This is a genomic window from Escherichia sp. MOD1-EC5495, from assembly GCF_002965965.1.
Classification (GTDB): domain Bacteria; phylum Pseudomonadota; class Gammaproteobacteria; order Enterobacterales; family Enterobacteriaceae; genus Escherichia; species Escherichia ruysiae.
Map to the genome: position 1 here is coordinate 1 of NZ_PTRI01000010.1, position 57,028 is coordinate 57,028.

Here is a 57,028-nt window from a genome sequence, read left to right on the forward strand (position 1 = left end):
AGGCCAGTAATGGGTTAAGTGATAACAGGTGTCTGGAAATATAGGGGCAAATCCAAAAGCCGTAAATAAATGAGCCAATTAGCACCCCAATTAACAGATAGGGCAACACTTCTTTAAATTGCAGCCATGCATCCTTTATTGCCTGATTCAGCAGGCTGGGGGGAGCCGTTTTGGCTGCACTACAGCAATTAACAGCAGGTTTTGCGGTACAGCAAGATGTGGTTTGCGGCGTAAACGTCGAGGAGCGCAAGTTAATAACGGGTTTATCGGACACCGGTTTGCAGCAGCTCGCGTTGCTCGCCTTCGCCGGTATGACGTATCGTTCGAAGCCAACAAAATCCAGTAACAAACTGGCGCTCAGCGAAACACCGCACGCAATAACGGCGTACAGCAACGTTACCTTCCAGCCAAATGTTGCCCACATTAGCCCGACGATAATCGGGTTGAGTAATGGTGAAACAAACAAAAAGGTGAGCGTTGGGCCAAATCCCGCTTTTGCAGAAAGAAGACCGCGAAGCATGGGAATGGTTGAGCAACTGCAAAACGGAGTCACTGCACCTAACATTGCTGCCAGCAAATAACCGCGCCCTTTACGCGCCCCCATCATTTTCTGGATCTTATGATCCGGGATTTTCTGACGGATTACGCTGACACCAGCACTGATAAGAAGAAAAAGTAACGATAGCTCTACGGCTAAGAACAGGAACATCCCGGCGGCGTCGCGCAGCCCTGGTAACCATTCAAACATTTTATACCCTCTATAAAACTATATTTCTAAAATTATCGAAATGATGAGCGATGAGCAAGATATTTCTGGTATCATCGAAATATCAATTAACCGGAGAAACTACTTATGGAACTGGAAGATGTCGCTAAGGCACTGAAAGAATTAGGTCATCCGACCCGTTTGTTTATTTTTCGTCATTTGGTCAAAGCGGGAGAGCGCGGGATGCCGGTAGGCGAGTTACAGAAGGAACTTGCGATCCCCGCATCGACCTTAAGCCACCATATCTCGGCGCTGGTATCCGTTGGTCTGGTTAAGCAAAACCGCGAAAGTCGCACGTTGATGTGTGTCTCGCAATATGATGTTCTGGAAGGAATTATTAGTTTTCTGCGTGAAGAGTGCTGCGTGAATAACGGGAAGTATTAATATTCGCCGGGCTGTAGCATAACCACAACCCGGCGAGAGCCATTATTTTTTCGCAGAACCCGCTTCTAATATAGAAACGATTGAAAACAGCGTAAAACATACTGCACCCAAGCCCACCAGAACCCGCGAGGGAATAAAGTAAGCCATATCGATTTGCGCAATTTCAGCAAGGAACGCCGCGAGGAACAGGCAAAACAGACAGGTAAATACCGGTATCATTGGTATTCTGTTGGTTAATGAACAGGATCGTCTCCAGACCAACGCCAGCAACCACACTTTGGAGAAAATACTGTAGCAGATCATTCCCAGACAAATGAGAATAATGCCGGGTGCCAGACGGTCGCTTGCATCTGAACTGATTAATACGTAGATACCCTGAATAACGGTAAGTGAGCCGAGCAAAATAACCCAATAGCACCAGAGCCAATGTTCTTTCTCTGAGAATGTGTTCCGCGTTTGATGAACAATGGTGGCGACCAGACCAATAAGACAAGCGCAAATTGCCGTTAGCCCCAGGAGTACATGGCCTGCAACATAATGCGCTGTAATATCTGCACTACGCAAAAGAGTAACTGACCAGAGGAAACCAAAGAGAGTCAGAAGTAGTGGCACGGCAATTAAGCAATTACCAATAAACGAAGAATAAGCCTGAAGCGGAGTTCCATCGCTTTTACTACCTGCTGAGTTTTTCGGGATGAGCAGAAAATGCCCGGAAGATGCCGCGACGGTTGATACGCAGGCGGCAATCATCCCAACAACAAAAATAACGTGCCCGGCAACAAATTCATCCGCCATCACATTATCGCTTGCCAGCAGAGACCATCCCCAAATCATCGTTGCAACGGAACCTGCATAACCAATAATAGGAAATAGCGTGTTGTAGAATTTATTCACACCATGAGTTAACTGAGAGATGATAATAAATGCTGTAGTGAACAACGCCAGGCATATTGCAGAAAGAGAAATTAAAACATGTCCTGCAACGAAATATTCACTTTGCCCTGAACCTGCTAATACAAAATCACCTAACGCGATGCATATTATACCCATTATCAAAGGGATTAATTTAAACAACCATCCGATATATATGTTCATCTCAATCTCCATATACGTTTCCGCTAATGTCAGAAAGCGTGTAAGTAGTATTTTTAGTCACTTAAATATAACAATGAGATACCACTAATTGTAAAAAGTAACTTTACTATAACCGGATTTATTGTTCTGAGTATTGAATTTTATAGGCGAGTTAATGCTGGTAAATAAATATTTATCCTACAGCTAATTCTGAATTAATATCTTTTCCTTATTTTTCATCGTCGCTTAAAATGCTGCTTTTTCTCATTCACCCTCTTTTCGCAAAAATACCCTATTACCTTTCGTTAAGATATTTGTACACAAGAGAATAATAACGCTGTGTGATAGTCACCGTTCCTGTTAAGGATATTTTGGGTTAAAAACGTAATCGAAATGTAGAACATCGTGATGTATCACAAGCTGATTGTAATCAAATAGACAGCATGAATATAACTGTTAGTATTTAATTGATTTCAATTATGAGTATGCGTGTTTCATTTACGGCCAGGAATGCTGATGATGACAACATTACTACCCGTTTTCACTAAGCCTTCCCCGTTGGCGCTCATCTTGCGGCGCCCTGGTCGTATATGCCGTTTCCTTCTCATCCCGGATGGAAGAATTCGCTGAACATCGTTCGGCGGCTGCTGTAACACGCGTCGTTTAATTACAGGGATTATGGCGGGTCGATTATGGATAAGATTAAGCGCCATCTGGCGTGGTGGGTTGTCGGGTTACTGGCGGTTGCGGCCGCCCTGGCGTGGTGGTTATTGCGTCCGGCAGGTGTACCGGAGGGTTTTGCCGTCAGTAATGGTCGCATTGAAGCGACGGAAGTGGATATCGCCAGTAAAATTGCCGGGCGTATCGACACCATTCTGGTGAAAGAGGGGCAGTTTGTCCGCGAAGGCGAAGTGCTGGCGAAGATGGACACTCGTGTGTTGCAGGAGCAGCGACTGGAAGCCATCGCGCAAATCAAAGAGGCGCAAAGTGCCGTTGCCGCCGCGCAGGCTTTGCTGGAACAGCGGCAAAGTGAAACTCGTGCCGCACAGTCGCTGGTTAATCAACGCCAGGCTGAACTGGACTCCGTAGCCAAACGTCATACGCGTTCCCGCTCGCTCGCCCATAGTGGGGCTATTTCTGCGCAACAACTGGATGACGACCGCGCCGCTGCCGAAAGCGCCCGTGCTGCGCTGGAGTCGGCAAAGGCCCAGGTTTCGGCTTCTAAAGCCGCTATTGAAGCGGCACGTACCAATATCATTCAGGCACAAACTCGTGTAGAAGCTGCGCAAGCCACTGAACGGCGTATTGCGGCAGATATCGACGATAGTGAACTAAAAGCCCCGCGTGACGGACGCGTGCAGTATCGGGTTGCTGAGCCAGGCGAAGTGCTGGCGGCAGGCGGTCGGGTGCTGAATATGGTCGATCTGAGCGACGTTTATATGACCTTCTTCCTGCCAACCGAACAGGCGGGCACGCTGAAACTTGGCGGCGAAGCACGGCTGATCCTCGATGCCGCGCCAGATTTGCGTATTCCTGCGACCATCAGTTTTGTCGCCAGCGTCGCCCAGTTCACGCCAAAAACCGTCGAAACCAGCGATGAACGGCTGAAACTGATGTTCCGCGTCAAAGCGCGTATCCCACCGGAATTACTCCAGCAACATCTGGAATATGTCAAAACCGGTTTACCGGGCGTGGCGTGGGTGCGGGTGAACGAAGAACGTCCGTGGCCTGAAGACCTGGTGGTGAGGTTGCCGCAATGACGCATCTGGAACTGGTTCCCGTTCCGCCTGTCGCGCAACTGGCGGGCGTGAGCCAGCATTATGGAAAAACCGTTGCGCTGAACAATATCACTCTCGATATACCGGCTCGCTGCATGGTCGGGCTGATTGGCCCGGACGGCGTCGGGAAGTCGAGTTTGTTATCGCTGATTTCCGGTGCCCGCGTCATTGAGCGGGGCAACGTGATGGTATTGGGCGGCGATATGCGCGACCCAAAGCATCGCCGCGACGTCTGCCCGCGCATCGCCTGGATGCCGCAAGGGCTGGGCAAAAACCTCTACCACACCTTGTCGGTGTATGAAAACGTCGATTTTTTCGCCCGCCTGTTCGGTCACGACAAAGCGGAGCGGGAAGTACGAATTAATGAGCTGCTGACCAGCACCGGGTTAGCTCCGTTTCGCGATCGTCCGGCAGGGAAACTCTCCGGCGGGATGAAGCAAAAACTTGGGCTGTGCTGTGCTTTAATCCACGACCCGGAATTGTTGATTCTTGATGAGCCAACAACGGGGGTTGACCCGCTCTCTCGCGCTCAGTTCTGGGATCTCATCGACAGTATTCGCCAGCGGCAGAGCAATATGAGCGTGCTGGTCGCCACCGCCTATATGGAAGAGGCCGAACGCTTCGACTGGCTGGTGGCGATGAATGCCGGAGAAGTGCTGGCGACCGGTAGCGCCGAAGAACTGCGTCAGCAAACACAAAGCGCCACGCTGGAAGAAGCATTTATTAATCTGTTACCGCAAGCGCAACGCCAGGCGCATCAGGCGGTAGTGATCCCACCGTATCAACCTGAAAACGCAGAGATTGCCATCGAAGCGCGCGATCTGACCATGCGTTTTGGTTCTTTCGTTGCCGTTGATCACGTCAATTTCCGCATTCCACGCGGGGAGATTTTTGGCTTCCTCGGTTCGAACGGCTGCGGTAAATCCACCACCATGAAAATGCTTACCGGACTGCTGCCCGCCAGCGAAGGTGAGGCGTGGCTGTTTGGGCAACCGGTTGATCCAAAAGATATTGATACCCGTCGTCGGGTTGGCTATATGTCGCAGGCGTTTTCGCTCTATAACGAACTCACCGTGCGGCAAAACCTTGAGTTACATGCTCGTTTGTTTCACATCCCGGAAGCGGAAATTCCCGCGCGAGTTGCTGAAATGAGCGAGCGTTTTAAGCTCAACGACGTCGAAGATGTGCTGCCTGAGTCATTGCCGCTCGGCATTCGTCAGCGGCTTTCATTGGCGGTAGCGGTGATTCATCGCCCGGAGATGTTAATCCTCGATGAGCCTACTTCTGGCGTCGATCCGGTGGCGAGGGATATGTTCTGGCAGTTGATGGTCGATCTCTCGCGCCAGGACAAAGTGACTATTTTCATCTCCACCCACTTTATGAACGAAGCGGAACGCTGCGACCGTATCTCACTGATGCACGCCGGAAAAGTGCTCGCCAGCGGCACGCCACAGGAGCTGGTTGAGGAACGTGGAGCCGCCAGTCTGGAAGAGGCATTTATCGCCTGTTTGCAGGAGGCGGCAGGGCAGAGCAACGAAACCGAAGCGCCGCCCGTGGTGCACGACGCTACTCACGCGCCGCGTCAGGGATTTAGCCTGCGCCGTCTGTTTAGCTACAGCCGCCGTGAAGCACTGGAACTGCGTCGCGATCCGGTGCGTTCGACGCTGGCGCTGATGGGAACGGTGATCCTGATGCTGATAATGGGCTATGGCATCAGTATGGATGTGGAAAACCTGCGCTTTGCGGTGCTTGACCGCGACCAGACCGTCAGCAGCCAGGCGTGGACGCTCAATCTCTCCGGTTCCCGTTACTTTATCGAACAGCCGCCGCTCACCAGTTATGACGAGCTTGACCGCCGAATGCGTGCGGGCGATATCACGGTGGCGATTGAGATCCCGCCCAATTTCGGGCGTGATATCGCGCGCGGTACACCCGTGGAACTCGGTGTCTGGATCGACGGTGCGATGCCCAGCCGTGCCGAAACGGTAAAAGGTTACGTGCAGGCGATGCACCAGAGCTGGCTACAGGATGTGGCGAGTCGGCAATCGACGCCCGCCAGCCAAAGCGGGCTGATGAATATTGAGACGCGCTACCGCTATAACCCGGATGTAAAAAGCCTGCCAGCGATTGTTCCGGCGGTGATCCCGCTGTTGCTGATGATGATCCCGTCAATGCTAAGCGCCCTTAGCGTGGTGCGGGAAAAAGAGTTGGGGTCGATTATCAACCTTTACGTTACCCCCACCACCCGTAGCGAATTTTTGCTTGGCAAACAACTGCCGTACATCGCGCTGGGGATGCTGAACTTTTTCCTGCTCTGCGCCCTGTCAGTGTTTGTGTTTGGCGTGCCGCATAAAGGCAGCTTCATGACGCTCACCCTGGCGGCGCTGCTGTATATCATCATCGCCACCGGAATGGGGCTGCTGATCTCCACCTTTATGAAAAGCCAGATTGCCGCCATTTTCGGTACGGCGATTATCACGTTGATTCCGGCGACGCAGTTTTCCGGGATGATCGATCCGGTGGCATCGCTGGAAGGGCCGGGGCGTTGGATCGGCGAGGTTTACCCCACCAGTCATTTTCTGACTATCGCGCGCGGGACGTTTTCGAAGGCGCTGGATCTGACGGACTTATGGCAACTTTTTATCCCGTTGCTAATAGCCATACCGCTGGTGATGGGCTTAAGCATCCTGCTGCTGAAAAAACAGGAGGGATGATGCGCCATTTACGCAATATTTTTAATCTGGGTATCAAAGAGTTGCGCAGTCTGCTCGGTGATAAAGCGATGCTGACGCTGATTGTTTTCTCGTTTACGGTGTCGGTGTACTCGTCGGCAACCGTTACGCCAGGATCGTTGAATCTCGCACCGATCGCCATTGCCGATATGGATCAATCGCAGTTGTCGAACCGGATCGTTAACAGCTTCTACCGCCCGTGGTTTTTGCCGCCGGAGATGATCACCTCCGATGAGATGGATGCCGGGCTGGACGCCGGGCGCTATACCTTCGCGATAAATATTCCGCCTAATTTTCAGCGTGATGTCCTCGCCGGACGCCAGCCGGATATTCAGGTGAACGTCGATGCCACGCGCATGAGCCAGGCATTTACCGGCAACGGGTATATCCAGAATATTATCAACAGTGAAGTGAACAGCTTTGTCGCGCGCTACCGTGATAACAGCGAACCGTTGGTATCGTTGGAAACCCGGATGCGCTTTAACCCGAATCTCGATCCCGCGTGGTTTGGCGGGGTGATGGCGATCATCAACAACATTACCATGCTGGCGATTGTGCTGACCGGATCGGCGCTGATCCGCGAGCGTGAACACGGCACGGTGGAACACTTACTGGTGATGCCGATAACGCCGTTTGAGATCATGATGGCAAAGGTCTGGTCGATGGGGCTGGTGGTGCTGGTGGTGTCGGGATTATCGCTGGTGCTGATGGTGAAAGGCGTACTGGGTGTACCGATTGAAGGCTCGATCCCGCTGTTTATGCTGGGCGTGGCGCTCAGTCTGTTTGCCACCACGTCAATCGGCATTTTTATGGGGACGATCGCGCGTTCAATGCCGCAACTGGGGCTGCTGGTGATTCTGGTGCTGCTGCCGCTACAAATGCTTTCCGGTGGTTCCACGCCACGCGAAAGTATGCCGCAGATGGTGCAGGACATTATGTTGACCATGCCGACGACACACTTTGTTAGCCTCGCGCAAGCCATTCTCTACCGTGGTGCCGGATTCGAAATCGTCTGGCCGCAGTTCCTTACGCTGATGGCAATTGGCGGCGCGTTTTTCACCATCGCGCTGCTGCGATTCAGGAAGACGATTGGGACAATGGCGTGATTACGGGGTTAATCTTCCTTCGGCAGGCACTGTAAATGCCCGTGCCGCACGCCGCGCTGGGCGATAACGTCATCGGCAAAATGTTGTACGTCGCCCATGTCTCCTTTCAGAACGGCGATTTCCAGACAGTCGTCGTGATTAATGTGCACATGCAGCGTGGCGACCGAGAGATCGTGGTGATGATGCTGGGTGGAGACAATACGGCTGGCTAAGTCGCGTTTTTCGTGTTCATACACATACGACAGCACCGCGAAACCTTGTGTGCCGTGCTGCTGGGTAGCTTCCTGCGCCAGGGCGCTACGCAGAATATCGCGGATAGCTTCGGAACGGTTGTTATAACCACGACGCTGGCTCAGGCTGTCCAGCGTCTCCAGTAAATCGTCATCAAGCGTGATGGTGACTCGTTGCATTTGCGTTAAACCTTTTCTGTGGTGCGACGGCGCACGGGGAATGCGGGTAATACCGCGTTTTGTAGCACACGTCCGGCGTCAGAGGAAAAGGTTAATTTATCTCCCACCACCTGGGTTTCGACGATTTGTCCGTTGTCCATCACCATCACTCGCTGACAGAAGCGTTCCACCAGGCGTAAGTCGTGGGTGATGAACAGGCAGGCGGTGCCAAACTGTTGTTGTAGCTTTTTCAGCAGGCGAATGACGCCCGCCTGTAATACGAGATCAAGGTTAGAAACCGCTTCATCCAGAATCAGCAGTTTCGGTTCGACCGCCAGCGCGCGAGCCAGGCAGACGCGCTGGAGCTGGCCGCCGCTTAACTGCGGTGGGCGTTTGTCGAGCACGCTGTCATCGAGATCGACCGCCTTCAGCATTTCGCTGGCGCGCGCCAGTTGTTCGGATTTTTTCAGTGATAGCAGGTGGCGCATCGGTTCACGCAGGATCTCGCGCACGGTTTTGCGCGGATTCACGGCGCTGATGGAGTCCTGAAATACCATCTGAATATCGCGGCGGAACGCTTTACGCTGGGCGCGATTGAGTTTCGCCAGCGGTTCGCCGCGCCAGCTAATATTCCCTTGTGAGGGCAATTCTAAGCCTACCAGTAGCCGCGCGAGGGTGCTTTTTCCGCAGCCGCTGCGTCCCAGCAGGGCGACGGTTTCACCGCTTTTCAGGGTCAGGGAAACGTTATTCAGCACCGTCTGATGTTGATGTTTTCCGCTAAATCCACCGTGGGCATAGTGATGGGAAAGGTCGGAGACGTTAAGTAAAGTCATGATGCCAGCTCCATACCGTAGAGGGCGAGATGAGCGGAAACCAGGCTGCGCGTCACCGTATGTTTGGGGGCGTTAAACAGCGTTTCTACATCGCCCTGTTCGACAATCTTACCGTGTGACATCACCGCCACGTCATCTGCCAGACGCGCCACCACGCCCATATCATGGGTGACCAGCAGCATTCCCGGCGCTTGTTTTTGCATAATGCTTTCCAGCAGATCGAGGATGCGTGCCTGTGCTACCACGTCGAGGTCGGTGGTCGGTTCATCGGCGATGATAAACGGTGATTCACACAGCACCGCCATCGCAATCATCATGCGCTGCAACATGCCGCCGCTCATCTCGAACGGGTACAGCTTCAATACACGCGCGGCGTTTTCCAGCCCCACCGCTTCTATGGCAGCGGTAAGCGTGGCGTCATCGGCGGGTTTCCCCAGCGCCAGACAGGTTTCCCGCGCGTGGGTCTGCATGGTGTGTAGCGGATTAAAGGCGCTGCGCGGGTTCTGCATGATGGTGGCAATTTTGATGCCGCGCAGGGCGCAAGGCGAAACCGGTTTGCCATCGGCTAAAATTTCCCCCGCCGTCTGGCGAACGCCAGCGGGCAGAATGCCCAGCGTCGCGGCGCAGGTCAGTGATTTCCCGCTGCCGCTACCGCCGACTAACGCCAGCACACGCCCGCGTTTAAGGGTTAACGATACGCCGTGCACCAGCGGCTGCGCGGCCTGTAGCGCGATATTACGTAGTTCAATCTGTTGCGGCATTAGTGTGCGTGCTCCGTCACCAGATGAGGATCCAGATGATCGCGCAGTGCGTCACCCACCAGGTTAAAGGCCATCACGCTGATAAACAGCGCCAGCCCCGGCCAGAACATTTGCAGCGGCTGAGTCCAGATATACTGACGCGCGTCGTTAATCATCACGCCCCATTCGGCGGTCGGAGCGGTCACGCCGAGGCCGAGGAAGGACATCCCCGCGACGTGCAGCATCATATGGCCGATATCCAGCGTCGCCAGCACCAGCAGCGAGGGGATCACCGCGCCTGCCAGATGATCAACAAACACCCGCACATGGCCCGCGCCAGAAAGCCGTGATGCCAGCACAAACTCGCGCTGGCGCAGCGAAATCACAAGGCTGCGCACCATACGCGCGTACCACGCCCAGTGTGACAGGGCGATGGCGATAATGACGTTGGTCAACCCGGTGCCAAGCACGCCAACCATAAAGAACGACAGAATCGAGGTCGGGAAGGTCATAAACATATCGGCGACGCGCATGGTGGCCTGATCAACACGCCCGCCAATCAGCCCGGCGCTGCCGCCAATGACCAGCCCTAATGTCAGCACCAGCAGCAGGCAGGCCATTACCGAGCCGAGCGACACGCGGGTCGCCGCCATCAGCCGCGAGAAAATATCACGCCCTAAGTGATCGGTGCCCAGCCAGTGCTGCGCATCCGGCGAGAGCAGGCGCGACGGCAGATCAATCGCCTGTGGGTCATACGGCAGCCACCACTGGCTGGTGAGCGCAATCAGCGCCAGCAGGGCGATAATGATCAGCGCCAGGCGTACCGACCAGCGGGAAGAGAGGAAAAAGTTCACGCGTGCGCTCCTTCATGACGACGAATGCGCGGGTCCAGCGCGGCGTTGAGCAAATCGACAATCAAATTACAGACCACAAAAACCACCACCATCATCAGCGTAAAGCACTGGATCACCGGATAGTCACGGTTAAAAATCGCCGACACCGCATAGCGCCCGACGCCCGGCCAGGCAAAGATGTTTTCGATAATCATCGTCCCGCCAATCAGTTCGCCGATGTGCATCCCCACGGCGGTGATCATCGGCAGCGAGGCATTACGCAGAATATGGCGGCGTTCGGTCTGTTTGTCGTTCAGGCCGCGTAGCCGCGCCCAGGTGACGTGACGCTGACCTGCGACGTCCAGCATACTGGCGCGCAGCAGTCGCGCGTTAATCGCCAGCGACATAAAGGCAATGGAAACCGCAGGCAGAATGATGTGCTGCCAGCCGCCGTAACCCATCGCGGGTAGCCATTGCAGATACACCGAAAACGCCATCACCAGTAAAAACGCCAGCCAGAAGTTAGGCATCGACACGCCAAGAAACGCGATGAAACGTACGGCGAAATCCGGCAGACGGTCGCGATGGCGCGCCGCCCAGATACCGAGCGGTACGGAAGTGAGCAGAATTAATACCAGCGCCGCACCTGCAAGCTCCAGCGTGGCGGGCAGGAAGTTCAGCATATCGTCGAGTACCGGGCGTTGGCTGGCGAATGAGATACCAAAGTCAAGATGCAGCGCCTTCCACAACCAGGTGCCGTACTGGACGTACAGCGGCTGATCCAGTCCCAGCATGGTGCGGGTAGAGGCCAGCATCTCCGGCGTCGGCGGCAGGTTAGACAGACGCAAATAATCGAGCGCCGGGTCGCCGGTACCGAGGCGCAGCATCAGAAAAATGATCACCGAGGCGGCGAGCACCATCGGGATCAGCAGCAGAAAGCGGCGTAATACGTAACGCAACATTAAGGTTTCACCGGTTTAATCTGTTCGAACGGAATTTCGGTGGCGATCGGCGCGTAGGGGATGTTACCCAGCTCCGGTTTTGATACCACCATCATTGAGATGTAACTGATAGGCAGATACACCGCCTCGTCATGCAGGCGCGTCAAAATATCGCGGTAAAGCGCCTGGCGTTTCGTCTCGTCCGGGGTTTCCAGAACTTCGCCGATCTCTTTATCAATCAGCGGCTTGTCGGCTAATCCTTGCTGTGCCTGGAAGTCAGCGTGTGACGGTACGCGCATTGAACTCAGGAAGGCGTGTGGATCGTATGGCGCGCCCCAGGTGCGGTGGAAAATCATGCCAAAACGACCATCGCGCTGACGAGCATAGATACTGCTCTCTTCTTCTCCAATCAGCGAGACATCAGCGCCAATCTGGCGCATATCAGCCTGAATGATTTCCGCCATCGATTTACTTAACGCATCGGTGCCGATGAACGACAGTTCAATGCGCAGCGGCTGACCATTTTTCTCGCGGATATCTTTGCCCGCAGGCAGCGTCCAACCGGCTTTTTCCAGCAATTCTTTCGCTTTCTGTGGATCGTACTGGCGCGGCTTCAGGCCGAGATTAGCGTAGGGCACGGAAGGGGCAAACAGGGTGTCGGCGACCTGCTGGGTGCCATACAACGCGTTATCAATCAGCGATTTTTTGTTCACCGCGTAATTAAGAGCTTCACGTACTGCCAGCTCGTTGGTGGGGGCTTTGGCAGTATTAAGCGCCAGCATCACGGTTTCGATCGGCTGTGACAGTTGGGTATGGTAAGCCGGGTTCTGGCTAAAGCGGGCGAAGGTATCGAGCGGTAATAACCCTTCGTTTCCGTACAGCAGGTCGATATCGCCAGTTTCAAACGCCACCGCGCGGGTAGTCGGGTCCGGGATCACGTTAAAGGTGATCTTTTTAATCGCCGGCTTTTCGCCCCAGTAGTTTTCGTTACGGACGAAGACATCGTACTGATTCAGTTTCGATTCCTGCAAAACCCACGGTCCGGTGCCAATCGGTGCTTTAATTCCGTTCATGGTTTCATGGTTTTTAAACTGCGAGGGGGCGATAAAGCGGAAAGGACGGGGCAGGGCCAGTTCTTGCAGGAAAGGATAGTAGGCGCTTTTCAGGGTGATTTGCAGCTCCGTTTTACTAAGTGCTTTAACATCAACAATCTGGTTTGCCAGCTCCAGCCAGGCGTGACGTTGACGGTTATCGAGCACTACGCGGAAGTTTTCTGCCGCCGCCTCGGCATCGAACGGTTCACCGTTGGAGAATTTCACGTCATCACGCAGGGTGAAGGTCCAGGTTTTACCATCTTCTGAATGAGTCCAGCTTTTTGCCAGCCACGGGATCACCGAACCGTCTGCCTGATATTTCACCAGCGGTTCATAAACCATGCTCTGGGCGAACATCTGGTTAGGCGTGTAAAGGTGCGGGTTTAGTGGCCCGACATTCACCGGCCAGGCGGTGGTGATTTCATCTGGCGCAGCGGCATGGACGATAAAAGACGCACAAGCCAGCAGCGCAAATAGAGTGCGGCGGAGTGTGGAAAGCATGGTAACCCCAATGGATTAAAATAGATGGCGGAAATAAGTATGACGATTTTAAGTATTCGTCATACTGATTACCTGTTCTGGATCAATAGATGGGCAGTCGGGTGGGCGGATCAGTTAACTGAATCGATCCATTGCACACTGTCGGCGGAGAGCGTAAAGGGGGTAGGGGTGCAGATCGCCAGACTTAAATTTTCTAGCTGACAATGGCTGACTGACAGCGAGGAGTGATAGGTGCTGTCTACGCTGACGATTTGCCAGGCGCTGCCGCCACGTTGTTTAACGATGGCTTCTTTGCGCGTCCAGATGCGCCAGAACATTTCTAGTTGCTGATCGGGATGCACGGCGTCCATCTCAGCGTGTTCCCCGAGGCTGAACACGGCGTTCGCCAGCCAGCGCCAGTTGGCGCGCGGGCGAATCACTTCGATATCGCAGCCGACTTCGCCTTCATCGCTCAACAGCAGGGCGATATCGTCACCGCTATGGCTTAAGTTGAACCATAGCGGCGTTTCCGGCGCGAATGCCGGTTTGCCTTGTTCGCCATAGATGATCTCCGGTAGCGGGGAAAGCGTGTGCGAAAGCAATGCACGCCCCGCCAGCCAGCGTTCGCGTCGTGGACCTTGCGGTGCTTGCTCGCGTAAAGCCGGTGGCAGTGGAGCTGTGCTTAAGGTCGAAACTTTCCCCAGAACTATCCGATACATATCAGGGCCAACGTTTAATGGAAAAGGAAAGTGCGTATCGTATCACTTGTCGCCTCATCCCGGTAACCGACTTTTCGGTCGTCCCGGTCCCAGTAAAATCGCTAGTTTGCTGCCGCCTTTGGTGGTTTCCATCCAGATTTTACAGACGCTGGTTAATGGCACCGAAAGCAGCATACCAACCGGACCGAGTAACCATCCCCAAACCAACAACGACAGAAACACCACCATGGTGGACATCCCCAGTCGATGCCCCATCATCCGTGGCTCTAAAATATTGCCGATGACCATATGGACAACTAAAAACAGTGCGCCAACCAGAATACATTCGTAAACGCCATTAAACAGCAACACTTGAATCATTGGCGGCACGGCGGAGATCACCGCGCCAATATTGGGAACGTAGTTGAGCAAAAATGCCAGTACCGCCCACATCAGCGCAAACTGTACGCCCATTAGCGCCAGCCCCAGCCAGACGATGACGCCTGTCCATAAACTGAGCAGTGTCTTCAATGCAAGATAGTGCGAAACACCTTTTAAGGCGCGGTGTAGTCCGGCGATGTGAATCTGTGGATTATTCAACGCAAAACGCATTTTGTAAGGCACGTGGCGCACTTCAAAAAGCATAAAAACTACGGTCATCACCAGCAAAAGCACGCTCGCCATTGCGCCGGAAAGCCCGGTCATCAGCGCAGTGGTGAAGGCGACAACTTTTTCCGAATCCATCCGCTGGAGCATTCGTTCCGGCGACATATGCAGATTAAGAAACGGTAACATCTCTTGTAATTTAAAGAGCTTACGGGTCAGTTCCTTATTAAATTTCGGCAGCATAGAGATAAATTCGTTAAACGATGCCGCCAGTACGCCGACCAGCGCAGTAAGTGCTATCAGCATCACCACCACCACAATGGTAATGGCTATGGGGCGTTGTACTCCCCGACGAATAAACCATGTGACCAGCGGGTTGAGGACGATGGCGAAAAAGAGCGCCAGTAACAGTTGCACAATGATATCTGCCGCTGCGTGAATGCCGGCGAGGATCACCACCAGCGAGGCCAACTTGAGCAGAATATGCATTCCTGTTTTATCCGGTTTAAGGGTTTCCATTGGGGCTTCCTTGTGACTTTTTGTATTAAGTGTAGCGGGAGTCACGCCAGCAATATTCTGATTCTTACTGCTGATTTCCACGCCAGCCCGTGGTAAAAATGAAACACTGTTGTAAAAATGTGGTGATCCCCATGCCCGAACCCGCGCTAAATGGATTGCGCCTTAATCTGCGCATTGTCTCCATTGTCATGTTTAACTTCGCCAGCTACCTCACCATCGGGTTGCCGCTCGCCGTATTGCCGGGCTATGTCCATGATGTGATGGGATATAGTGCCTTCTGGGCGGGGCTGGTTATCAGCCTGCAATATTTCGCCACCTTGCTGAGTCGCCCACATGCCGGGCGTTATGCTGATTTGCTGGGGCCAAAAAAGATAGTCGTCTTCGGTTTGTGCGGCTGTTTTTTGAGCGGGCTGGGTTATCTGACCGCAGGATTAACCGCCAGTCTGCCCGTCATCAGCCTGTTATTACTGTGCCTGGGGCGCGTGATCCTCGGCATTGGGCAAAGTTTTGCCGGAACCGGATCGACACTGTGGGGCGTTGGTGTGGTTGGCTCACTGCATATCGGGCGGGTGATTTCGTGGAACGGCATTGTCACTTACGGGGCGATGGCGATGGGCGCGCCGTTGGGCGTGCTGTTTTATCACTGGGGCGGGTTGCAGACGCTGGCATTAATCATTATGGGGGTGGCGCTGGTGGCGATTCTGCTGGCGCTCCCGCGTCCGTCGGTGAAAGCCAGCAAAGGCAAGCCACTGCCGTTTCGCGCGGTGCTTGGGCGCGTCTGGCTGTACGGTATGGTGCTGGCACTGGCTTCCGCCGGGTTTGGCGTCATCGCCACCTTTATCACACTGTTTTATGATGCTAAGGGCTGGGACGGTGCGGCTTTCGCGCTGACGCTGTTTAGCTGTGCGTTTGTCGGTACGCGACTGTTATTCCCTAACGGCATTAATCGTATCGGCGGCTTAAACGTGGCGATGATCTGCTTTAGCGTTGAGATAATCGGCCTGCTATTGGTTGGCGTAGCCACCGTACCGTGGATGGCGAAAATCGGCGTCTTGCTGGCTGGCGCTGGGTTTTCGCTGGTGTTTCCGGCACTGGGCGTGGTGGCCGTAAAAGCAGTTCCGCAGCAGAATCAGGGGGCGGCGCTGGCAACATACACTGTGTTTATGGATTTATCGCTGGGCGTGACCGGACCACTGGCTGGGCTGGTGATGAGCTGGGCTGGAGTGCCGGTGATTTATCTGGCAGCGGCGGGGCTGGTAGCAATCGCGTTATTGCTGACGTGGCGATTAAAAAAACGGCCTCCGGTGGAAGTACCGGAGACCGTCTCATCATCTTAAAACTTACTGAATAACCAGCGTATTAATGATGTTTTCTGCGGTGGTTTGCGCTTTTTGCTGATCGTCAGCAGGCAGCGTGATTTGCATGGTCAGCAGTTGATTACCCACGTTACCCAGAATGACGGAAGAGTACGCCGTCTGGCCTTTCGCGGAGATAATGCTGTCTAACTGCTGCATTTTGTGACCTTTCAGCTCAATAGATTTGTTGGTCACCACTTGCAGTTGCGGATCGCGGCTACGTTGCTGATCTTCCAGACGTTTCGCCAGCACAGCCAGATCTTCTTTCGGGTCGTCGCCCATGATGACGATGACTGCTTTCTGCCCGGTGGCGTCGGACCAGACGTGCATGTTATTGGCCTGCGTTCCCAGCTTACCGCTCTGGTCGGTCATATCCGCTGGCAGCGAGAAACTTAACTTGCCATCAAGCAGGTTGACGGGATTCACGGTAGCGTTACTTTCTGCGACCGAACCCTGCGCCGTAGCGTTAGTGTCTTTATCATCACAGGCCGCAAGCCCCATAACCAGCAGGCCAATTCCGACATATTTAACCAGATTGCGCATTGACTTCTTCCTTTCGATAAACGGCCATAACGGCTCATTCGTCCATCTTATCACAACTCTGATAACGAACCTTTAACTCGCCTGCAAAGCGTTGATTTCGGATTTATCTGCCAGTCTTTTCAATAGCATATTGAGTAATACGCCATACATTGGCAGGAAGAAAACGATGCTGATTAACACTTTGAAACAGTAATCAACCAGCGCGATTTCCATCCAGTGCTCGGCCATAAAGGCATCCGGGCTGCGCCAGAATGCAATGAAGAAGAAGGCCAGCGTATCGCTGACGTTACCAAACAGTGTGGAAGCCGTCGGAGCCAGCCACCAGCGACGACTCTGACGCAAGCGGTTAAAGACGTGCACGTCGAGGATCTGCCCCAGCGCGTAGGCCATAAAGCTGGCGGTAGCGATACGGGCGACAAACAGGTTGAAGTGGGCGAGAGCGCCGAATCCCTGCCATGAACCCATATAAAACAGTGATGAGATGACGTAGGAGATCAGCAACGCGGGGATCATTACCGCAAAGATGATGCGACGAGCCAGCGGCGCGCCAAAAATACGCACGGTCAGGTCGGTAGCAAGAAAAATAAACGGAAAGCTAAACGCGCCCCAGGTGGTATGAAGACCAAAAATGGAGACTGGAAGCTGTACCAGATAGTTACTGGAGGTGATCACCAGCAGGTGAAATAACGATAACCAGAACAACGCTTTATAGCGTTGCGTTTGTGAGAAAGTGTTCATATTGTACCTTTTTGATTAGCCATTGGGGTGAGGGAACCCAATACGTACGACACGCTATTTTATAGTGAGATAGTAACGTGCTTACCCTTTTTTCGAGCCGCCGCATGATACTGCTTTATGTTGACAATGCAATGGTTAATTTTCACGCAATCGTTAACCTTGTTTGCTAACGGACGTACAGAGCGTAAACTAGCGCCGTTTTTTTATATGGTGAGAAGAAAATGACCGATCTCTTTTCCAGCCCTGACCACACTCTTGACGCTCTTGGCCTGCGCTGCCCGGAACCGGTGATGATGGTGCGCAAAACCGTGCGCAATATGCAGCCTGGCGAAACGTTGCTGATTATTGCTGATGATCCGGCAACGACCCGCGATATTCCTGGGTTTTGTACCTTTATGGAACACGAACTGGTCGCCAAAGAGACGGATGGGCTGCCTTATCGCTATTTGATTCGTAAAGGTGGTTGATGGGGCTTTTCAGCCTGATGCGACGCTGGCGCGTCTTATCAGGCCTACGTTGATACGGTCTGTAACCTTTTTTGCATCGAACGCGCTCAATGTAGTGATCGGCTTGTAGGCGGATAAGGCGTTCACGCCGCATCCGGCATGTGGGCACGTTAAGGGCAATGATTGCCAGCGTTATGGAATGCAAAAATGGATTATTTAATTCCAGTTTGTCTGGCATTGCTGGGATTACTCGCGATATTCACTCCCAATTGGCTGCTCCCTGTTTTTATCGTTGCGGTGGGATGGCTGGGGGTATTTGGCTGGGGTTGGCTCTGGCTAATGATTTTTTTACCTTTACTTAACGGTGTCGGGTTTGCTTATGCACTGTGGATGATGTTCAAAAGACCATCATTAGCATCCCGCCTGGTTGTTACATTCAGTGTTATCTCCATCATTCTGATGTTGGCGCTATATTACGCTTTCCTGACCATGCCACCGTTCCCGGCTCAGCACTAAGCCTGATAGCCAGAGGCTATTAGGCAACACCGTTACTTCCTGCGCAACAGCCTTAACGCATTTGCCGTCACCAGCACCGTCGCACCTGTATCTGCCAGCACCGCCAGCCACAGGCCGGTCATACCTAACAGCGTGGTGACGAGGAAGATCCCTTTCAACCCCAGCGCAATGGTGATGTTCTGGCGGATATTAGCGTGAGTCGCGCGTGCCAGCTCAATCATTTGTACCAGACCGCGCAGGTGGTTATGCGTTAACGCCGCGTCGGCGGTTTCCAGCGCCACGTCTGTGCCGCTGCCCATAGCAATCCCGATGGCGGCAGCTTTCATCGCTGGCGCGTCGTTAATGCCGTCGCCGACCATCGCCAGCGGCGCATGTTGATTCAACTCCGTCACCGCTTTGACTTTATCTTCCGGCAGTAATCCTGCTTTAAATTCCAGCCCCAGTTCACCGGCAATGGCTGCCGCTGCACGCGGATTATCGCCGGTGAGGATCACCCCTTTGACGCCCAGGGTGTTCAGTTCACTGATGGCAGTAGCGGCATCGGCGCGCAGGGTATCCTGCAACGCAATGACACCAAGCACTTCATCGTTACGCACTACCAGCACTACCGTTTGTCCGGCGCTTTCCAGTTCATTAATCAAACCAGTAAATGCATCGGCAGGGTGTTTCCCGGCAGCGCATATCAGCACCCGCTCTCCGTTGACCTGCGCTTCAATGCCAGAGCCGACCAGCGCCCGCTGTGACTCTGCGGCAGGTATGGCGAGTGCAGCAACCTGCGCTTCACGAACGATGGCTTGCGCCAGTGGATGCGTCGCGCCTTGCTCGACCGCCGCCGCCAGCGCCAGCAGTTCAGATTCGCTAATACCTGTTGCCGGATGAATCGCGGTAACGCGCGGTTTACCGACGGTCAGCGTTCCGGTTTTATCAAACGCCACCTGGGTAACGCGACCTAGCTGTTCCAGCGCCGCGCCGCCTTTAATTAACGCTCCACGACGCGCCGCCGCCGCCAGTCCGGAGGTAATCGCCGCAGGCGTGGAGATAACTAAAGCACACGGGCAACCAATCAGCAGCAGCGTCAGCCCTTTATAAATCCACTCCTGCCAGCTTGCGGCAAATAGCAGCGGTGGCACCAGCGTCACCAGCAGGGCGACGGCCATAATTGCCGGCGTGTAGATACGGCTGAAACGGTCAATAAAACGCTCAATCGGTGCGCGGCGCTCTTCGGCCTCTTCAATCAGTTTCAGAATACGATCAATGGCGCTGGCACCCGGTTCTGACAACACTTCCAGCGTAACCAGACGGTCAACGCTGGTGGCGCCTGCCGGGACTTTATCGCCCGTCGCGCGTTCCACAGGGATGGATTCGCCGGTCAGGGCGCTTTCATCAAAACTGGCAAACGGCGAGAGCAGTTTACCGTCAGCAGGCAAACGTCCACCCGCCGCAACTTCAATCACATCGCCAGGCCGCAGGCTGTTAATCGCCACCTCTTCCCGCTCACCGTTACGCAGGCGCGTGGCGGTTTCCGGTTTCAGCGCCATTAACGCGCTGACGCCCTGACGTGCGCGGCTGGCGGCCCATCCTTCCAGTCGTTCACCGATCAGAAACAGCAATAACACCATCGCAGCTTCCGCCGTTGCGCCAATAAACAGCGCGCCAATGGCGGCTACGCTCATTAACGTTTCAATGGCAAAATAACTGCCGGACTTGATCAGCCGTAATGCCTGGCGAGCAATCGGGTACAGACCAATCAGCGTGGTCGCGATAAACGCCAGTTGCCCGAACGGATGATTAAATTGCTCCAGCCCCCAACTGATTGCCATCATCACAATAAGCGTAATCATCGGCAGATTCTCTTTCAGGCGTGATGCTTGCGGTTCGTCGGCGGCCTGTTCATCGCGCAGGGAATAGCCTGCTTTTTGCACCGCCGATTCAATTTGCGCACGGATGTCATTGTCGGCATCCACCACCAGTTTTTCGGTAGCGAACAACACCTGTACCTGATTCACGCCTGCAAGCTGACGCACGGCATTTTCTACCTTGCGCGCACAGGCGGCGCAGTCCATGCCGCTGACTTTCCAGCTATACCGGGTGCCGGAGACGTTTTCAGAGAGTGTTGGCGTGCTGGAACATGCACCGTCGCAGCAACAGTCGTTGGCGTTCTGTGCCGTGGTTAGCGGTTTGAACGCGGCAAATTGAGGGGCTTTTTTGCCGTGATTGTCGGGAGTCGACATGGCATCCTCCGGTTAAGTTTTTTCTCATTAACCGAAGGATACACTCTGGAGTCGACTCCAGAGTCAAGTTTTATCAGAGATACAGCGAGCGGACGATGAGGAAGTGTCCTGCAAAGTAGCAAGCCGCAGCAATGGCGTTATCCGCACGGAAGCGTCGGCGATAGTGGCTACCCAGCCAGACAAAGTTACTGATAAACAGCAGTGCAGCGCCCATAAAGGCAGAGAGTGCCGGAGCAGTCGGGCGGAAGAACCACAGTTCACCTGCCAGCCACACCATCACCAGCGTCATACCGATAAAAGTACAGACAGGCCAACGGAACTCTTCGAGACGCGTCCAGATAATGGCCAGCAATAGCGCGCCCAGAACCAGCAGTACCAGCGGCAACGGCCAGAAAAAGGAGAGCGTCATCTGGCTGGCGAAATAGATGGTATACAGCAAGTGTGAGAGGAAAAACGCACCGATGGCGTACATCAGACGCTGGCGTGGTAACAGGGTTAACGCATCGCCCAGCAGTGAGGCACACAGCCCCGCCAGCACCAGATAGCTAATGGCATCGAACATTGGCGCTTGCCAGGCCAGCAACAGCAGTAGCAGAAGGGTTAACGGTTTAAATACCCAGCGTTGCCAGGTTGGCCCACGGTACGATGCATCCACAGATAGCCATGCGGAAAGACAGACAGCGATAAACGACCAAAGCATCTTAGTTCCTTGAATTCGTTATTTTTTCGTAAGCGGAATGCCTACGGTCTTGCTAATCAGTTTAGTGGCGACGGTGGACGGATGACAACACCATAACTGGCAGGGTATGCTTATTTCCGCATTTTCCGATGAGGGATAAAGATGAGCAAACCACCTCTTTTCTTTATTGTTATCATTGGCTTAATTATCGTCGCCGCATCGTTTCGTTTTATGCAACAACGGCGGGAAAAAGCTGATAATGATATGGCGCCGCTCCAGCAAAAGCTGGTAGTGGTGAGTAGCAAGCGGGAAAAACCGATTAACGATCGTCGTTCGCGCCAGCTGGAAGTGACTCCGGCGGGCACCAGTATGCGTTATGAGGCGAGTTTCAAACCGCAAAGCGGTGGACTGGAGCAGACATTCCGCCTCGACGCTCAACAGTACCATGCCCTGACGGTGGGTGATAAAGGTACGTTGAGCTATAAAGGAACGCGCTTTGTCAGCTTTGTTGGCGACAAATAAGCTTATTTTTTAACTTTAAATTTCTTCTGCCAGATCAGCAGTTCAAACACGCCGAAAAGGAAAATCCGCACCTTTTCGGCAGTGGTCATCTGCGGGCCATCTTTCGGCAAGGTCGATTTCAACAGCGCCAGCTGCATACCATGCATCAGCACGGTAAAAATCAGCGCCACGTTAACGAAAATATTCAGCGGGCGTGGGAAGGGTTGAAAAAGATTGAGGATCAAAAATCCCCAAACGCAGAGCATTAACAAACGTCCGATATTAATCAGCATCACTTTCTCCTTGTGTTTCACGCTGATACAGCCGATAAGCGACCTGACCAGCCACTTTTTCGCGATATAACGACCAGTTGGCAGGAACGGCGGGCAGGCCATTTTCTACTTCACTTTCAACATATACCCAGGCTTCATCAGCCAGCCAGCCGTTGTTTTCCAGTAAATTAATGGTTTCTTCTAACAAGCCACGGCGGAACGGTGGATCGACGAACACGATATTATGCGGTGTGCCTTTTTGCGCCAGGAATGACATCGCGTTGCTGTTCACGACTCGCGCATTGCCCGCTTTCAGCGTCGCCAGATTCTTGATTAACTGCTGAGATACCGCGCGATCCATCTCAACCAGCGTAGCTTCCGCAGCGTAGCGTGACAAGGCTTCCAGCCCCAGCGCACCGCTACCTGCGAAGCAATCCAGGCATTGCGCATCAACAATGACCGGCGCCAGCCAGTTAAACAGCGTTTCGCGCACGCGATCGGTGGTAGGGCGTAGACCTGGGCTATCAGGAACCGGGAGTTTACGGCCTCGCCACTGCCCGCCAATAATGCGGATTTGACCGCTGCCGGAATGATTCGGTTTTTTCATGGTAAATTGCTCAATCCGCCAGATAACACATACTTGCAGGCGGTGATGTGGATTAAGTTAAGTGGTAGACTATTTCATCATTTTTTTAGCTGCTATGTACATAGCGTTAACGCTGTGCCATGAAGCAACAGCGAGGAGTGTAGTCGCAGATGGCGAAAGAAAAAAAACGTGGCTTTTTTTCCTGGCTGGGCTTTGGTCAAAAAGAGCAGACCCCGGAAAAAGAGACAGAAACCCAAAACGAACAACCGGTTGTAGAAGAAACCGTCCAGGCGCAAGAGCCTGAGAAAGTTGCTGAACAACCCGTTGAAGAGCAGCCGCAGGCGCATACTGAAGCTGAGGCGGAAACTTTTGCTGCCGACGTTGTGGAAGTCACTGAACAGGTTGTTGAAAGTGAAAAAACGCAACCTGAAGCGGTTGTCGAGCCGGAAGTTATTGCAGAACCGGAACCGATAGTTGAAGAAACGCCAGCGTCGGTAGTTGAACCTGAAGTCACGCCAGAGCCAGTGGCTATCGAGCGTGAAGAGCTGCCGCTGCCGGAAGACGTTAAAGTCGAAGAAATTTCGCCAGAAGAGTGGCAGGCCGAAGCGGAAACCGTGGAGATTGTCGAAGCGGCGGAAGAACAAGCAGCGAAAGAAGAAATCACCGACGAAGAGCTGGAAGCACAGGCGCTGGCCGCTGAAGCGGCAGAAGAGGCGGTGATGGTCGTTCCTCCGGCAGAAGAAGATCAGCCGGTGGAAGAGGTAGCCCAGGAGCAGGAAAAACCAACCAAAGAAGGTTTCTTCGCGCGCCTGAAACGCAGCCTGCTGAAAACCAAAGAAAACCTCGGTTCCGGATTTATCAGCCTGTTCCGTGGTAAAAAAATCGACGATGATCTGTTTGAAGAGCTGGAAGAGCAATTGCTCATCGCCGATGTGGGCGTGGAAACCACGCGCAAAATCATCACCAATCTGACTGAAGGCGCGACCCGCAAACAGCTTCGCGATGCTGAGGCGCTCTACGGTCTGCTGAAAGAAGAGATGGGTGATATTCTGGCGAAGGTCGATGAACCGCTGAACGTCGAAGGCAAAACACCGTTCGTAATCCTGATGGTAGGCGTCAATGGCGTGGGTAAAACCACGACTATCGGTAAGCTGGCGCGTCAGTTTGAACAGCAAGGTAAATCGGTGATGCTGGCGGCAGGTGATACTTTCCGTGCGGCAGCAGTTGAGCAGCTTCAGGTCTGGGGGCAGCGCAACAATATTCCGGTGATTGCCCAGCATACCGGCGCGGACTCCGCCTCAGTTATTTTCGACGCCATTCAGGCCGCTAAGGCGCGTAATGTTGATGTCCTGATTGCCGATACCGCCGGACGCTTGCAGAACAAATCGCACCTGATGGAAGAGCTGAAGAAAATCGTCCGTGTGATGAAGAAACTCGACGTTGAAGCTCCGCATGAAGTTATGCTGACTATCGATGCCAGCACCGGGCAGAATGCGGTAAGCCAGGCCAAACTGTTCCATGAAGCAGTCGGCTTAACCGGCATCACATTAACGAAACTGGACGGCACGGCGAAAGGCGGAGTAATTTTCTCGGTGGCTGACCAGTTTGGTATTCCTATTCGCTATATTGGTGTCGGCGAGCGTATTGAGGATTTGCGTCCGTTTAAGGCGGACGACTTTATAGAGGCACTTTTTGCCCGAGAGGATTAACAATGATTCGCTTTGAACATGTCAGCAAGGCTTATCTCGGTGGGAGACAGGCGCTGCAGGGCGTTACGTTCCATATGCAGCCGGGTGAGATGGCGTTTCTGACCGGTCATTCCGGTGCAGGGAAAAGTACCCTCCTGAAGCTGATCTGTGGGATTGAGCGGCCCAGCGCCGGGAAAATCTGGTTTAGCGGCCATGACATCACGCGTCTGAAAAACCGTGAAGTTCCGTTTCTGCGCCGCCAGATTGGCATGATTTTCCAGGATCACCATCTACTGATGGATCGTACTGTCTACGATAATGTGGCGATCCCGTTGATTATCGCCGGTGCCAGCGGTGACGATATTCGTCGTCGTGTATCGGCGGCGCTGGATAAAGTCGGGCTACTGGACAAAGCGAAGAACTTTCCGATTCAGCTTTCTGGCGGTGAACAACAACGTGTTGGCATTGCCCGCGCGGTGGTTAACAAACCTGCGGTACTGCTGGCGGACGAACCGACCGGTAACCTTGACGACGCGCTGTCGGAAGGAATTTTACGTCTGTTTGAAGAGTTTAACCGCGTTGGGGTAACGGTATTGATGGCAACGCACGACATCAACCTGATTTCGCGGCGTTCCTATCGTATGCTCACCCTGAGCGATGGTCACTTGCATGGAGGCGTGGGCCATGAATAAGCGCGATGCAATCAATCATATCCGGCAGTTTGGCGGACGTCTGGATCGCTTCCGTAAATCGGTCGGCGGTTCTGGCGACGGTGGTCGTAATGCGCCGAAACGCGCGAAATCCTCGCCAAAACCGGTAAATCGCAAAACCAACGTTTTCAACGAACAGGTGCGTTATGCGTTCCACGGCGCTTTGCAGGATCTCAAAAGTAAACCGTTCGCCACGTTTTTAACGGTGATGGTCATCGCCATCTCCCTGACGCTGCCAAGCGTCTGCTATATGGTGTACAAAAACGTTAACCAGGCGGCGACGCAGTATTATCCCTCACCGCAAATCACCGTTTATCTGCAAAAAACGCTGGACGATGACGCCGCTGCGGGCGTGGTGGCACAGCTACAGGCCGAACAGGGCGTGGAGAAAGTGAACTATCTTTCTCGCGAAGACGCGTTGGGCGAGTTCCGTAACTGGTCTGGTTTTGGTGGTGCGCTGGATATGCTGGAAGAAAACCCGCTTCCGGCAGTGGCGGTGGTGATCCCGAAACTCGATTTCCAGGGTACGGAGTCTCTGAATACGCTGCGTGATCGTATCACGCAGATTAACGGCATTGACGAAGTGCGGATGGATGACAGCTGGTTTGCCCGTCTGGCGGCGTTGACCGGGCTGGTCGGGCGTGTTTCGGCGATGATCGGCGTGTTGATGGTGGCGGCAGTGTTCCTCGTCATCGGTAACAGTGTACGCCTGAGTATCTTTGCTCGCCGTGACTCCATTAACGTGCAGAAACTGATTGGTGCGACGGATGGTTTCATCCTGCGCCCGTTCCTGTACGGTGGCGCACTGCTGGGATTTTCTGGCGCATTGTTGTCATTAATTTTGTCAGAAATTCTGGTGCTGCGATTGTCATCGGCGGTTGCGGAAGTGGCACAGGTTTTCGGAACGAAGTTTGATATCAATGGTTTATCGTTCGATGAATGCCTGCTATTGCTGCTGGTATGCTCGATGATTGGCTGGGTGGCAGCGTGGCTTGCCACGGTACAACATTTACGCCACTTTACGCCTGAATAATAAAAGCGTGTTATACTCTTTCCCTGCAATGGGTTCCGTAGCAGGGAAAGAGACCCCGTTGTCTCTTCCCGGTATTTCATCTCTATGTCACATTTTGTGCGTAATTTATTCACAAGCCAGCATTGAACTTGTGGATAAAATCACGGTCTGATAAAACTGTGAATGATAATCTCGTTGCTCTTAAGCTCTGGCACAGTTGTTGCTACCACTGAAGCGCCAGAAGATATCGATTGAGAGGATTTGAATGACTGACAAAATGCAAAGTTTAGCTTTAGCCCCTGTTGGCAACCTGGATTCTTACATCCGGGCAGCTAACGCGTGGCCGATGTTGTCGGCTGACGAGGAGCGGGCGCTGGCTGAAAAGCTGCATTACCATGGCGATCTGGAAGCAGCTAAAACGCTGATCCTGTCTCACCTGCGGTTTGTTGTTCATATTGCTCGTAATTATGCGGGCTATGGCCTGCCACAGGCGGATTTGATTCAGGAAGGTAACATCGGCCTGATGAAAGCAGTGCGCCGTTTCAACCCGGAAGTGGGTGTGCGCCTGGTCTCCTTCGCCGTTCACTGGATCAAAGCAGAGATCCACGAATACGTTTTGCGTAACTGGCGTATCGTCAAAGTTGCGACCACCAAAGCGCAGCGCAAGCTGTTCTTTAACCTGCGTAAAACCAAGCAGCGTCTGGGCTGGTTTAACCAGGATGAAGTCGAAATGGTGGCTCGCGAACTGGGCGTAACCAGCAAAGACGTCCGTGAGATGGAATCGCGTATGGCGGCACAGGACATGACTTTTGACATGTCTTCCGACGACGATTCCGACAGCCAGCCGATGGCTCCGGTGCTCTATTTGCAGGATAAATCATCTAACTTTGCCGACGGCATTGAAGACGATAACTGGGAAGAGCAGGCGGCAAACCGACTGACCGATGCGATGCAGGGTCTGGACGAACGTAGCCAGGACATCATCCGCGCGCGCTGGCTGGACGAAGACAACAAATCTACGTTGCAGGAACTGGCCGACCGTTACGGTGTTTCCGCTGAACGTGTGCGTCAGCTTGAAAAGAATGCGATGAAAAAACTTCGCGCTGCTATTGAAGCGTAATTTCCGCTGTTAAACAGAGAACCCTGGATGAGAGTCCGGGGTTTTTGTTTTTTGAGCCTCTGCAATAATCAATTTTCCCTTCTGGCAAAAGCCAATCCACGCGCAGTTTGTTAATAAACTGTCAAAATATCTATTCCAATATCATAAAAATGGGGTATGTTTTAGCAGAGTATGCTGCTAAAGCACGGGTAGTCATGCATAAAACGAAATAAAGTGCTGAACAACAACATCACAACACACGTAATAACCAGAAGAATGGGGATTCTCAGGATGAATATAAAGGGTAAAGCGTTACTGGCAGGATGTATCGCGCTGGCATTCAGCAATATGGCTCTGGCAGAAGATATTAAAGTCGCGGTCGTGGGCGCAATGTCTGGCCCGGTGGCTCAGTACGGTGACCAGGAGTTTACTGGCGCAGAGCAGGCGGTTGCGGATATCAACGCCAAAGGCGGCGTTAAAGGCAACAAACTGCAAATCGTAAAATATGACGATGCCTGTGACCCGAAACAGGCCGTAGCCGTGGCGAACAAAGTGGTTAACGACGGCATTAAATATGTCATTGGTCACCTCTGTTCTTCATCAACGCAGCCAGCGTCTGACATTTATGAAGACGAAGGCATTTTAATGATCACCCCAGCGGCAACCGCGCCAGAGCTGACTGCCCGTGGCTATAACTTGATTATGCGCACCACCGGTCTGGACTCCGACCAGGGGCCGACGGCGGCAAAATATATTCTTGAGAAAGTGAAACCGCAGCGTATTGCTATCGTCCACGACAAACAACAGTACGGCGAAGGTCTGGCGCGTGCGGTGCAGGACGGCCTGAAGAAAGGCAATGCTAACGTGGTGTTCTTTGATGGCATCACCGCCGGGGAAAAAGATTTCTCTACCCTGGTGGCACGCCTGAAGAAAGAGAATATTGACTTCGTTTACTACGGCGGTTATCACCCGGAAATGGGGCAGATCCTGCGTCAGGCGCGCGCGGCGGGGCTGAAAACTCAGTTTATGGGGCCGGAAGGTGTGGCTAACGTTTCGCTGTCTAATATCGCGGGCGAGTCAGCGGAAGGACTGCTGGTGACCAAGCCGAAGAACTATGATCAGGTTCCGGCGAACAAACCGATTGTTGATGCGATCAAAGCGAAAAAACAGGATCCAAGCGGCGCATTCGTCTGGACCACCTACGCGGCGCTGCAATCTTTGCAGGCCGGGCTGAATCAGTCTGACGATCCGGCGGAGATCGCCAAATACCTGAAAGCGAACTCGGTTGATACGGTGATGGGACCGCTGACCTGGGATGAGAAAGGTGACCTGAAAGGCTTTGAGTTCGGCGTATTTGACTGGCACGCCAACGGCACGGCGACCGATGCGAAGTAACAGATAGATAAATGAAAATGCCCGATGAGCTGAACCGCCATCGGGTTTTTTTGTGTTTGTCGAAATGGTTGTAGAAAGATTAAACAATCCAGGATATGCTTAATGTACGGTAGAATTCCGTACATATTTATAAGTAGCAGGAGAGTTTACATGTCTGCTGTTAAAAAGCAGCGTATCGATCTGCGTTTAACTGACGATGACAAAAGTCTAATTGAGGAAGCGGCGGCGATATCTAATCAGTCCGTCAGCCAATTTATGTTGAATAGTGCCTCGCAGCGGGCTGCAGAAGTGATTGAACAGCATCGGCGAGTGATCCTTAATGAGGAGTCCTGGACGCGGGTGATGGATGCGCTGAGTAATCCGCCGTCACCAGGTGAAAAGCTAAAACGTGCGGCAAAACGTCTTCAGGGAATGTAATAATTTATGGATGAGCTGACGATAGAGATTCTGACTGATGATGCAGATTATGATCTACTGCGATTCGACTGCGGCGAGGAAGCCTTAAATCTCTTTCTGACAACACATCTGGTTCGTCAACATCGCAATAAAATTCTACGAGCGTACATCCTTCGCGGCAACACCCCAGAACGTCAAATACTGGGATATTACACATTATCCGGCAGTTGTTTTGAACGAGCTGCATTGCCCTCAAAATCGAAACAGAAAAAAATTCCCTACAAAAATATTCCCAGCGTCACTCTTGGGCGTCTGGCAATTGATCGTTCAATACAGGGGCAGGGATGGGGAGCAACACTGGTTGCTCATGCCATGAAAGTCGTTTGGTCAGCCTCTTTAGCGGTAGGTATTCACGGTCTTTTTGTCGAGGCGCTGAATGAAAAAGCCCATACGTTTTATCAGTCGCTGGGCTTTATCCCGTTGGTCGGAGAAAACGAAAATGCGTTATTTTTCCCAACCAAATCCATAGAACTGCTTTTTACACAGAGCGATTAACGCTTCTCCCAGCCGCCCTGTTGTGCCGTAAACCCCTGTGCCTGCATAAACGCTGTCATCACGCCGCGATCTTCCACGCCTGCATCCGCCATCCACCAGCATGAAACGCCAGGATTGTTACGCAGCACCTCTTCCAGCAGATATTGCCCTACGCCGCGCCGCCGGGTGACTTCCCGCACTCGCAGGGAATCCATCGCTCCCTCGGTGCCGCTTAAGGTTACTCGCACGGCAGCGAGCAGGCGCTCGTTAAAACGCGCGGCGTAAATACGGTGGGAATCGTCAACCTGTAAAGAGGAAGGAGAATACTCCGGCCAGATCTTTTGCAGGTCAATCCGATCCTGGTCGCTAAAGTTTTCTAATCGAATGATGGTCAGCTTCATGGGGAACCCGTACAAATCACAAAAGTGGAACCAGTGTAGCGAAATAATTTAATCGGAGGCTTTCTCTTTTTTATTTCTTTTGGCAGGTGATTAATTTTTTTTCAGCAATAATTACAAATTAAAAACATTATAGAATGAAAATTGTCCAGCATAATCCCCTGAATGGTAGTGAATTATTCCGCCCTTTGTACCGTTATTTTATGCTGACAACTGCGCTTTTTTCTGTTTATCTATCAATTAATTCAGAATATTATCTGTTCTTAATCGACTGAAAAATAGGGATTTTAATCGATATCATCACAAAAAACTGCGCTAAACCCTTAATCGGACAGGCAAAAACAGCGCAGTATAAAAAAGAACAGTCTGATTTGTTAACACATAAAAAACAAAGCAACACAACATTACGAGTGGGGATTTTTGACTATGAAACGGAATGCGAAAACTATCATCGCAGGGATGATTGCACTGGCAATTTCACACACTGCTTTAGCCGACGATATTAAAGTTGCCGTTGTCGGCGCGATGTCCGGCCCGATTGCCCAGTGGGGCGATATGGAATTTAACGGCGCGCGTCAGGCGATTAAAGACATTAATGCTAAAGGGGGAATTAAAGGCGATAAGCTGGTTGGCGTGGAATATGACGACGCCTGCGACCCAAAACAAGCCGTTGCGGTCGCCAACAAAATCGTTAACGACGGCATTAAATACGTTATTGGGCATCTGTGTTCCTCTTCTACCCAACCTGCGTCGGATATCTACGAAGACGAAGGTATCCTGATGATCTCGCCGGGAGCGACCAACCCGGAGCTGACTCAGCGCGGTTATCAACACATCATGCGTACTGCCGGGCTGGACTCTTCCCAGGGGCCTACGGCAGCAAAATACATTCTTGAGACGGTGAAGCCCCAGCGCATCGCCATCATTCATGACAAACAACAATATGGCGAAGGGCTGGCGCGTTCGGTGCAGGATGGGCTGAAAGCGGCTAACGCTAACGTCGTCTTTTTCGACGGCATTACCGCTGGTGAGAAAGATTTCTCCGCGCTGATCGCCCGCCTGAAAAAAGAAAACATCGACTTCGTTTACTACGGCGGTTACTACCCGGAAATGGGGCAGATGCTGCGCCAGGCGCGTTCCGTTGGCCTGAAAACTCAGTTTATGGGGCCGGAAGGTGTCGGTAATGCGTCGCTGTCGAATATTGCTGGCGATGCTGCCGAAGGTATGTTGGTCACTATGCCAAAACGCTATGACCAGGATCCGGCAAACAAAGGCATCGTTGATGCGCTGAAAGCAGACAAGAAAGATCCGTCCGGGCCTTATGTCTGGATCACTTACGCAGCGGTGCAATCTCTGGCGACTGCCCTTGAGCGTACCGGCAGCGATGAGCCGCTGGCGCTGGTGAAAGATTTAAAAGCTAACGGTGCAAACACCGTGATTGGGCCGCTGAACTGGGATGAAAAAGGCGATCTGAAGGGATTTGATTTTGGTGTCTTCCAGTGGCATGCCGACGGTTCATCCACGGCAGCCAAGTGAAAATCCCTCTGCCCGTGAAAAGCGGGCAGGTTTAGAAAGGTTACCTTATGTCTGAGCAGTTTTTGTATTTCTTGCAGCAGATGTTTAACGGCGTCACGCTGGGCAGTACTTACGCGCTGATTGCCATCGGCTACACCATGGTTTACGGCATTATCGGCATGATCAACTTCGCCCACGGCGAGGTTTACATGATTGGCAGCTACGTCTCATTTATGATCATCGCCGCGCTGATGATGATGGGCATTGATACCGGCTGGCTGCTGGTGGCGGCGGGATTCGTCGGCGCGATAGTCATTGCCAGCGCCTACGGCTGGAGTATCGAACGGGTGGCCTATCGCCCGGTGCGTAACTCTAAACGCCTGATTGCCCTCATCTCGGCAATCGGTATGTCTATCTTCCTACAAAACTACGTCAGCCTGACTGAAGGTTCGCGCGATGTGGCGCTGCCCAGCCTGTTTAACGGTCAGTGGGTGGTGGGTCATAGCGAAAACTTCTCTGCGTCTATTACCACCATGCAGGCGGTGATCTGGATTGTTACCTTCCTCGCCATGCTGGCGCTGACGATTTTCATTCGCTATTCCCGTATGGGGCGCGCCTGTCGTGCCTGTGCCGAAGACCTGAAAATGGCGAGCCTGCTTGGCATCAACACCGACCGGGTGATTGCGCTGACCTTTGTGATTGGCGCGGCGATGGCGGCGGTGGCGGGCGTTCTGCTCGGTCAGTTCTACGGTGTGATTAACCCCTACATCGGCTTTATGGCCGGGATGAAAGCCTTTACCGCAGCGGTGCTCGGTGGGATTGGCAGTATTCCGGGGGCGATGATTGGCGGGTTGATTCTGGGGATTGCGGAGGCACTCTCTTCGGCTTATCTGAGTACGGAATATAAAGATGTGGTCTCATTCGCCCTGCTGATTCTGGTTCTGCTGGTGATGCCGACCGGTATTCTGGGTCGTCCGGAGGTAGAGAAAGTATGAAACCGATGCATATTGCAATGGCGCTGCTCTCTGCTGCGATGTTCTTTGTTCTGGCGGGCGTCTTTATGGGCGTGCAACTGGAGCTGGATGGCACCAAACTGGTGGTCGACAGTGCTTCAGATATCCGTTGGCAGTGGGTATTTATTGGTACGGCGGTGGTCTTTTTCTTCCAGCTTGTGCGACCTGCTTTCCAAAAGGGGTTGAAAAGCGTTTCCGGGCCGAAGTTTATTTTGCCTGCGATTGATGGCTCCACGGTGAAGCAAAAGCTGTTCCTCGTGGCGCTGCTGGTACTGGCGGTGGCGTGGCCTTTTATGGTCTCACGCGGGACGGTGGATATCGCCACCCTGACCATGATCTACATAATCCTCGGTCTCGGGCTGAACGTGGTGGTGGGGCTTTCCGGTCTGCTGGTGCTGGGTTACGGCGGCTTTTACGCCATCGGTGCTTACACCTTTGCGCTGCTCAATCACTATTACGGTCTGGGCTTCTGGACCTGCCTGCCAATTGCCGGGTTAATGGCAGCGGCGGCGGGCTTCCTTCTCGGCTTCCCGGTGCTGCGTCTGCGTGGTGATTATCTGGCGATCGTTACCCTCGGTTTCGGCGAAATTGTGCGCATATTGCTGCTCAATAACACCGAAATTACCGGCGGTCCGAACGGTATCAGTCAGATCCCGAAACCCACTTTCTTCGGTCTTGAGTTCAGTCGTACCGCTCGTGAAGGCGGCTGGGATACCTTCAGCAATTTCTTTGGCCTGAAATACGATCCGTCCGATCGCGTCATCTTCCTCTACCTGGTGGCGTTGCTGCTGGTAGTGTTAAGCCTGTTTGTCATTAACCGCTTACTGCGGATGCCGCTGGGGCGTGCGTGGGAAGCGTTGCGTGAAGACGAGATCGCCTGCCGTTCGCTGGGCTTAAGCCCGCGCCGTATCAAGTTGACCGCCTTTACCATCAGCGCCGCGTTTGCGGGTTTTGCCGGAACGCTGTTTGCTGCGCGTCAGGGCTTTGTCAGCCCGGAATCCTTCACCTTTGCCGAATCAGCCTTTGTACTGGCGATAGTGGTGCTCGGTGGCATGGGGTCGCAGTTCGCGGTGATTCTGGCGGCAATTTTGCTGGTGGTGTCGCGCGAGTTGATGCGTGATTTCAACGAATACAGCATGTTAATGCTCGGTGGCTTGATGGTGCTGATGATGATCTGGCGTCCGCAGGGCTTGCTGCCCATGACGCGCCCGCAACTCAAGCTGAAAAACGGCGCAGCGAAAGGAGAGCAGGCATGAATCAGCCCTTATTATCTGTTAACGGCCTGATGATGCGCTTCGGCGGCCTGCTGGCGGTGAACAACGTCAATCTCGAGCTGTACCCGCAGGAGATCGTCTCGTTAATCGGCCCTAACGGAGCCGGAAAAACCACGGTCTTTAACTGCCTGACCGGATTCTACAAACCCACCGGCGGCACCATTTTACTGCGCGATCAGCATCTGGAAGGTTTGCCGGGTCAGCAAATTGCCCGCATGGGCGTGGTGCGCACCTTCCAGCATGTGCGTCTGTTCCGTGAAATGACGGTGATTGAAAACCTGCTGGTGGCGCAGCATCAGCAACTGAAAACCGGGCTGTTCTCCGGCCTGTTGAAAACGCCTTCTTTCCGTCGCGCCCAGAGTGAGGCGCTCGACCGAGCCGCAACCTGGCTGGAACGCATTGGTTTGCTGGAACACGCTAACCGTCAGGCGAGCAACCTGGCCTATGGCGACCAGCGTCGTCTGGAGATCGCCCGCTGCATGGTGACGCAGCCGGAGATTTTAATGCTCGATGAACCTGCGGCAGGTCTTAACCCGAAAGAGACCAAAGAGCTGGATGAGCTGATTGCCGAGCTTCGTAACCATCACAACACCACTATCTTGTTGATTGAACACGATATGAAGCTGGTGATGGGTATTTCAGACAGAATTTACGTGGTCAATCAGGGGACGCCACTGGCAAACGGCACGCCGGAACAGATCCGTAATAACCCGGACGTGATCCGTGCCTATTTAGGTGAGGCATAAGATGGAAAAAGTCATGTTGTCTTTTGACAAAGTCAGCGCCCACTACGGCAAAATCCGGGCGCTGCATGAGGTGAGCCTGCATATCAATCAGGGCGAGATTGTCACCCTGATAGGTGCGAACGGTGCGGGGAAAACCACCTTACTCGGCACGTTATGCGGCGACCCGCGCGCCACCAGCGGGCGAATTGTGTTTGATGATAAAGACATTACCGACTGGCAGACGGCGAAAATCATGCGTGAAGCGGTAGCGATTGTCCCGGAAGGACGTCGTGTCTTCTCGCGGATGACGGTGGAAGAGAACCTGGCAATGGGTGGCTTTTTTGCCGAACGCGACCAGTTTCAGGAGCGCATAAAGTGGGTGTATGAGCTGTTCCCGCGTTTGCATGAGCGCCGTGTTCAGCGGGCAGGCACCATGTCCGGCGGTGAGCAGCAGATGCTGGCGATTGGTCGTGCGCTAATGAGCAACCCGCGTTTGCTACTGCTTGATGAACCCTCGCTCGGACTGGCACCGATTATCATCCAGCAAATCTTCGACACCATCGAGCAACTGCGCGAGCAGGGGATGACTATTTTCCTCGTCGAGCAGAACGCTAACCAGGCGCTAAAGCTGGCGGATCGCGGCTACGTGCTGGAAAACGGCCATGTGGTGCTCTCCGATACTGGTGATGCACTACTGGCGAACGAAGCGGTGAGAAGTGCGTATTTAGGCGGGTAATAACACGTTGATTGATAGGGAGTCAAAAGACTCCTTTGAGACAGCAGACAAATGTAAAAATGCCTGATGCGCTGCGCTTATCAGGCCTACTGGGTGAGTTGCAATATATTGAATTTGCACGATCTTGTAGGCCAGATAAGGCGTTTACGCCGCATCCAGCATGAAACGATGAGCATGTTATCTACAATCTGTAGAGTTTGACACAGGACTTCTATTTTTCCGCTTATCCGTGTCCCATCTCCCATTTTCCCTCACCCGCGCCGTCACTGCCTTGTCATCTTTCTGACACCTTACTATCTTACAAATGTAACAAAAAAGTTATTTTTCTGTAATTCGAGCATGTCATGTTACCCCGCGAGCATAAAACGCGTGAATTCGCGCATTCGGTACAACAAGAGAGATAAACGATGAAACCGTTACATTATACAGCTTCAGCACTGGCGCTCGGACTGGCGTTAATGGGGAATGCACAAGCAGTGACGACCATTCCGTTCTGGCATTCTATGGAAGGGGAACTGGGTAAAGAGGTGGACTCTCTGGCCCAACGTTTTAACGCCGAAAACCCGGATTACAAAATTGTACCGACCTATAAAGGCAACTACGAACAGAATTTAAGTGCGGGGATTGCCGCATTCCGTACCGGTAACGCGCCGGCTATTTTGCAGGTTTATGAAGTTGGCACCGCTACCATGATGGCGTCGAAAGCCATTAAACCGGTATATGACGTGTTTAAAGAGGCGGGGATTAACTTCGATGAATCGCAGTTTGTGCCGACGGTTTCAGGTTACTACTCCGACAGCAAAACCGGCCACTTACTCTCCCAGCCGTTCAACAGCTCGACTCCCGTTCTCTATTACAACAAAGACGCCTTCAAGAAAGCGGGTTTAGACCCGGAACAGCCGCCGAAAACCTGGCAGGATCTGGCGGACTATGCCGCGAAACTGAAAGCCTCCGGCATGAAGTGCGGCTACGCCAGCGGCTGGCAGGGCTGGATCCAACTGGAAAACTTTAGCGCATGGAACGGTCTGCCGTTTGCCAGCAAAAACAATGGCTTTGACGGCACAGACGCGGTGCTGGAGTTCAACAAGCCGGAGCAGGTGAAACACATCGCCATGCTCGAAGAGATGAACAAGAAGGGCGATTTCAGCTATGTCGGGCGTAAGGATGAATCCACCGAGAAGTTCTATAACGGTGATTGTGCGATGACGACCGCTTCTTCCGGTTCTCTTGCCAACATTCGCGAGTACGCCAAATTTAACTACGGCGTAGGCATGATGCCTTACGACGCCGATGCGAAAGATGCGCCACAAAACGCCATTATCGGCGGGGCCAGCCTGTGGGTGATGCAGGGCAAAGATAAAGAAACTTATACAGGTGTGGCGAAGTTCCTCGACTTCCTCGCGAAGCCAGAAAACGCTGCTGAGTGGCATCAGAAAACCGGTTATCTGCCGATCACCAAAGCGGCGTATGACCTGACCCGTGAGCAGGGCTTTTACGAGAAAAACCCTGGGGCGGATACCGCGACGCGTCAGATGCTGAACAAGCCGCCGTTGCCGTTCACCAAAGGGCTGCGTCTGGGCAACATGCCGCAGATCCGCGTGATTGTGGATGAAGAGCTGGAGAGCGTGTGGACCGGCAAGAAGACGCCACAGCAGGCGCTGGATACCGCCGTTGAGCGTGGGAATCAGTTACTGCGCCGCTTTGAGCAGTCTACGAAGTCTTAATTCTCTTACCCTCACCCTAACCCTCTCCCAAAGGGAGAGGGGACCGATCGGCGTGGTGGAAAAGTACCGTGTCGGTTTGCAACTTTGCTCGGTGGAAAAGTATGCACCGCCTTTCTCCCTCGCCCCTCTGGGGAGAGGGCCGGGGTGAGGGGAACACAACACGAAGAGTTTATTTATGTCATCATCCCGTCCGGTGTTCCGCTCGCGCTGGCTGCCCTATTTGCTGGTCGCGCCGCAGCTCATCATCACCGTTATCTTTTTTATCTGGCCTGCGGGCGAAGCGTTGTGGTACTCGCTGCAAAGCGTCGATCCGTTTGGTTTCTCCAGCCAGTTTGTCGGCCTGGATAACTTCGTCACGCTGTTTCATGACAGCTACTATCTCGACTCCTTCTGGACGACGATAAAATTCAGCACCTTTGTCACCGTCAGCGGTTTGCTGGTGTCGCTGTTCTTCGCGGCGCTGGTGGAGTACATCGTGCGCGGCAGCCGTTTCTATCAAACCTTAATGCTGCTGCCTTACGCTGTGGCACCCGCCGTTGCCGCCGTATTGTGGATCTTCCTGTTTAACCCTGGTCGTGGGCTGATCACTCATTTTCTCGCTGAGTTCGGCTACGACTGGAACCACGCGCAAAACAGCGGTCAGGCGATGTTCCTGGTGGTGTTTGCCTCGGTGTGGAAGCAAATCAGCTACAACTTTCTGTTCTTCTATGCCGCGCTGCAATCCATTCCCCGTTCGTTGATTGAAGCCGCAGCCATCGACGGTGCAGGGCCGATTCGCCGCTTCTTTAAGATCGCGCTGCCGCTTATCGCCCCGGTGAGTTTCTTCCTGCTGGTGGTGAACCTGGTCTACGCCTTCTTCGATACCTTCCCGGTAATCGACGCCGCCACGTCCGGTGGGCCAGTACAGGCCACCACGACGCTGATTTATAAGATTTACCGCGAAGGCTTTACCGGACTGGATCTGGCTTCGTCTGCCGCGCAGTCGGTGGTGTTGATGTTCCTCGTCATCGTGCTGACGGTGGTGCAGTTCCGCTATGTTGAAAGCAAGGTGCGTTACCAATGATTGAGAACCGTCCGTGGCTGACGATATTCAGCCATACCATGCTGATCCTCGGGATCGCGGTGATCCTCTTCCCGCTGTACGTGGCGTTTGTCGCGGCGACGCTGGATAAACAAGCCGTCTACGCCGCGCCGATGACGCTCATCCCCGGCACGCATCTGCTGGAAAACATCCACAACATCTGGGTAAACGGGGTAGGCACGAATAGCGCGCCGTTCTGGCGGATGTTGCTTAACAGCTTTGTGATGGCGTTCAGCATTACGCTCGGCAAAATTACCGTCTCGATGCTCTCGGCATTTGCCATTGTCTGGTTTCGTTTTCCGCTACGTAACCTATTCTTCTGGATGATTTTTATCACCCTGATGCTGCCGGTTGAAGTGCGTATCTTCCCGACGGTTGAAGTGATCGCCAATCTGAAGATGCTCGACAGCTACGCAGGTTTAACGCTGCCGCTGATGGCCTCGGCGACCGCCACCTTCCTGTTCCGTCAGTTCTTTATGACCCTACCGGATGAACTGGTGGAAGCGGCGCGGATCGACGGCGCGTCGCCAATGCGTTTCTTTTGCGACATTGTTTTTCCGTTGTCGAAAACCAATCTGGCGGCGCTGTTTGTGATCACCTTTATTTACGGCTGGAACCAGTATCTATGGCCGTTGTTGATTATTACCGACGTTGATCTCGGCACCACCGTGGCAGGGATTAAAGGGATGATCGCTACTGGCGAAGGCACAACGGAATGGAACTCGGTGATGGCGGCGATGTTGTTAACCCTGATCCCACCAGTAGTGATTGTTTTAGTGATGCAGCGTGCCTTCGTGCGCGGCCTGGTCGATAGTGAGAAATAAGATGGCAGGACTGAAATTACAGGCAGTAACCAAAAGCTGGGATGGCAAAACCCAGGTCATTAAACCGCTGACCCTTGATGTGGCGGATGGTGAATTTATCGTGATGGTCGGGCCTTCTGGCTGCGGGAAATCGACGCTGCTGCGCATGGTTGCCGGGCTGGAGCGGGTGACGGAAGGCGATATCTGGATCAACAATGAGCGTGTGACCGAAATGGAGCCGAAAGATCGCGGGATTGCGATGGTGTTCCAGAACTACGCGCTTTATCCGCATATGAGCGTCGAAGAAAACATGGCGTGGGGGCTGAAAATTCGCGGCATGGGCAAGCAGCAAATTGCCGAGCGCGTTCAAGAAGCGGCGCGTATTCTGGAGCTGGACGGCCTGCTCAAGCGCCGCCCGCGTGAGCTTTCCGGCGGTCAGCGCCAGCGTGTGGCGATGGGGCGCGCGATTGTGCGCGATCCGGCGGTATTTTTGTTTGATGAGCCGCTCTCTAACCTTGATGCCAAGCTGCGCGTGCAGATGCGCCTTGAGTTGCAGCAATTGCACCGTCGCCTGAAAACAACTTCACTCTACGTTACTCACGATCAGGTTGAGGCGATGACGCTCGCCCAGCGGGTGATGGTGATGAACGGTGGCGTTGCGGAACAGATTGGCACACCGGTTGAAGTCTACGAAAAGCCCGCCAGCTTGTTTGTGGCGAGTTTTATCGGCAGCCCGGCGATGAACCTGCTGACAGGCCGCGTGAATAACGAAGGCACGCATTTCGAACTGGACGGCGGTATCGCGCTGCCGCTAAATGGTGGCTACCGTCAGTATGCCGGGCGTAAAATGACCCTCGGTATTCGCCCGGAACATATTGCGTTAAGCTCACAAACAGAAGGCGGCGTACCGCTGGTGATGGACACGCTGGAGATCCTCGGCGCTGATAACCTGGCGCACGGACGCTGGGGCGAACAGAAGCTGGTGGTAAGACTGGCGCATCAGGAGCGCCCGACGGCAGGCAGCACGCTGTGGCTGCATCTGCCGGAAAATCAGCTACATCTTTTTGATGGTGAAACAGGACAACGAGTATGAGTAACTGGCCTTATCCCCGCATCGTCGCCCATCGTGGCGGCGGTAAGCTGGCCCCGGAAAACACCCTGGCGGCAATCGATGTGGGGGCAAAATACGGTCATAAGATGATCGAATTTGACGCGAAGTTATCGAAAGATGGCGAGATCTTCTTGCTCCATGACGATAATCTCGAACGTACCAGCAACGGTTGGGGCGTCGCGGGTGAGCTGAACTGGCAGGATTTACTGCGCGTGGATGCAGGCAGTTGGTACAGCAAAGCGTTTAAAGGCGAGCCGTTGCCTTTGCTTTCGCAAGTAGCAGAACGCTGCCGCGAACACGGGATGATGGCGAATATCGAAATCAAACCCACCACTGGCACTGGACCATTAACGGGCAAAATGGTGGCGCTGGCGGCACGCGAACTGTGGGCCGGTATGACGCCGCCGCTGCTGTCATCGTTTGAGATTGATGCTTTAGAAGCCGCACAATTGGCGGCACCGGAACTGCCGCGTGGTTTATTGCTTGATGAGTGGCGCGACGACTGGCGAGAACTGACCGCGCGGCTGGGCTGCGTCTCTATTCATCTCAATCATAAGTTACTCGATAAAGCGCGAGTGATGCAGTTGAAAGACGCCGGATTACGGATTCTGGTTTATACCGTCAATAAACCCCAGCGCGCGACAGAGTTGCTGCGCTGGGGCGTGGATTGCATCTGTACCGATGCGATTGACGTGATTGGTCCGAACTTTACGGCCCAATAGTTTTCAACGGAATATCAGGCTGCGGCGTGCTGGGCTGATTCAGCATGTCGCCGTTTCTCCTCTCCGGCAGCATATGCTGCTGATTCAACGAACTATCCATATTATGGTTGCCGTTTAACATCCCGCCGTTGGTGTTGGGCAGCATTTGCTGCCGGGCGGGATTTAGCTCCCCCGGCTGCGACTGCAATACCCGCTGCGAGTTACTGTTAATCTGATTTTCTAAATGTTGCTGCTGTAATTGCGTCTGCGTTTTCAGTTGCTGATTCAGCATCCCTTTTTGCTGGATTTGCTGCGTTTGCATTTGGGTTTGCATCCGCTGCTGACTGGGGATCTGATACCCCGGCTGGTTAGGGTTGTTCAGAGTATTAATGGGCTGTGCAAAGCCGACAAACGGCAGGAGTGCCGTCAAAAGCAGAAGTCGTTTCATCGCGTATCCTCCTCTGAAGATATCCTTTAAGTTTACTCGCTTCCCGGCAAAACGATGATTAATTCAGAGTTATATACCAGGCTTAGCTGGGGTTGCCCCACACATAACTGGAGAATAACGATGATAAAACCGACGTTTTTACGCCGGGCGGCGATTACAGCTTTGCTTTCAGGATGTTGTTTTAGTGTTGTTGCCGCGCCACCTGCGCCGCCGCCTGTCTCGTATGGCGTGGAGGAAGATGTCTTTCATCCGGTACGCGCGAAGCAGGGGATGGTGGCGTCTGTGGATGCTACTGCCACTCAGGTGGGGGTGGATATCCTTAAAGAAGGTGGTAATGCCGTTGATGCCGCCGTGGCGGTGGGATATGCGCTGGCGGTAACGCATCCGCAGGCAGGGAATCTGGGCGGTGGTGGTTTTATGCTGATCCGCTCGAAAAATGGCAATACCACCGCTATCGATTTCCGCGAAATGGCACCCGCCAAAGCGACCCGCGATATGTTCCTTGATGACCAGGGCAACCCGGACAGCAAAAAATCACTCACTTCGCATCTGGCCTCAGGAACGCCTGGCACGGTCGCAGGCTTCTCGCTGGCGCTGGAGAAGTACGGCACCATGCCGCTGAACAAAGTGGTGCAACCGGCGTTTAAACTGGCGCGCGATGGTTTTATCGTTAACGACGCGCTGGCCGACGATCTCAAAACTTACGGCAGTGAAGTGCTGCCGAATCACGAAAACAGCAAGGCTATCTTCTGGAAAGAGGGCGAACCGCTGAAAAAGGGCGACAAACTGGTGCAGGCGAACCTGGCAAAGAGCCTGGAGATGATTGCCGAAAACGGCCCGGACGAATTCTACAAAGGCACGATAGCTGAGCAGATCGCCCAGGAGATGCAGAAAAACGGCGGCCTGGTAAGCAAAGAAGATTTAGCGGCGTATAAAGCGGTGGAACGCACACCGATTAGCGGCGATTATCGCGGGTATCAGGTTTACTCCATGCCACCACCATCCTCCGGCGGGATTCATATCGTGCAGATTCTGAATATCCTGGAAAACTTCGATATGAAGAAATATGGCTTTGGCAGCGCCGATGCGATGCAAATCATGGCAGAAGCTGAGAAATACGCCTACGCCGACCGCTCGGAATATCTTGGCGACCCGGATTTTGTCAAAGTGCCGTGGCAGGCGCTGACCAATAAAGCCTATGCCAAATCCATTGCCGATCAAATTGATATCAATAAAGCGAAGCCGTCCAGCGAAATTCGCCCAGGCAAACTTGCGCCTTATGAGAGTAATCAAACAACCCATTACTCAGTGGTGGATAAAGACGGTAACGCGGTGGCGGTGACCTATACGCTGAATACCACTTTCGGTACGGGGATTGTCGCGGGTGAGAGCGGTATTCTGCTTAACAATCAGATGGATGATTTCTCAGCCAAACCAGGTGTACCGAACGTTTACGGGCTGGTAGGCGGCGATGCCAACGCCGTCGGGCCAAACAAACGCCCGCTGTCGTCGATGTCACCAACGATTGTGGTGAAAGACGGTAAAACCTGGCTGGTTACCGGTAGCCCAGGCGGGAGTCGGATTATCACCACTGTGCTGCAAATGGTAGTGAACAGCATCGATTATGGAATGAACGTCGCCGAAGCGACCAATGCGCCGCGTTTCCATCATCAGTGGTTGCCGGACGAGCTGCGCGTCGAAAAAGGGTTTAGCCCGGATACGCTCAAGCTGCTGGAAGCAAAAGGTCAGAAAGTGGCGCTGAAAGAGGCGATGGGCAGTACGCAAAGCATTATGGTTGGGCCGGAGGGTGAGTTATACGGCGCATCCGACCCGCGCTCGGTGGATGATTTAACAGCGGGGTATTAATATCTTAAGCCCTCTCCCGGTAGGTGAGGGCTTAAATGACAAACTTAGATTGCAAATTCTTTATTTCACCCGCGCCATAAAATACGCATCGACATATTCGCCATTTCGCAACGCGTACTTTTTACCAGTTCCTTCAATCTCAAAACCGTGTTTTTTATAGACCTTAATTGCCGGGGCGTTATCGACAAACACGGTTAGTTCAATGCGATCTACCCGCAGCCAGTTGTCGCACATCTCAATCATCTCTCGCATCAGGGCGCTGGCGACGCCGCGATTGTGCCAGCGGGAGTCGACGCAAATACCAAAATCGGTAACATGACTGCGGCGCGGGCGTTGCTGCACGTCAATGGTGAGATGACCCACAACGGTTCCATCAATACAGGCGACTAACTGTTTAATGCCGGGACGATCGGCGAGTCGCTCCTGCCACAGATGATCGGAAGGATGAGGCACCTGTAGTGTGTTGTAATACACCTCCGGCTGGGCGTGAATTTGCCGAATGGCCTCGTAATCGCGCGTTTCAGCGTGGCGTATCACTATCTCACTCATTCCTCTGTCCTCTTTGGGGTAAATGTCCCTTTCAACATCATTGACTTTCAAATACGAGTCAAATGCATTTTTTTGCAAAAAGTGTTGGACAAGTGCGAATGAGAATGATTATTATTGTCTCGCAATCAGGAAGACCCTCGCGGAGAACCTGAAAGCACGACATTGCTCACATTGCTTCCAGTATTACTTAGCCAGCCGGGTGCTGGCTTTTTTTTGCTTGTCATTTTGTCCAAGGGGAATGTTCCTCGTGTTGAGACAAATGCAAAATTGTCTGATGCGCTACGCTTATCAGCCTACAAACCTGTGCCCGAACCGTAGGTCGGATAAGGCGTTCACGCCGCATCCGGCATGATCAAAGTGCACTTTGCCAACAATCTGACGTACTGAAGCACAGGCATAGGAACCACGTCCGCTTTGCGTTAAGGTGTAACTAACCACCTTAAAAAAGGACGAAATCATGGCCATCAACTGCGCCTTTATTGGCTTCGGCAAAAGCACCACCCGTTACCATCTGCCGTATGTACTTAACCGCAAGGATAGCTGGCATGTCGCGCATATTTTTCGTCGCCATGCGAAGCCGGAAGAACAGGCTCCTGTCTACTCGCATATCCATTTCACCAGCGATCTCGACGAAGTATTAAACGATCCTGACGTTAAGCTGGTTATCGTCTGCACTCACGCTGACAGCCACTTCGAGTACGCGAAGCGTGCGCTGGAAGCCGGGAAAAATGTGCTGGTCGAAAAACCGTTCACCCCGACGCTTGCGCAGGCGAAAGAGCTGTTTGCGCTGGCAAAAAGCAAAGGGCTGACCGTCACGCCGTATCAGAATCGCCGCTTTGACTCCTGCTTCCTGACGGCGAAAAAAGCGATTGAAAGCGGCAAGCTGGGAGAGATTGTCGAAGTGGAAAGCCATTTTGACTATTACCGTCCGGTGGCAGAAACCAAACCTGGACTGCCGCAGGATGGCGCATTTTATGGCCTTGGCGTGCATACCCTCGACCAGATTATCTCGTTGTTCGGTCGCCCGGATCATGTGGCTTACGACATTCGCAGCCTGCGTAATAAAGCCAATCCTGACGACACCTTTGAAGCGCAACTGTTTTATGGCGACCTGAAAGCCATCGTCAAAACCAGCCATCTGGTGAAAATCGATTATCCGAAATTTATCGTTCACGGTAAGAAAGGTACATTTATTAAATACGGTATCGACCAGCAGGAAACCAGCCTGAAGGCTAATATTATGCCGGGCGAACCGGGATTCGCAGCGGATGATTCGGTCGGTGTGCTGGAGTATGTCAATGACGAGGGCGTGACGGTAAGAGAAGAGATGAAGCCGGAGGTGGGCGACTACGGACGCGTATATGATGCGCTGTATCAAACCATCACTACCGGTGCACCAAATTACGTCAAGGAATCTGAAGTTCTTACTAATCTGGAAATCCTTGAACGCGGTTTTGAACAAGCTTCTCCCTCTACAGTGACTCTCGCGAAGTAAGTTTGATGGCTCCTCGAATAGTTCAATTTTTTTGAACAGAGGGGTCAATTTTCACCCTCTATCATCCCAGGCGGATCGGGTCCACACTAAGCCCATCGAAAACATTCAGGGGGTGAATACAAATGATCTACTTACGCAAAGCAAATGAACGTGGTCATGCGAATCATGGCTGGCTGGACTCCTGGCACACTTTCTCTTTTGCCAACTATTACGACCCGAACTTTATGGGCTTCTCCGCGCTGCGTGTCATTAACGACGACGTGATTGAAGCAGGGCAGGGTTTCGGCACTCACCCACATAAAGATATGGAAATTTTAACCTACGTGCTGGAAGGTACTGTTGAGCATCAGGACAGCATGGGTAATAAAGAGCAGGTTCCGGCGGGCGAGTTTCAGATTATGAGTGCGGGTACGGGTATTCGTCACTCAGAGTACAACCCAAGCAGCACCGAGCGTCTGCATCTGTATCAGATCTGGATCATGCCAGAAGAAAACGGCATTACGCCGCGTTATGAACAGCGTCGCTTTGATGCCGTGCAGGGCAAACAACTGGTGCTCTCGCCGGATGCGCGTGATGGTTCGTTGAAAGTGCATCAGGATATGGAACTGTATCGCTGGGCGCTGCTGAAAGATGAACAGTCTGTGCATCAGATTGCCGCTGAACGCCGCGTCTGGATCCAGGTAGTGAAAGGCAATGTCACCATTAACGGTGTAAAAGCCTCGACCAGTGATGGTCTGGCAATCTGGGATGAGCAGGCAATCTCCATCCACGCCGATAGCGACAGTGAAATTCTGCTGTTCGATTTGCCGCCAGTCTAAATTTATCTCACAACCTTCCTGAGGAATCAGGAAGGTTGTGATGCGTCCGTGTTAAACTAAAGGAATCTATCCCTTTTGTACCCTTCAGGACGATGAAAAAGAAAAGACCCGTACTTCAGGATGTGGCTGACCGTGTAGGCGTGACCAAAATGACGGTCAGCCGTTTTTTACGCAACCCGGAGCAGGTCTCCGTCGCCTTACGTGGCAAGATTGCCGCCGCTCTTGATGAACTGGGTTATATTCCCAACCGCGCGCCCGATATCCTCTCAAATGCTACCAGCCGGGCAATTGGCGTCCTGTTACCTTCTCTCACCAACCAGGTTTTCGCGGAAGTATTACGCGGTATCGAAAGCGTTACCGACGCGCACGGTTATCAGACTATGCTGGCGCACTACGGTTATAAACCGGAAATGGAACAAGAGCGCCTCGAATCGATGCTTTCATGGAATATCGACGGGCTGATCCTCACCGAACGTACCCACACGCCGCGCACCTTAAAGATGATTGAAGTGGCAGGTATTCCAGTGGTGGAGCTGATGGACAGTAAATCTCCGTGCCTCGATATCGCCGTCGGGTTTGATAACTTTGAAGCGGCACGCCAGATGACCACCGCCATTATTGCTCGCGGGCATCGTCACATTGCCTATCTCGGCGCACGTCTCGACGAACGTACAATCATCAAACAGAAGGGATACGAACAGGCGATGCTGGATGCCGGCCTGGTGCCATATAGCGTGATGGTTGAACAATCTTCTTCTTACTCTTCAGGTATCGAACTGATTCGCCAGGCGCGGAGGGAATATCCGCAGTTAGATGGCGTATTCTGTACCAACGATGACCTGGCTGTCGGCGCGGCGTTTGAATGTCAGCGTCTGGGGCTGAAAATTCCTGATGATATGGCAATTGCCGGTTTCCACGGCCACGATATTGGTCAGGTGATGGAGCCACGGCTGGCGAGCGTGCTGACGCCGCGTGAGCGGATGGGCAGCATTGGCGCTGAACGCCTGCTGGCGCGTATTCGTGGCGAAGCAGTGACACCGAAAATGTTAGATTTAGGTTTCACCTTGTCACCGGGCGGATCTATTTAAGCTCACAAATTTGAAGTAGCTCACACTTATACACTTAAGGCACGGATGGATATTGCTTCTGATTTTGTCCGGCTGGACAATGTTACCGATAACAGTTACCCGTAACATTTTTAATTCTTGTATTGTGGGGGCACCACTTTGAGCACGACTAACCATGATCACCACATTTACGTCTTGATGGGCGTATCGGGCAGCGGCAAATCTGCGGTCGCCAGTGAAGTGGCGCATCAACTTCATGCCGCGTTTCTTGATGGCGATTTCCTCCATCCGCGTCGCAATATCGAAAAAATGGCGTCCGGTGAACCGCTGAATGATGACGATCGCAAACCGTGGTTACAGGCGCTGAACGACGCCGCGTTTGCCATGCAGCGTACCAATAAAGTGTCGCTGATCGTCTGTTCCGCACTGAAAAAGCACTATCGCGACCTGCTGCGCGCGGGTAATCCGAATCTCTCTTTCATCTACCTGAAAGGCGATTTTGATGTAATTGAAAGCCGCCTGAAAGCGCGTAAAGGCCATTTCTTTAAAACCCAAATGCTGGTGACGCAGTTTGAAACGCTGCAAGAACCGGGTGCGGACGAAACCGATGTACTGGTGGTGGATATCGATCAACCGCTGGAAGGTGTTGTGGCAAGCACCATTGAGGTTATTAAAAAAGGCAAATAAGTAGTGAGTACATTAACGCTTGTTTTAACAGCAGTAGGGTCTGTTTTACTGCTGCTGTTTTTAGTCATGAAAGCGCGTATGCACGCTTTCCTGGCTTTGATGGTGGTGTCTATGGGGGCTGGCCTTTTTTCCGGTATGCCGCTCGATAAAATCGCAGCGACGATGGAAAAAGGGATGGGAGGCACCCTCGGCTTCCTGGCGGTGGTTGTCGCTCTGGGAGCCATGTTTGGCAAGATCTTACATGAAACCGGCGCAGTCGATCAGATTGCCGTCAAAATGCTCAAATCCTTCGGTCACAGCCGCGCGCATTATGCCATTGGCCTTGCGGGGTTGGTTTGTGCGCTACCGCTGTTCTTTGAAGTGGCGATTGTTCTGCTGATTAGCGTTGCTTTCTCAATGGCGCGCCATACCGGCACGAACCTGGTGAAACTGGTTATCCCGTTATTCGCCGGCGTGGCGGCAGCGGCGGCGTTCTTATTGCCGGGGCCAGCGCCAATGCTGCTGGCATCGCAGATGAACGCCGACTTTGGCTGGATGATCCTGATCGGTCTGTGTGCGGCAATTCCGGGAATGATTATTGCCGGGCCGCTGTGGGGTAATTTCATCAGCCGCTACGTGGAACTGCATATTCCTGACGACATCAGCGAACCACATCTCGGCGAAGGCAAAATGCCATCTTTCGGATTCAGCCTGTCGCTGATCCTGTTGCCGCTGGTGCTGGTAGGTCTTAAAACCATTGCCGCGCGTTTTGTGCCGGAAGGCTCTACCGCTTACGAATGGTTCGAGTTTATCGGTCATCCGTTTACCGCGATTCTGGTTGCTTGTCTGGTGGCGATTTATGGTCTGGCGATGCGTCAGGGTATGCCGAAAGACAAAGTGATGGAGATTTGCGGTCACGCGCTGCAACCGGCGGGGATCATTCTGCTGGTAATTGGTGCGGGTGGCGTGTTCAAACAGGTGCTGGTTGACTCTGGCGTAGGTCCGGCACTGGGCGAAGCGTTAACCGGGATGGGGCTGCCGATTGCGATTACCTGCTTCGTGCTGGCCGCTGCAGTGCGCATCATTCAGGGTTCTGCAACGGTTGCCTGCTTAACGGCGGTGGGGCTGGTGATGCCGGTTATTGAACAACTGAACTACTCCGGTGCGCAAATGGCGGCGCTGTCGATTTGTATCGCTGGTGGTTCGATTGTTGTCAGCCACGTTAACGACGCCGGTTTCTGGTTGTTCGGTAAATTTACCGGCGCGACCGAAGCCGAAACGCTGAAAACCTGGACCATGATGGAAACCATCCTCGGCACTGTCGGTGCTATCGTCGGGATGATTGCGTTCCAGCTGTTGAGTTAATTACCGCGACAAATTACTGCGAGCTTGCTCGCAGTAATTCATTTCTCTTTTTTCCTCTCTTCATCTTTTTGATCTCTCTCGCAAAAATACTGGCTCATTATCCGTTCTAATCACTGCGTTAACGGACGCAGGAGAAGAAGATGGAGAAACACGGAGCTGAATTGCTGTTACAGCGGATGTTAAGTAACACCACCGCTACCTTCAGGGAAGGGCAATGGGAAGCTATAGATGCGGTGGTTAATCAGCGGCGAAAACTGCTGGTTGTACAGCGCACTGGCTGGGGGAAAAGCGCCGTGTACTTCATCGCCAGTAAAATCTTCCGCGATCGCGGCGCTGGCCCGACAATTATCATCTCTCCTTTGCTTGCCCTGATGCGTAACCAGGTTGCCGCCGCTGAACGGTTAGGTATTACGGCTGAAACGTTGAATTCTACAAACAGGGAAGAATGGCAGCGCATTAGCGATAATTTGCTGCAAGGTGAGGTCGATTGCTTGCTGGTTTCCCCGGAACGTTTGGCAAACCAGGACTTTATCGAAACGGTTTTATATCCTATAGCCGATCGTATTGGCTTGCTTGTGGTCGACGAGGCGCACTGCATCTCTGATTGGGGCCACGATTTTCGCCCGGATTACCGACGTATATTAGATATTTTGCGCCAGTTGCCTGCGAATACCCCTGTTCTGGGTACAACCGCGACAGCGAATAACCGTGTCGTTGAGGATATCCGTCAGCAATTGGGTGACATTGTGATTCAGCGTGGAACGCTGGCTCGCGAAAGTTTGGCGCTTGATGCCTTAGTCTTAGGTGAACAGTCATCCCGTCTGGCATGGTTAGCGACGGTTATCCCTCAGTTTTCCAAATCGGGAATTGTTTATACCCTGACTACGCGCGATGCCGAACTTGTCGCCGAGTGGTTAAGGAAAAATGGTATCAGTGCATTTGCGTACTACAGCGGCGTGACTTGTGAAGGCGCGAAAGATTCTAATACTGCCAGGGAATATCTGGAGCAGGCACTGCTGGCAAATAAAATCAAAGTGCTGGTCGCGACGACGGCATTAGGTATGGGGTTTGATAAACCTGATTTAGGTTTCGTCATTCATTATCAGATGCCGGGGTCGATTGTTGGTTACTACCAACAGGTGGGGCGTGCCGGGCGTGCTATAGATTCCGCAGTTGGCATATTGCTTTGTGGTGGCGAAGACCGCGCTATTCATCAATTCTTCCGTGAAAGCGCCTTTCCTGCGGAGGCACAAATTCATGAAATACTCAACGTACTTAGCGAGAATGACGGTCTTACTCTACGAGGCATTGAACAACGGACGAATCTCCGTTATGGGCAAATAGAAAAAGCACTGAAATTATTGGTAGCTGAAAATCCATCGCCTGTGGTGTATACCGAGAAATTATGGCGCAGAACTATCGTCAGTTTTTCTCCTGACCATGAAAGAATTAACCATTTGATGAATCAGAGAAAAAGTGAACTGGCAGACGTTGAAAGCTATATCACGACTAAGGAGTGCAAAATGCAATTTCTGCGCCGCGCACTCGATGAGCCAAGTGCCGAACGTTGTGGTAAATGTAGCAGTTGTCTTCAGCATCCGTTGTTGTTGCCCGACATTGATAGCGGCTTACTCCATGCAGCAAATTTATTTATTAAACACGCTGACCTGCCATTAAATCTCAATAAACAGGTGGCATCTGGGGCTTTTACACAATACGGATTTAAAGGGAACTTACCTGCGGATTTACAAGGATCTACGGGGCGAATCCTTTCTCGTTGGGGGGATTCCGGGTGGGGAAAGCAGGTCGCACAGGAGAAAAAAATGGGGCGCTTCAGTGATGAGCTGGTGGAGGCATGTGCGGAAATGGTTCGCCAACGCTGGAATCCGCATCCTGAACCAACCTGGGTATGCTGCGTTCCTTCATTAAGGCACCTCGACCTGGTTCCTGATTTTGCCCGGCGACTGGCGGCGAAACTTGGCTTACCTTTTATTGATGCCATTGGAAAAGTCGTGGACAATCCACCACAGAAAATGCAGCAAAACCGTTTTCACCAGTGTCAAAATCTCGACGGGGCGTTTGTGATTACCCCTCCTTTGATGCCAGGTCCGGCGTTGCTGGTTGACGATATCGTGGATTCTGCATGGACGCTGACAGTTCTGACAGCACTGTTACGCCAGGCAGGTTGCCCGACGGTTTATCCTCTTGCCCTTGCTTCTACCTCGGTAAAAAATTGATGAATCTTTCAGCCAATGCACAAGCGACTCTCCTGCTAACCAGCGATTTTTCTCGCGCGGCGGCGAGTGAGCATAAACCTCTTAGCAATAGTGAATGGGGGAAGTTTGCATTATGGCTGAAGCACCAACGTATCAGTCCCGCCGATCTTCTGGTGTCGCAACCGCAAGAGAAACTTACAGGCTGGAGCGATCCGCGTATTTCTCAGGAGCGTATTCTTGGCTTGCTGGCGCGCGGTCATAGTCTGGCGTTGGCGGTAGATAAGTGGCAACGCGCTGGTTTATGGATCTTAACCCGAGGCGATGCCGATTATCCCGTTCGCTTGAAAAACCGATTGCGAACGGATGCCCCTCCCGTTTTATTTGGCTGCGGGAATAAAGCATTACTGCAAGCGGAAGGTATGGCGATTGTTGGCTCACGAGATGCTCCGACTGCCGATTTGCGCTATACCCAACAACTGGCAGCGAAACTGGCTCAACAGAGGATTTGCGTTATCTCTGGTGGTGCGCGAGGTATTGATGAATGTGCAATGACGTCGGCACTAGAGGCAGGGGGAACGGCCGTTGGCGTATTAGCTGATAGCTTGTTAAAAACGAGCACGTTAGTGAAATGGCGTGAAGGGCTTATAGCAGGCAATCTGGTGTTGATTTCGCCGTTTTACCCAGAAGTACGTTTCACCGTCGGCAATGCGATGGCGCGGAATAAATATATTTATTGCCTTGCTGAAAGCGCAATGGTTGTGCGTGCGGGAATGACCGGTGGAACGATAACTGGGGCGATGGAGGCATTAAAACATCAGTGGCTGCCTGTTCTGGTTAAACCAAATCAGGATGAGCAATCAGCCAATTCACGATTAGTAGAAAATGGGGCGTCATGGAGTGCTGAACGGGCTGAAAATGTGACGATCAGACTGCCAGACGTTCCTGGGCTGATGTATGACAGAGTACGCCGTAACGCTCAACCAGAACTGTTTTCACTGCATGAAGATGACGCAAATTACGCAGGAATGCCCGCGCATACGTCTGTCGATTTTTATCAACTCTTTGTAGCGGAACTGGCGATCCTTGCAAAGGAATCGATAAGTATTGAAAGGCTGGCGTCTTGTACTGGTTTAACCATCGAACAAGCTAGTGTATGGCTGAATCGCGCAGAAGAAGAGGGAAGAGTTATCCGATTGGGCGAAGGTCATTATCAGTTCAGGTAATAAAACAGGTGCCGCGTCAGGTTGTGTGCAGCACCTGTTTGAACCTTACCCCTTCATCCACATCCGAACGCCGTCGAGGAACATCTGGGTTGCCATCATCACCAGAATCAATCCCATCAGGCGTTCAAGCGCATTCACCCCTTTCTCGCCCAGCAGACGTAAAAACAGCGATGACTGTAGCAGGATGACAAATGTGCCGCCCCAGGCCAGCAGCAGGGCAATCACCAGATGCCCCATCTGATTCGGGTACTGATGAGACAGCAACATCAGCGTGGCGAGAATTGTCGGCCCGGCGACCAGTGGAATGGCTAATGGCACGATAAACGGCTCTTCACCAGCCGGAAGCCCGCTGCTGTTTCCCGAGGCGCTGGGGAAAATCATCTTAATGGCGATCAGAAACAGAATGATGCCGCCAGAAATGGAGACGGTTTCCGCCCGTAGGCTAAGAAATGCCAGAATTTTCTCACCCGCAAACAGGAACACCAGCATCACCAGGAGAGCAATAAGCAACTCTCGCACCATGATTGCCCGACGTCTTTTCGGTTCAGTATGTTTCAGTACGGACATAAAAATAGGTAGGTTTCCGAGCGGATCCATAATCAAGATCAATAAAACTGCTGCAGAAATGATTTCATTCATAACTCAAGTTCCCTGATAATTGCGTTGGACTTTCTGCGTGCTATGAAAGCAGGATAAGTCGCATTACTGATTGCTTCGCTATCATTGATTAATTTCACTTGCGACTTTGGCTGCTTTTTGTATGGTGAAAGATGTGCCACGAGGACACCGGCACATATATACAGCACACATCTTTGCAGGAAAAAAACGCTTATGAAAAATGTTGGTTTTATCGGCTGGCGCGGTATGGTCGGCTCCGTTCTCATGCAACGCATGGTTGAAGAGCGCGACTTCGACGCCATTCGCCCTGTCTTCTTTTCGACTTCCCAGCCTGGTCAGGCTGCACCGTCCTTTGGCGGTACTACCGGCACACTTCAGGATGCCTTTGATCTGGAGGCGCTGCAGGCCCTCGATATCATCGTAACCTGTCAGGGCGGCGATTATACCAACGAAATCTATCCAAAGCTCCGTGAGAACGGGTGGCAAGGTTACTGGATTGACGCAGCATCGTCTCTGCGCATGAAAGACGACGCCATCATCATCCTTGACCCGGTCAATCAGGACGTCATTACTGACGGATTAAATAAAGGCATCAGGACTTTTGTTGGCGGTAACTGTACCGTAAGCCTGATGTTGATGTCGTTAGGCGGTTTATTCGCCAATGATCTTGTTGATTGGGTTTCCGTTGCAACCTACCAGGCGGCTTCCGGCGGTGGTGCGCGACATATGCGGGAGTTGTTAACCCAGATGGGCCAACTGTATGGCCATGTGGCGGATGAACTCGCAACCCCGTCCTCTGCTATTCTCAATATTGAACGCAAAGTCACGACCTTAACCCGCAGCGGCGAGTTGCCGGTGGATAACTTTGGTGTTCCGCTGGCGGGTAGCCTGATTCCGTGGATCGACAAACAGCTTGATAACGGTCAGAGCCGCGAAGAATGGAAAGGGCAGGCGGAAACCAACAAGATCCTCAACACATCTTCTGTGATTCCGGTAGATGGTTTATGCGTGCGCGTCGGGGCATTGCGCTGCCATAGTCAGGCATTCACCATCAAATTGAAAAAAGATGTATCTATTCCGACCGTGGAAGAACTGCTGGCGGCTCACAACCCGTGGGCGAAAGTCGTACCAAACGATCGGGAAATCACTATGCGTGAGCTAACCCCAGCAGCCGTTACTGGCACGCTGACCACGCCGGTAGGCCGCCTGCGTAAGCTGAATATGGGACCAGAATTTCTGTCAGCCTTTACCGTAGGTGACCAGTTGCTGTGGGGCGCAGCGGAGCCGCTGCGCCGGATGCTTCGTCAACTGGCGTAATCTTTATTCATTAAATCTGGGGCGCAATGCCGCCCCTTTTAGTGCGTAATACAGGAGTAAGCGCAGATGTTTCATGATTTACCGGGAGTTAGATAGAGCATTGGCTATTCTTTAAGGGTGGCAGAATACATGAGTATTCACTGCCTTACCTGAAGGGAGGACGACGCAGAGAGGATGCACAGAGTGCTGCGCCGTTCAGGTCAAAAAAATGTCACAACCAGATGTCAAAAATCAGTTGGATGGGGTGACACAATAAAACAGGAAGACAAGCATGTCCGTTCGTATCGATAGAGACGTGATAAACGCGCTAATTGCAGGCCATTTTGCAGACCCATTTTCCGTACTGGGAATGCATAAAACTACAGCAGGACTGGAAGTCCGCGCCCTTTTACCTGACGCCACCGATGTGTGGGTGATTGAACCAAAAACCGGACGCAAAGTCGCTAAACTGGAGTGTCTCGACTCTCGTGGATTCTTCAGCGGCGTCATTCCACGACGTAAGAATTTTTTCCGCTATCAGTTGGCTGTTGTCTGGCATGGTCAGCAGAATCTGATTGATGACCCTTACCGTTTTGGCCCTTTAATCCAGGAAATGGATGCCTGGCTGTTATCTGAAGGTACTCACCTGCGCCCGTACGAAACCTTAGGCGCACACGCAGATACCATGGATGGCGTTACCGGCACGCGTTTTTCTGTCTGGGCACCCAATGCCCGCCGAGTCTCAGTTGTTGGGCAATTCAACTACTGGGATGGTCGTCGTCATCCGATGCGCCTGCGTAAAGAGAGCGGCATCTGGGAACTGTTTATCCCTGGCGCGCATAACGGTCAGCTCTATAAATACGAAATGATTGATGCCAATGGCAATCTGCGTTTGAAGTCTGATCCTTATGCCTTTGAAGCACAGATGCGTCCGGAAACCGCTTCCCTTATTTGCGGACTGCCTGAAAAGGTCGTGCAGACCGAAGAGCGCAAAAAAGCGAATCAGTTCGATGCGCCAATCTCTATCTATGAAGTTCACCTGGGTTCCTGGCGTCGTCACACCGACAACAACTTCTGGTTAAGCTACCGCGAGCTGGCTGATCAACTGGTGCCTTACGCTAAATGGATGGGCTTTACCCATCTCGAACTGCTGCCAATTAACGAACATCCATTCGATGGTAGTTGGGGCTATCAACCGACGGGTCTGTACGCGCCAACTCGCCGTTTTGGTACTCGCGATGACTTCCGCTATTTCATTGATGCCGCACATGCAGCCGGTTTGAACGTCATTCTTGACTGGGTGCCGGGGCACTTCCCGACTGATGACTTTGCGCTTGCCGAATTTGACGGAACAAATCTGTATGAACACAGCGATCCCCGTGAAGGCTACCATCAGGACTGGAATACCCTGATTTACAACTATGGGCGTCGTGAAGTCAGTAATTTCCTCGTCGGCAACGCGCTGTACTGGATTGAACGTTTTGGTATTGATGCGCTGCGTGTCGATGCGGTGGCTTCGATGATTTATCGCGACTACAGCCGTAAAGAGGGCGAGTGGATCCCCAACGAGTTTGGTGGGCGCGAGAATCTGGAAGCGATTGAATTTTTACGCAATACCAACCGTATTATCGGTGAGCAAGTTCCTGGCGCGGTAACAATGGCGGAGGAGTCTACCGATTTCCCTGGCGTTTCTCGTCCGCAGGATATCGGCGGCCTCGGCTTCTGGTACAAGTGGAACCTCGGCTGGATGCACGACACCCTGGACTACATGAAGCTCGACCCGGTTTATCGTCAATACCATCACGATAAACTCACCTTCGGGATGCTCTACAACTACACTGAAAACTTCGTCCTGCCGTTGTCGCACGACGAAGTGGTGCACGGCAAAAAATCGATTCTCGACAGAATGCCGGGCGATGCATGGCAGAAGTTTGCCAATCTGCGAGCCTACTATGCCTGGATGTGGGCGTTTCCGGGCAAAAAACTGCTGTTCATGGGTAATGAATTTGCACAGGGGCGCGAGTGGAACCACGACGCCAGCCTTGACTGGCACCTGCTGGAAGGCGGCGACAACTGGCACCACGGTGTCCAGCGTCTGGTGCGCGATCTGAACCACACTTATCGCTATCACAAGGCATTGCACGAGCTGGATTTTGACGCGTATGGCTTTGAATGGCTGGTGGTGGATGACCATGAACGTTCGGTGCTGATTTTTGTTCGCCGTGATAAAGAGGGTAATGAAATTATCGTTGCCAGTAACTTTACGCCGGTGCCGCGCCATGATTATCGCTTTGGCATTAATCAGCCGGGTAAATGGCGTGAAATCCTCAATACTGATTCCATGCACTATCACGGTAGCAATACCGGTAATGGCGGCGCGGTACACAGTGATGAGATCGCCAGCCACGGTCGCCAGCATTCATTAAGCCTTACGCTACCGCCGCTGGCCACTATCTGGCTGGTTCGGGAGGGATAATGACACAACTTGCCATTGGCAATCCCGCTCCTCTTGGCGCGCATTACGACGGTCAGGGCGTTAACTTCACGCTCTTCTCCGCTCATGCCGAACGGGTAGAGCTGTGTGTGTTTGACGCTCAGGGCATCGAACATCGGTATGATTTGCCAGGACGAAGTGGTGACATCTGG

At 52.8% G+C, this 57,028-nt stretch carries 57 protein-coding genes (1 of these 57 cut by a window edge); 37 read left to right on the forward strand and 20 right to left on the reverse strand.

All coding sequences use genetic code 11. The features are described from left to right. Window positions 1-748: permease (locus tag BEG40_RS09685; RefSeq protein WP_105285312.1), on the reverse strand; the 748-nt coding region annotated here is incomplete at its 3' end. Window positions 749-853: 105 nt separating this feature from the next. Between BEG40_RS09685 and BEG40_RS09690 the strand changes: the two genes are divergently transcribed. Then, window positions 854-1,150 (forward strand): ArsR/SmtB family transcription factor, encoded by a 297-nt coding sequence (locus tag BEG40_RS09690; protein ID WP_000418114.1) that lies wholly within the window; start codon window positions 854-856, stop codon window positions 1,148-1,150. 42 nt (window positions 1,151-1,192) lie between these two features. Here the strand turns inward: BEG40_RS09690 and BEG40_RS09695 are convergent, their stop codons facing one another. Then, the gene (locus BEG40_RS09695) at window positions 1,193-2,245 is read right to left on the reverse strand and encodes a DUF2776 family protein (RefSeq protein WP_105285371.1); all 1,053 of its coding nucleotides are present in this window, start codon (window positions 2,243-2,245) and stop codon (window positions 1,193-1,195) included. Window positions 2,246-2,740: 495 nt separating this feature from the next. Here BEG40_RS09695 and BEG40_RS22080 point away from each other — a divergent pair, with 495 nt between their 5' ends. From BEG40_RS22080 to BEG40_RS09710, 4 genes are all read left to right on the forward strand, one after another. Beyond that, on the forward strand, window positions 2,741-2,854 hold the full coding sequence (locus BEG40_RS22080; RefSeq protein ID WP_212976463.1) for a hypothetical protein: 114 nt from the start codon (window positions 2,741-2,743) through the stop codon (window positions 2,852-2,854). A 62-nt stretch (window positions 2,855-2,916) separates the two neighbouring features. Further along, a complete protein-coding gene (locus BEG40_RS09700) occupies window positions 2,917-3,984 on the forward strand; it encodes an HlyD family secretion protein (protein WP_016158898.1) in 1,068 nt (355 codons plus the stop codon). After that, entirely contained in the window at window positions 3,981-6,716 is a 2,736-nt protein-coding gene (rbbA, locus tag BEG40_RS09705; protein WP_105285313.1) for a ribosome-associated ATPase/putative transporter RbbA, read from the forward strand. The genes BEG40_RS09700 and rbbA overlap by 4 nt, the downstream gene beginning before the upstream one ends. Next, a complete protein-coding gene (locus BEG40_RS09710) occupies window positions 6,716-7,840 on the forward strand; it encodes an ABC transporter permease (RefSeq protein WP_105285314.1) in 1,125 nt (374 codons plus the stop codon). The genes rbbA and BEG40_RS09710 overlap by 1 nt, the downstream gene beginning before the upstream one ends. An 8-nt stretch (window positions 7,841-7,848) precedes the next feature. On the opposite strand, the gene nikR is transcribed toward BEG40_RS09710, so the two are convergent. The 8 genes from nikR to BEG40_RS09750 all read right to left on the reverse strand — a co-directional run bounded on the left by nikR (window position 7,849) and on the right by BEG40_RS09750 (window position 14,973). Further along, window positions 7,849-8,250, reverse strand: a complete 402-nt coding sequence (nikR, locus tag BEG40_RS09715; RefSeq protein ID WP_001190062.1) for a nickel-responsive transcriptional regulator NikR — start codon at window positions 8,248-8,250, stop codon at window positions 7,849-7,851. Window positions 8,251-8,255: 5 nt separating this feature from the next. Beyond that, entirely contained in the window at window positions 8,256-9,062 is an 807-nt protein-coding gene (gene nikE / locus BEG40_RS09720; protein ID WP_105285315.1) for a nickel import ATP-binding protein NikE, read from the reverse strand. Further along, window positions 9,059-9,823 carry a nickel import ATP-binding protein NikD gene (gene nikD, locus BEG40_RS09725; RefSeq protein ID WP_105285316.1) on the reverse strand — a complete coding sequence of 255 codons (765 nt, stop codon included), beginning with the start codon at window positions 9,821-9,823 and terminating at the stop codon, window positions 9,059-9,061. The genes nikE and nikD overlap by 4 nt, the downstream gene beginning before the upstream one ends. Then, a complete protein-coding gene (gene nikC, locus BEG40_RS09730; protein WP_001008963.1) occupies window positions 9,823-10,656 on the reverse strand; it encodes a nickel ABC transporter permease subunit NikC in 834 nt (277 codons plus the stop codon). The genes nikD and nikC overlap by 1 nt, the downstream gene beginning before the upstream one ends. Beyond that, window positions 10,653-11,597 carry a nickel ABC transporter permease subunit NikB gene (nikB, locus tag BEG40_RS09735; protein WP_000947068.1) on the reverse strand — a complete coding sequence of 315 codons (945 nt, stop codon included), beginning with the start codon at window positions 11,595-11,597 and terminating at the stop codon, window positions 10,653-10,655. Before nikB ends, nikC begins: the two co-directional genes overlap by 4 nt. Then, window positions 11,597-13,171, reverse strand: a complete 1,575-nt coding sequence (nikA, locus tag BEG40_RS09740; RefSeq protein WP_105285317.1) for a nickel ABC transporter substrate-binding protein — start codon at window positions 13,169-13,171, stop codon at window positions 11,597-11,599. The genes nikB and nikA overlap by 1 nt, the downstream gene beginning before the upstream one ends. Window positions 13,172-13,281: 110 nt before the next feature. Then, on the reverse strand, window positions 13,282-13,869 hold the full coding sequence (acpT, locus tag BEG40_RS09745) for a 4'-phosphopantetheinyl transferase AcpT (RefSeq protein WP_016158903.1): 588 nt from the start codon (window positions 13,867-13,869) through the stop codon (window positions 13,282-13,284). Window positions 13,870-13,923: 54 nt separating this feature from the next. After that, entirely contained in the window at window positions 13,924-14,973 is a 1,050-nt protein-coding gene (locus BEG40_RS09750; protein ID WP_105285318.1) for an AI-2E family transporter, read from the reverse strand. Window positions 14,974-15,071: 98 nt separating this feature from the next. Here BEG40_RS09750 and BEG40_RS09755 point away from each other — a divergent pair, with 98 nt between their 5' ends. Continuing rightward, complete coding sequence (locus tag BEG40_RS09755) at window positions 15,072-16,310, forward strand: MFS transporter (protein WP_105285319.1); 1,239 nt, start codon at window positions 15,072-15,074, stop codon at window positions 16,308-16,310. Between the two features lie 3 nt (window positions 16,311-16,313). Here BEG40_RS09755 and dcrB read toward each other — a convergent pair whose 3' ends face one another. Together dcrB and BEG40_RS09765 are read right to left on the reverse strand one after the other, a co-directional pair. After that, entirely contained in the window at window positions 16,314-16,871 is a 558-nt protein-coding gene (dcrB, locus tag BEG40_RS09760) for a phage sensitivity protein DcrB (protein WP_001245301.1), read from the reverse strand. Window positions 16,872-16,943: 72 nt separating this feature from the next. Beyond that, window positions 16,944-17,609, reverse strand: coding sequence for a 7-cyano-7-deazaguanine/7-aminomethyl-7-deazaguanine transporter (locus BEG40_RS09765; protein ID WP_105285320.1), 666 nt, complete (start codon window positions 17,607-17,609; stop codon window positions 16,944-16,946). A 221-nt stretch (window positions 17,610-17,830) separates the two neighbouring features. On the opposite strand from BEG40_RS09765, the gene tusA reads away from it, so the two are divergent. Both tusA and BEG40_RS09775 read left to right on the forward strand, forming a co-directional pair. After that, complete coding sequence (gene tusA, locus BEG40_RS09770; protein WP_000130621.1) at window positions 17,831-18,076, forward strand: sulfurtransferase TusA; 246 nt, start codon at window positions 17,831-17,833, stop codon at window positions 18,074-18,076. 186 nt (window positions 18,077-18,262) lie between these two features. Further along, complete coding sequence (locus BEG40_RS09775; RefSeq protein WP_000385058.1) at window positions 18,263-18,571, forward strand: hypothetical protein; 309 nt, start codon at window positions 18,263-18,265, stop codon at window positions 18,569-18,571. Window positions 18,572-18,603: 32 nt separating this feature from the next. On the opposite strand, the gene zntA is transcribed toward BEG40_RS09775, so the two are convergent. Continuing rightward, window positions 18,604-20,802 carry a Zn(II)/Cd(II)/Pb(II) translocating P-type ATPase ZntA gene (gene zntA / locus BEG40_RS09780; RefSeq protein ID WP_105285321.1) on the reverse strand — a complete coding sequence of 733 codons (2,199 nt, stop codon included), beginning with the start codon at window positions 20,800-20,802 and terminating at the stop codon, window positions 18,604-18,606. A 73-nt stretch (window positions 20,803-20,875) separates the two neighbouring features. After that, window positions 20,876-21,502: a lysoplasmalogenase gene (locus BEG40_RS09785; protein WP_105285322.1), complete on the reverse strand. Its 627-nt coding sequence runs from the start codon at window positions 21,500-21,502 to the stop codon at window positions 20,876-20,878. A gap of 141 nt (window positions 21,503-21,643) precedes the next feature. Between BEG40_RS09785 and BEG40_RS09790 the strand changes: the two genes are divergently transcribed. Further along, window positions 21,644-22,003 (forward strand): DUF2500 domain-containing protein, encoded by a 360-nt coding sequence (locus BEG40_RS09790; protein ID WP_105285323.1) that lies wholly within the window; start codon window positions 21,644-21,646, stop codon window positions 22,001-22,003. Between the two features lie 2 nt (window positions 22,004-22,005). Here the strand turns inward: BEG40_RS09790 and BEG40_RS09795 are convergent, their stop codons facing one another. Together BEG40_RS09795 and rsmD are read right to left on the reverse strand one after the other, a co-directional pair. Next, entirely contained in the window at window positions 22,006-22,275 is a 270-nt protein-coding gene (locus BEG40_RS09795) for a DUF1145 family protein (protein ID WP_010353660.1), read from the reverse strand. Next, on the reverse strand, window positions 22,265-22,861 hold the full coding sequence (gene rsmD, locus BEG40_RS09800) for a 16S rRNA (guanine(966)-N(2))-methyltransferase (RefSeq protein WP_105285324.1): 597 nt from the start codon (window positions 22,859-22,861) through the stop codon (window positions 22,265-22,267). Before rsmD ends, BEG40_RS09795 begins: the two co-directional genes overlap by 11 nt. A 149-nt stretch (window positions 22,862-23,010) precedes the next feature. Here rsmD and ftsY point away from each other — a divergent pair, with 149 nt between their 5' ends. The 7 genes from ftsY to ataT all read left to right on the forward strand — a co-directional run bounded on the left by ftsY (window position 23,011) and on the right by ataT (window position 29,695). Then, window positions 23,011-24,549 carry a signal recognition particle-docking protein FtsY gene (ftsY, locus tag BEG40_RS09805; protein ID WP_016231550.1) on the forward strand — a complete coding sequence of 513 codons (1,539 nt, stop codon included), beginning with the start codon at window positions 23,011-23,013 and terminating at the stop codon, window positions 24,547-24,549. 2 nt (window positions 24,550-24,551) lie between these two features. Beyond that, complete coding sequence (ftsE, locus tag BEG40_RS09810; RefSeq protein ID WP_000617723.1) at window positions 24,552-25,220, forward strand: cell division ATP-binding protein FtsE; 669 nt, start codon at window positions 24,552-24,554, stop codon at window positions 25,218-25,220. After that, window positions 25,213-26,271, forward strand: coding sequence for a permease-like cell division protein FtsX (ftsX, locus tag BEG40_RS09815; protein WP_001042003.1), 1,059 nt, complete (start codon window positions 25,213-25,215; stop codon window positions 26,269-26,271). The genes ftsE and ftsX overlap by 8 nt, the downstream gene beginning before the upstream one ends. Window positions 26,272-26,515: 244 nt before the next feature. Then, a complete protein-coding gene (gene rpoH, locus BEG40_RS09820; protein ID WP_000130220.1) occupies window positions 26,516-27,370 on the forward strand; it encodes an RNA polymerase sigma factor RpoH in 855 nt (284 codons plus the stop codon). A 270-nt stretch (window positions 27,371-27,640) separates the two neighbouring features. Then, window positions 27,641-28,744, forward strand: a complete 1,104-nt coding sequence (gene livJ, locus BEG40_RS09825) for a branched chain amino acid ABC transporter substrate-binding protein LivJ (RefSeq protein WP_010350765.1) — start codon at window positions 27,641-27,643, stop codon at window positions 28,742-28,744. 150 nt (window positions 28,745-28,894) lie between these two features. Continuing rightward, window positions 28,895-29,161 carry a type II toxin-antitoxin system antitoxin AtaR gene (gene ataR / locus BEG40_RS09830; protein WP_001277103.1) on the forward strand — a complete coding sequence of 89 codons (267 nt, stop codon included), beginning with the start codon at window positions 28,895-28,897 and terminating at the stop codon, window positions 29,159-29,161. Between the two features lie 6 nt (window positions 29,162-29,167). Next, complete coding sequence (gene ataT, locus BEG40_RS09835) at window positions 29,168-29,695, forward strand: type II toxin-antitoxin system toxin acetyltransferase AtaT (RefSeq protein ID WP_105285325.1); 528 nt, start codon at window positions 29,168-29,170, stop codon at window positions 29,693-29,695. Here the strand turns inward: ataT and panM are convergent. Continuing rightward, window positions 29,692-30,075 carry an aspartate 1-decarboxylase autocleavage activator PanM gene (gene panM / locus BEG40_RS09840; protein WP_016159564.1) on the reverse strand — a complete coding sequence of 128 codons (384 nt, stop codon included), beginning with the start codon at window positions 30,073-30,075 and terminating at the stop codon, window positions 29,692-29,694. The two genes, ataT and panM, sit on opposite strands and share 4 nt — an antisense overlap. Window positions 30,076-30,498: 423 nt before the next feature. On the opposite strand from panM, the gene livK reads away from it, so the two are divergent. From livK to ugpQ, 10 genes are all read left to right on the forward strand, one after another. Continuing rightward, window positions 30,499-31,608, forward strand: a complete 1,110-nt coding sequence (livK, locus tag BEG40_RS09845) for a high-affinity branched-chain amino acid ABC transporter substrate-binding protein LivK (protein ID WP_105285326.1) — start codon at window positions 30,499-30,501, stop codon at window positions 31,606-31,608. A 47-nt stretch (window positions 31,609-31,655) separates the two neighbouring features. Then, window positions 31,656-32,582 (forward strand): high-affinity branched-chain amino acid ABC transporter permease LivH, encoded by a 927-nt coding sequence (livH, locus tag BEG40_RS09850; RefSeq protein WP_001295111.1) that lies wholly within the window; start codon window positions 31,656-31,658, stop codon window positions 32,580-32,582. Next, entirely contained in the window at window positions 32,579-33,856 is a 1,278-nt protein-coding gene (gene livM, locus BEG40_RS09855; RefSeq protein ID WP_000803775.1) for a branched chain amino acid ABC transporter permease LivM, read from the forward strand. The genes livH and livM overlap by 4 nt, the downstream gene beginning before the upstream one ends. After that, window positions 33,853-34,620, forward strand: coding sequence for a high-affinity branched-chain amino acid ABC transporter ATP-binding protein LivG (livG, locus tag BEG40_RS09860; RefSeq protein WP_001075510.1), 768 nt, complete (start codon window positions 33,853-33,855; stop codon window positions 34,618-34,620). The genes livM and livG overlap by 4 nt, the downstream gene beginning before the upstream one ends. A gap of 1 nt (window position 34,621) precedes the next feature. Continuing rightward, on the forward strand, window positions 34,622-35,335 hold the full coding sequence (gene livF, locus BEG40_RS09865; protein WP_105285327.1) for a high-affinity branched-chain amino acid ABC transporter ATP-binding protein LivF: 714 nt from the start codon (window positions 34,622-34,624) through the stop codon (window positions 35,333-35,335). Between the two features lie 407 nt (window positions 35,336-35,742). Beyond that, a complete protein-coding gene (gene ugpB / locus BEG40_RS09870) occupies window positions 35,743-37,059 on the forward strand; it encodes a sn-glycerol-3-phosphate ABC transporter substrate-binding protein UgpB (RefSeq protein ID WP_000803181.1) in 1,317 nt (438 codons plus the stop codon). Window positions 37,060-37,234: 175 nt separating this feature from the next. Next, window positions 37,235-38,122 carry a sn-glycerol-3-phosphate ABC transporter permease UgpA gene (gene ugpA / locus BEG40_RS09875; RefSeq protein WP_000099289.1) on the forward strand — a complete coding sequence of 296 codons (888 nt, stop codon included), beginning with the start codon at window positions 37,235-37,237 and terminating at the stop codon, window positions 38,120-38,122. Beyond that, complete coding sequence (gene ugpE / locus BEG40_RS09880; protein ID WP_000572164.1) at window positions 38,119-38,964, forward strand: sn-glycerol-3-phosphate ABC transporter permease UgpE; 846 nt, start codon at window positions 38,119-38,121, stop codon at window positions 38,962-38,964. The genes ugpA and ugpE overlap by 4 nt, the downstream gene beginning before the upstream one ends. Window position 38,965: 1 nt before the next feature. Continuing rightward, window positions 38,966-40,036: a sn-glycerol 3-phosphate ABC transporter ATP binding protein UgpC gene (gene ugpC / locus BEG40_RS09885; RefSeq protein ID WP_105285328.1), complete on the forward strand. Its 1,071-nt coding sequence runs from the start codon at window positions 38,966-38,968 to the stop codon at window positions 40,034-40,036. Further along, entirely contained in the window at window positions 40,033-40,776 is a 744-nt protein-coding gene (ugpQ, locus tag BEG40_RS09890; protein WP_105285329.1) for a glycerophosphodiester phosphodiesterase, read from the forward strand. Before ugpC ends, ugpQ begins: the two co-directional genes overlap by 4 nt. On the opposite strand, the gene BEG40_RS09895 is transcribed toward ugpQ, so the two are convergent. Next, window positions 40,763-41,203 (reverse strand): DUF2756 family protein, encoded by a 441-nt coding sequence (locus BEG40_RS09895; protein WP_016159559.1) that lies wholly within the window; start codon window positions 41,201-41,203, stop codon window positions 40,763-40,765. The genes ugpQ and BEG40_RS09895 overlap by 14 nt on opposite strands. A gap of 120 nt (window positions 41,204-41,323) precedes the next feature. Here BEG40_RS09895 and ggt point away from each other — a divergent pair, with 120 nt between their 5' ends. After that, window positions 41,324-43,069 carry a gamma-glutamyltransferase gene (gene ggt, locus BEG40_RS09900; RefSeq protein ID WP_105285330.1) on the forward strand — a complete coding sequence of 582 codons (1,746 nt, stop codon included), beginning with the start codon at window positions 41,324-41,326 and terminating at the stop codon, window positions 43,067-43,069. Window positions 43,070-43,129: 60 nt separating this feature from the next. On the opposite strand, the gene yhhY is transcribed toward ggt, so the two are convergent. Further along, complete coding sequence (yhhY, locus tag BEG40_RS09905) at window positions 43,130-43,618, reverse strand: N-acetyltransferase (protein WP_105285331.1); 489 nt, start codon at window positions 43,616-43,618, stop codon at window positions 43,130-43,132. Between the two features lie 457 nt (window positions 43,619-44,075). Between yhhY and BEG40_RS09915 the strand changes: the two genes are divergently transcribed. The 7 genes from BEG40_RS09915 (at window position 44,076) to BEG40_RS09945 (ending at window position 52,468) form a co-directional block, all read left to right on the forward strand. Continuing rightward, window positions 44,076-45,113, forward strand: a complete 1,038-nt coding sequence (locus BEG40_RS09915) for an oxidoreductase (protein ID WP_000996651.1) — start codon at window positions 44,076-44,078, stop codon at window positions 45,111-45,113. Window positions 45,114-45,235: 122 nt separating this feature from the next. Next, a complete protein-coding gene (gene yhhW / locus BEG40_RS09920) occupies window positions 45,236-45,931 on the forward strand; it encodes a quercetin 2,3-dioxygenase (protein ID WP_000639809.1) in 696 nt (231 codons plus the stop codon). A gap of 92 nt (window positions 45,932-46,023) precedes the next feature. Continuing rightward, on the forward strand, window positions 46,024-47,019 hold the full coding sequence (gene gntR, locus BEG40_RS09925; RefSeq protein ID WP_000730250.1) for a gluconate operon transcriptional repressor GntR: 996 nt from the start codon (window positions 46,024-46,026) through the stop codon (window positions 47,017-47,019). Window positions 47,020-47,157: 138 nt separating this feature from the next. Then, the gene (gntK, locus tag BEG40_RS09930) at window positions 47,158-47,685 is read left to right on the forward strand and encodes a gluconokinase (RefSeq protein ID WP_000108328.1); all 528 of its coding nucleotides are present in this window, start codon (window positions 47,158-47,160) and stop codon (window positions 47,683-47,685) included. A gap of 3 nt (window positions 47,686-47,688) precedes the next feature. Further along, the gene (gntU, locus tag BEG40_RS09935; RefSeq protein ID WP_000105942.1) at window positions 47,689-49,029 is read left to right on the forward strand and encodes a gluconate transporter; all 1,341 of its coding nucleotides are present in this window, start codon (window positions 47,689-47,691) and stop codon (window positions 49,027-49,029) included. Window positions 49,030-49,169: 140 nt separating this feature from the next. Continuing rightward, the gene (locus tag BEG40_RS09940) at window positions 49,170-51,266 is read left to right on the forward strand and encodes a RecQ family ATP-dependent DNA helicase (RefSeq protein WP_105285333.1); all 2,097 of its coding nucleotides are present in this window, start codon (window positions 49,170-49,172) and stop codon (window positions 51,264-51,266) included. After that, window positions 51,173-52,468, forward strand: coding sequence for a DNA-processing protein DprA (locus tag BEG40_RS09945; RefSeq protein WP_123058463.1), 1,296 nt, complete (start codon window positions 51,173-51,175; stop codon window positions 52,466-52,468). Before BEG40_RS09940 ends, BEG40_RS09945 begins: the two co-directional genes overlap by 94 nt. Before the next feature lie 45 nt (window positions 52,469-52,513). On the opposite strand, the gene yhgN is transcribed toward BEG40_RS09945, so the two are convergent. Continuing rightward, window positions 52,514-53,107, reverse strand: a complete 594-nt coding sequence (gene yhgN, locus BEG40_RS09950; RefSeq protein WP_001002547.1) for an NAAT family transporter YhgN — start codon at window positions 53,105-53,107, stop codon at window positions 52,514-52,516. A gap of 192 nt (window positions 53,108-53,299) precedes the next feature. Here yhgN and asd point away from each other — a divergent pair, with 192 nt between their 5' ends. The 3 genes from asd to glgX form a co-directional block, all read left to right on the forward strand. After that, window positions 53,300-54,403, forward strand: coding sequence for an aspartate-semialdehyde dehydrogenase (gene asd, locus BEG40_RS09955; RefSeq protein ID WP_000799967.1), 1,104 nt, complete (start codon window positions 53,300-53,302; stop codon window positions 54,401-54,403). 271 nt (window positions 54,404-54,674) lie between these two features. Continuing rightward, entirely contained in the window at window positions 54,675-56,858 is a 2,184-nt protein-coding gene (gene glgB / locus BEG40_RS09960) for a 1,4-alpha-glucan branching enzyme (protein ID WP_000116223.1), read from the forward strand. Next, a protein-coding gene (glgX, locus tag BEG40_RS09965; RefSeq protein WP_000192584.1) for a glycogen debranching protein GlgX crosses the window boundary here: on the forward strand, window positions 56,858-57,028 show its 5' portion. 1,803 nt of this gene lie beyond the right edge of the window; 171 of the gene's 1,974 nt are visible here — the first part of the coding sequence; its start codon is at window positions 56,858-56,860; the stop codon falls past the right edge of the window. Before glgB ends, glgX begins: the two co-directional genes overlap by 1 nt.

Bases quoted from the DNA above. Each gene is read 5' to 3' on its own strand.
- BEG40_RS09690 (WP_000418114.1), top strand. From the start codon at position 854: ATGGAACTGGAAGATGTCGCTAAGGCACTGAAAGAATTAGGTCATCCG.
- BEG40_RS09755 (WP_105285319.1), top strand. From the start codon at position 15,072: ATGAAACACTGTTGTAAAAATGTGGTGATCCCCATGCCCGAACCCGCG.
- BEG40_RS09700 (WP_016158898.1), top strand. From the start codon at position 2,917: ATGGATAAGATTAAGCGCCATCTGGCGTGGTGGGTTGTCGGGTTACTG.
- tusA (WP_000130621.1), top strand. From the start codon at position 17,831: ATGACCGATCTCTTTTCCAGCCCTGACCACACTCTTGACGCTCTTGGC.
- nikD (WP_105285316.1), bottom strand. From the start codon at position 9,823: ATGCCGCAACAGATTGAACTACGTAATATCGCGCTACAGGCCGCGCAG.
- BEG40_RS09750 (WP_105285318.1), bottom strand. From the start codon at position 14,973: ATGGAAACCCTTAAACCGGATAAAACAGGAATGCATATTCTGCTCAAG.
- livK (WP_105285326.1), top strand. From the start codon at position 30,499: ATGAAACGGAATGCGAAAACTATCATCGCAGGGATGATTGCACTGGCA.
- nikB (WP_000947068.1), bottom strand. From the start codon at position 11,597: ATGTTGCGTTACGTATTACGCCGCTTTCTGCTGCTGATCCCGATGGTG.
- rpoH (WP_000130220.1), top strand. From the start codon at position 26,516: ATGACTGACAAAATGCAAAGTTTAGCTTTAGCCCCTGTTGGCAACCTG.
- BEG40_RS09695 (WP_105285371.1), bottom strand. From the start codon at position 2,245: ATGAACATATATATCGGATGGTTGTTTAAATTAATCCCTTTGATAATG.
- BEG40_RS09710 (WP_105285314.1), top strand. From the start codon at position 6,716: ATGCGCCATTTACGCAATATTTTTAATCTGGGTATCAAAGAGTTGCGC.
- yhgN (WP_001002547.1), bottom strand. From the start codon at position 53,107: ATGAATGAAATCATTTCTGCAGCAGTTTTATTGATCTTGATTATGGAT.
- BEG40_RS09895 (WP_016159559.1), bottom strand. From the start codon at position 41,203: ATGAAACGACTTCTGCTTTTGACGGCACTCCTGCCGTTTGTCGGCTTT.
- ftsX (WP_001042003.1), top strand. From the start codon at position 25,213: ATGAATAAGCGCGATGCAATCAATCATATCCGGCAGTTTGGCGGACGT.
- ftsE (WP_000617723.1), top strand. From the start codon at position 24,552: ATGATTCGCTTTGAACATGTCAGCAAGGCTTATCTCGGTGGGAGACAG.
- ftsY (WP_016231550.1), top strand. From the start codon at position 23,011: ATGGCGAAAGAAAAAAAACGTGGCTTTTTTTCCTGGCTGGGCTTTGGT.
- livG (WP_001075510.1), top strand. From the start codon at position 33,853: ATGAATCAGCCCTTATTATCTGTTAACGGCCTGATGATGCGCTTCGGC.
- panM (WP_016159564.1), bottom strand. From the start codon at position 30,075: ATGAAGCTGACCATCATTCGATTAGAAAACTTTAGCGACCAGGATCGG.
- dcrB (WP_001245301.1), bottom strand. From the start codon at position 16,871: ATGCGCAATCTGGTTAAATATGTCGGAATTGGCCTGCTGGTTATGGGG.
- nikR (WP_001190062.1), bottom strand. From the start codon at position 8,250: ATGCAACGAGTCACCATCACGCTTGATGACGATTTACTGGAGACGCTG.
- yhhY (WP_105285331.1), bottom strand. From the start codon at position 43,618: ATGAGTGAGATAGTGATACGCCACGCTGAAACGCGCGATTACGAGGCC.
- ugpA (WP_000099289.1), top strand. From the start codon at position 37,235: ATGTCATCATCCCGTCCGGTGTTCCGCTCGCGCTGGCTGCCCTATTTG.
- livF (WP_105285327.1), top strand. From the start codon at position 34,622: ATGGAAAAAGTCATGTTGTCTTTTGACAAAGTCAGCGCCCACTACGGC.
- livH (WP_001295111.1), top strand. From the start codon at position 31,656: ATGTCTGAGCAGTTTTTGTATTTCTTGCAGCAGATGTTTAACGGCGTC.
- nikE (WP_105285315.1), bottom strand. From the start codon at position 9,062: ATGACTTTACTTAACGTCTCCGACCTTTCCCATCACTATGCCCACGGT.
- zntA (WP_105285321.1), bottom strand. From the start codon at position 20,802: ATGTCGACTCCCGACAATCACGGCAAAAAAGCCCCTCAATTTGCCGCG.
- BEG40_RS09915 (WP_000996651.1), top strand. From the start codon at position 44,076: ATGGCCATCAACTGCGCCTTTATTGGCTTCGGCAAAAGCACCACCCGT.
- nikA (WP_105285317.1), bottom strand. From the start codon at position 13,171: ATGCTTTCCACACTCCGCCGCACTCTATTTGCGCTGCTGGCTTGTGCG.
- livM (WP_000803775.1), top strand. From the start codon at position 32,579: ATGAAACCGATGCATATTGCAATGGCGCTGCTCTCTGCTGCGATGTTC.
- rbbA (WP_105285313.1), top strand. From the start codon at position 3,981: ATGACGCATCTGGAACTGGTTCCCGTTCCGCCTGTCGCGCAACTGGCG.
- BEG40_RS22080 (WP_212976463.1), top strand. From the start codon at position 2,741: ATGATGACAACATTACTACCCGTTTTCACTAAGCCTTCCCCGTTGGCG.
- ugpB (WP_000803181.1), top strand. From the start codon at position 35,743: ATGAAACCGTTACATTATACAGCTTCAGCACTGGCGCTCGGACTGGCG.
- yhhW (WP_000639809.1), top strand. From the start codon at position 45,236: ATGATCTACTTACGCAAAGCAAATGAACGTGGTCATGCGAATCATGGC.
- BEG40_RS09795 (WP_010353660.1), bottom strand. From the start codon at position 22,275: ATGCTGATTAATATCGGACGTTTGTTAATGCTCTGCGTTTGGGGATTT.
- rsmD (WP_105285324.1), bottom strand. From the start codon at position 22,861: ATGAAAAAACCGAATCATTCCGGCAGCGGTCAAATCCGCATTATTGGC.
- BEG40_RS09765 (WP_105285320.1), bottom strand. From the start codon at position 17,609: ATGAACACTTTCTCACAAACGCAACGCTATAAAGCGTTGTTCTGGTTA.
- BEG40_RS09790 (WP_105285323.1), top strand. From the start codon at position 21,644: ATGAGCAAACCACCTCTTTTCTTTATTGTTATCATTGGCTTAATTATC.
- gntR (WP_000730250.1), top strand. From the start codon at position 46,024: ATGAAAAAGAAAAGACCCGTACTTCAGGATGTGGCTGACCGTGTAGGC.
- ugpE (WP_000572164.1), top strand. From the start codon at position 38,119: ATGATTGAGAACCGTCCGTGGCTGACGATATTCAGCCATACCATGCTG.
- asd (WP_000799967.1), top strand. From the start codon at position 53,300: ATGAAAAATGTTGGTTTTATCGGCTGGCGCGGTATGGTCGGCTCCGTT.
- ugpC (WP_105285328.1), top strand. From the start codon at position 38,966: ATGGCAGGACTGAAATTACAGGCAGTAACCAAAAGCTGGGATGGCAAA.
- ugpQ (WP_105285329.1), top strand. From the start codon at position 40,033: ATGAGTAACTGGCCTTATCCCCGCATCGTCGCCCATCGTGGCGGCGGT.
- BEG40_RS09785 (WP_105285322.1), bottom strand. From the start codon at position 21,502: ATGCTTTGGTCGTTTATCGCTGTCTGTCTTTCCGCATGGCTATCTGTG.
- acpT (WP_016158903.1), bottom strand. From the start codon at position 13,869: ATGTATCGGATAGTTCTGGGGAAAGTTTCGACCTTAAGCACAGCTCCA.
- BEG40_RS09940 (WP_105285333.1), top strand. From the start codon at position 49,170: ATGGAGAAACACGGAGCTGAATTGCTGTTACAGCGGATGTTAAGTAAC.
- livJ (WP_010350765.1), top strand. From the start codon at position 27,641: ATGAATATAAAGGGTAAAGCGTTACTGGCAGGATGTATCGCGCTGGCA.
- ggt (WP_105285330.1), top strand. From the start codon at position 41,324: ATGATAAAACCGACGTTTTTACGCCGGGCGGCGATTACAGCTTTGCTT.
- glgB (WP_000116223.1), top strand. From the start codon at position 54,675: ATGTCCGTTCGTATCGATAGAGACGTGATAAACGCGCTAATTGCAGGC.
- BEG40_RS09945 (WP_123058463.1), top strand. From the start codon at position 51,173: ATGGACGCTGACAGTTCTGACAGCACTGTTACGCCAGGCAGGTTGCCC.
- ataT (WP_105285325.1), top strand. From the start codon at position 29,168: ATGGATGAGCTGACGATAGAGATTCTGACTGATGATGCAGATTATGAT.
- ataR (WP_001277103.1), top strand. From the start codon at position 28,895: ATGTCTGCTGTTAAAAAGCAGCGTATCGATCTGCGTTTAACTGACGAT.
- BEG40_RS09775 (WP_000385058.1), top strand. From the start codon at position 18,263: ATGGATTATTTAATTCCAGTTTGTCTGGCATTGCTGGGATTACTCGCG.